The organism is Brotocaccenecus cirricatena, assembly GCF_020687045.1.
Lineage (GTDB): Bacteria > Bacillota > Clostridia > Oscillospirales > Oscillospiraceae > Vescimonas > Vescimonas cirricatena.
In genome coordinates this window covers 1-46,123 of sequence record NZ_JAJEPW010000023.1, presented here as the reverse complement: position 1 = coordinate 46,123, position 46,123 = coordinate 1, and the positions used below count along the sequence as shown (strand labels likewise).

Below are 46,123 nucleotides of genomic sequence, written 5' to 3'. Positions count from 1 at the left end.
CCCCCCCCCCCCCCCCCCCCCCCCCCCCCCCTGCCGGGGGTGTTCCTGTTCTGCGGCACCACGGCCCTGGCGGTGTTCTTCACCGCCGGCAGCTATCCCCGGGTGATGGCCTTTTTCCGGCGGCAGCTGGGGCACCGGCTGGACCGGGCCAGAGGGGTCAAGGCCAACCTGCTGTCCACCCTGGGGAAATGGTGCCGGGCCCAGGCGATTTTGCTGGGGGTCACCTTCTGCGAACTGCTGGCAGGGTTCCTGCTGATGGGCCAGCGGTATGCCCTGCTGCTGGCCGCCGTTACCGCGCTGGTGGACGCCCTGCCGGTGTTCGGCACCGGCACGGTGCTGCTGCCCTGGGCGGCGGTGTGTCTGCTGGCGGGGCAGGCCCCCCGGGCGGTGGCTCTGGCGGCCCTGTACGCGGTGATCTCCGCCGTGCGCAGCCTTCTGGAGCCCAAGGTCATGGCCGCCCAGGCGGGCCTGCCTCCCCTGGCGGCTCTGGCGGCCATGTACGCCGGGTTCCGGGCTTTGGGCGTGGCGGGGATGATCCTGCTGCCTATGGCGCTGCTGTTTGTCAAGCAGCTCCACGACGAGGGGTATGTGGGCCTGTGGAAATAGCCGCAAAAAGCGAAAAAAGCTGTTTTCTTGCCGGATGATCTGTGGTATAATGGGATGTTAGTGAAGATTTTCGGTAGGAGAGAACACAGACATGAACAAGCAACGCCGCGCCGACCTGCTGCTGGTGATGACCACCTTTTTCTGGGGTGCCAGCTATTACCTGACGGATATCTGCCTGGCAGATCTGCCGCCCATGACCCTGAACGCCTTCCGCTTTATTGTGGCGTTTCTGGTGCTGGGGCTGATCTTCTGGAAGCACGTGGTCCACATCAACCGCACCACCCTATGGTACAGCCTCATCGTGGGCCTGGCCCTGGCGGGGACCTATGTGGCCTATAACTACGGCATCACCCGCACCTCCCTGTCAAACGCCGCGTTCATCTGCGCCCTGCAGGTGATCTTCGCCCCGCTGCTGGGCTTTCTGTTCTTCCGGCAGCGGCCCGGCTGGAAGCTGGGGGCGGCGCTGGTGGTGTGCACGGTGGGCATGGCCCTGCTGACCCTGAACGGGGAGCTGCGGCCCGCCTCCGGGGACCTGATCTGCCTCATCACCCCCCTGTGCTACGCCGTGGACCTGCTGATCACGGAGAAGGCCGTCCGGGATCCCCGGGTGGACCCCCTGGGCCTGGGTGTGTGCCAGCTGGCGGTGGTGGGCATCGTGACCTTAGCCCTGGCCCTGGTGCTGGAGGAACCGGTGCATCTGCCCACCTCCGGCAGGACCTGGGCGGCGGCGCTGTTTCTGGGAATTTTCTGCTCCGGCGTTGCCTTTGTCATCCAGTCCGTGCAGCAGCAGTATACCACCGCCAGCCATGTGGGCCTGATCTTTACCCTGGAGCCGGTGTTTGCCTCCATGGTGGCCTTTGTCATGACCGGCGAGGTACTGTCTCTGCGGGGCTATATCGGCGCGGCCCTGATGCTGCTGAGCCTGTTTATTATGGAGGGCGACTGGTCCTTCCTGGGCCGCAAAAAGCGTGTATAAAGGAGAACATACCGTGGATAAACGATTGGAACGCATTCTGCCCCGGGTGCAGAAGCCTGCCCGCTATGTGGGCGGGGAATACAACGCCGTGAAGAAGGACCCGGCCCAGGTGGATACCCGGATTGCCTTCTGCTTCCCGGATACATACGAGATCGGCATGTCCAACCTGGGCATGCGGATTCTCTACGGCGTGATGAACAACATGGAGGGCGTGTGGTGCCAGCGGGTGTTCGCCCCCTGGGGCGACATGGAGGAGGAGATGCGCCGGGCGGGGATGCCCCTGTTCGCCCTGGAATCCGGCCAGCCCATCACGGACTTTGACATTGTGGCCTTTTCCGTGGGCTATGAGATGGCCTTTCCCGCCATCCTGAATATGCTGGACCTGGCGGGAATCCCCATCCACAGCGCCGACCGCACGGCCCTGACCCCCCTGGTCATCGCCGGAGGCACCGCCATGTACAACGCCGAGCCCATCGCCGACTTCATCGACCTGGTGAGCCTGGGCGAGGGGGAGGACATCACCGTGGAGCTGGTGGAGCTGCACCGCCGGGCCCGGCGGGAGGGCTGGACCAAGGAGGCGTTTCTTCGGGCCGCCGCCCAGCTGCCGGGCATCTACGTCCCCAGCCTGTACGACGTGACGTATCACGACGACGGCACCGTGGCCGCCATCACCCCCCGGGACGGGGCCCCGGCGGTGGTGACCAAGCGCATCGTCCGGGATATGGACAAAGCCTTTTTCCCCACCAAAACCATCGTCCCCTCCACGGAGATCGTCCAGGACCGGGTGATGCTGGAGCTGTTCCGGGGCTGCATCCGGGGCTGCCGGTTCTGTCAGGCGGGGTATGTGTACCGGCCCGTCCGCAACCGCAGCCGGGAGCTGTGCGCCCGATACGGCGTGGAGTCCTGCAACGACTCCGGCTATCAGGAGGTGACCCTGTCCAGCCTGTCCACCAGCGACTACCCGCCGCTGACGGAGCTGTGCGACCAGCTGGAGCCCTTCTGCCAGCAGCGGCACGTGAATCTGTCCCTGCCCAGTCTGCGGGCGGACAACTTCTCCATGAGCCTGATGGAGCGGCTGGCCAAGGGCCGCAAAAGCGGCCTGACCTTCGCCCCGGAGGCCGGGACCCAGCGGCTGCGGGACGTCATCAACAAAAACGTCACCCAGGAGGACCTGCTGGCCTCCTGCCGGACGGCCTTCGCCGGGGGCTACAGCGCCGTGAAGCTGTATTTCATGCTGGGCCTGCCCACGGAGACCGACGAGGACGTGCTGGGCATCGCCGATCTGGCGGCCCGGGTCATGCACACCTGGCGGGAAAGCGCCAGCAACAAGAACCGGGGCGTCCGCATCACCGTGTCCACCTCCTGGTTCGTGCCCAAGCCCCACACGGCCTTTCAGTGGGAGCCGCAGATCTCCAAGGAGGAATATGAGCGGCGGGTGACCCTGCTGCGGGAGGCCATCAAGACCAAAACCGTCACCTATAACTGGCACGATTCAGACACCAGCTTCCTGGAGGCCGTTCTGGCCCGGGGGGACCGGCGCATGGGGAAGGTCCTGGAGACCGCCTGGCGCAAGGGGGCCAAGCTGGACGCCTGGGAGGAGTATTTCTCCCTGGACCGCTGGCTGGAGGCCTTTGACCAGTGCGGGCTGGACCCCCATTTTTACGCCAACCGCACCCGGGAAAAGGACGAGCTGATGCCCTGGGCCATGATCTCCAGCGGCGTCACGGAGAGCTATCTCTGGCGGGAGCGGGAGCGGGCCTTTGCCGGGGTCACCACCCCGGACTGCCGCACCCACTGCAACGCCTGCGGCGCCAACCGGCTGGTAGGAGGGAAATGCGATGTCTAAGCTGCGACTGCTGTTTGTGAAGGAGGGCCCGGCGGCCTATATCTCCAATCTGGACCTGCTGCGGACGGTGCAGCGGGCCTTTCCCCGGACGGAGCTGGATATCAAACACTCCCAGGGCTTCCATCCCCACCCCATCATCTCCATCGTGCTGCCTCTGCCGGTGTGCCAGTCCAGCGACTGCGAGCTGCTGGACTTTGAGGTGACCCAGGACACCGACGGGGCGGGCCTGGCCGAAAAGCTCAACGGCGGCCTGCCGGAGGGGCTGCGGATCCTGGACTGCTATCCCGCCCTGCGGCCGGTGCGGGAGCTGGCCTATCTCCGGGCGGAGGTGGAGCTGGACTATGACCGGGGGGTGCCGGAGGGGGCCGTGCAGGCCCTGGAGGAGCTGTTCCACCGGCAGGAGCTGCTGATCGAGAAGCGCACCAAGCGCAAGCAGCTGGCCCAGGTGGACATCGCGCCCATGATCCGGGACATCGCCTTTGCCCAGGAGGAGAACCTGCTGCGTGTCTTTGTCACGGTGCAGGCCCAGAACCCGGGACTGAACCCCCAGCTGCTGGAAAAGGCCATCGCCCGGTATCTGCCGGAGCTGACGCCGGACTTTGTCCGGGTCCGCCGCCGCCAGCTGCTGGACGCCGACGGCCAGGTGTTCCGATAATTCCATCACCCGGAGGGAGGCCCCCTTCGGGTGATTTTCTTGCCCCGGCGGTGAAGGGGCCGGAGGGCGGCGTCCTATGTTTCGTATAAATGACGTTCCCGGTAACGGCGGATTCCTTGACGCTGGGGGCAGTTTGCGGTACAATAGGGCCAGAATGCGGTATTATGCCCCGGGATTTGGGGCGGTTATGATAACATATAGGGAGATCATTCCATGAACGTTTCCGAAAACACAGAGCTTTACCGGACCTATGGCGCGCATCCGGCTGGGGAGGGCTGGTCCTTCCGGGTCTATGCCCCCAGCGCCCGGGAGGCCGCCCTGGCCGGTGACTTCAACCACTGGCAGCCCGTTCCCATGGAGCGGCAGGGCAGCGACTGGGTCCTGACCGTTTCCGACGCCCGGCCCGGCGACTGCTATAAATACGTCATCACCGGGGCCGACGGCCAGGTCCGCTGGAAGGCGGACCCCTACGGCACCTATGCCCAGCTGCGGCCCGACACCGCCAGCCGCCTGTTCGACGTGTCCGGCTTCCACTGGCACGACGACGTGTGGCGGGAACGCCGCCGGGAGACGCCCCTGACCGAGGGGCCCCTGAACATCTATGAGGTCCACTGCGGCTCCTGGCAGCGGGGAGAGGACGGGGCGTTCCTGAACTATCGCCGGCTGGCGGACCGGCTGGCCCCCTATGTCCGCAGCATGGGCTACAACGCCGTGGAGCTGCTGCCGGTGACGGAGTATCCCCTGGACGACTCCTGGGGCTATCAGTGCGTGGGCTATTTCGCCCCCACCAGCCGCTACGGCGACCCCCACGACTTCATGTATCTGGTGGACCGGCTGCACCGGGCGGGGCTGGCGGTGATCCTGGACTGGGTCCCCGCCCACTTCTGCAAGGACGCCCACGGCCTCATCGACTTTGACGGCACCAGCCTGTATGAATACGGCGACCCCCTGAAGCGGGAGCACGAGAGCTGGGGCACCCGGGTCTTTGACTTCGGCAAGGACGACGTGCGGTCCTTCCTGCTGTCCTCCGCCCGGTGGTGGCTGGAGGAATACCACATCGACGGCCTGCGGGTGGACGCCGTGGCGTCCATGCTGTATCTGGACTATGGCCGGACCGAGTGGCGTCCCAACGTCCACGGCGGCCACGAAAATCTGGAGGCCATCTCGTTTTTGCAGGACCTGAACCGCCTGGCGGCGGCCATGGATCCCCCGGCCCTGACGGCGGCGGAGGAATCCACCGCCTGGCCTAAGGTCACCTGGCCCATTGAGGAGGGCGGCCTGGGCTTCGGCCTGAAGTGGAACATGGGATGGATGAACGACGTGTGCCACTATCTGAAGATGGACCCCTGGTTCCGCCAGTTCCACCACAAGGACGTGACCTTCTCCATGATGTACGCCTTCTCCGAGCGCTTCGTGCTGCCCCTGTCCCACGACGAGGTGGTGTATATGAAGGGCTCCCTCCGGGGCAAGATGCCCGGGGACGACTGGCGGCAGCTGGCAGGGGTCCGGGGCTTCACGGCCTATATGCTGGCCCACCCCGGCAAGAAGCTCACCTTTATGGGGGCGGAGCTGGGCCAGTGGCACGAGTGGGACTTCCTGGGCCAGCTGGACTGGTATCTGCTGGACCGGGACGACTGCAGCCGCACCCACGCCTGCATCCAGGCCCTGAACCGGTTTTATAAGAAGTCCCGTCCCCTGTGGGAAAACGACCGGGACTGGAATGGCTTTGAGTGGCTGGTGGCCGACGACAACCACAACAACGTCCTGGCCTTCCTGCGCCGGGACAACAAGGGCCATGAGCTGATCTGCGTGGTGAATTTCTCGCCGGAGGCCCACGAGGGATATCGCTTCGGCGTGCCCGGCAAGCTGTTTTATGAGGAAGTGTTCAACACCGACGACGCCGCCTGGGGCGGCTCCGGTGTGTGCAATACCGGACCCATCCCCGTGGAGGATATCCCGTCCCACGGGCGGGACAAGTCCATTGCCCTGCGGGTGCCGCCCCTGGGCGCGGTGTTTCTGCAGGGCCGGGTCCGGCGCAGAAGCAACAAGGCATAACCGACAGACTGGAGGGAACGAACAGACATGAAAAAAGAATGCGTGGCCATGCTGCTGGCCGGCGGACAGGGCAGCCGCCTGTATGTCCTCACCGGCGACATGGCAAAGCCTGCGGTGCCCTTTGGAGGAAAGTTCCGCATCATTGACTTTCCCCTGTCCAACTGCACCAATTCCGGCATCGACACCGTGGGCGTGCTGACCCAGTACCGCCCCCTGGAGCTCAACAGCTATATCGGCAGCGGCCAGCCCTGGGAGCTGGACCGGCTCAACGGCGGCGTGCATATTCTGCCGCCGTACCAGAGCGCCTCCGGCGCCTCCTGGTACAAGGGCACCGCCAACGCCATCTATCAGAACATCGGCTTTGTGGACCTGTACGACCCGGAGTATGTGGCGGTGCTGTCCGGGGACCACATCTATAAGATGGACTATTCCCGGATGCTCCAGCACCACAAGGACGCCGGGGCTGCCTGCACCATCTCCGTGATGGAGGTCCCCTGGTCTGAGGCCAGCCGCTTCGGCATCATGTCCGTGGACGAAAACGACCGGATCACCGCCTTCGCCGAAAAGCCCAAGGAGCCCCAGAGCAACCTGGCCTCCATGGGAATCTATATCTTCACCTGGCAGAAGCTGCGGGCCTATCTGCTGGCGGACGAGGCCGACCCCACCTCCGACAACGACTTCGGCAAGAACATCATCCCCGCCATGCTGGAGGCCGGAGAGGTCATGTCCGCCTATCGCTTCGAGGGCTACTGGAAGGACGTGGGCACCCTGGACTCCCTGTGGGACGCCAACATGGACATGCTGGCCCCGGGGTCGGGGCTGAACCTGCTGGACAAGAAGTGGCCCATCTATTGCCGGACCCCGTCCTGCCCGCCGGCCTTTCTGGGGCCCCACGCCGACGTGGGCAACAGCGCCGTGGCCAAGGGCTGCGGCATCCTGGGCGAGGTGAAAAACAGCGTGCTGAGCTATAACACCCAGGTGGGCCAGGGGGCCAGCGTGTGCTACTCCGTGGTCATGCCCGGGGCCGTCATTGAGGAGGGCGCGGTGGTGCAGTACGCCATCATCGGCGAGCGCTGCCGGGTGGGCCGGGGGGCCCAGGTGGGCACGCCGCCGGAAACCGCCAAAAATCCCGACGACTGGAGCATCGCCGTCCTGGGGCCGGACACCGTTATCGCCCCCGGCGAGGTGGTGCCTGCCAAGGCCCTGCTGGACCGTCATCACGGGGAGGTGGAAGCATGAACGGAATGCACGGCATCATATTTTCCTATGAAAAGAAAACCGGACTGCGGGAGCTCATCGAGCAGCGCATCCACGGCTCCATCCCCTTCGGCGGCAACTATCGGGTGGTGGACTTTATGCTCTCCAACATGGTCAATGCCGGCGTCCGGGACGTGGGCGTTATCATGCACGGCAAGTGCCAGAGTATGCTGGACCACCTGGGCACCGGCAAAAGCTGGGACCTGAGCCGCAACCACGGCGGCCTGACCCTGCTGCCGGCCTTCGCCTATGCCGAGCGGCGGGGCGACGCGGGCCGGTTCCGGGGCAAGGTGGAGGCCCTGGGCTGCGTCATGGACTATCTCAAGGACATCCGGCAGGACTATGTGGTGCTGACCGACAGCGACCTGGTGGTGAACCTGCCCCTGGACGACGTGCTGCGGGACCACATCGCCTCCGGCGCGGACATGACGGCGGTGTGCACCTCCCTGCCGGGGCCGGAAAGCGACACCTATTTTCAGCTGGATAATTCCGGGCGCATTGTGGACGTGGCCCACGACGTGTTCACCCCTGAGGGCTTCCGCTGCCTGAACATCTTCGTGCTGCGCCGGGACCTGCTGATCCAGCTGGTCACCGACTGCATGGCGCACAACCAGTACAGCTTCCGCCACAATATTCTCCAGGACAGGAAGGATGCCCTTCATTTCCGGGCCTATGTCTGGGACGGCTACGCCGCCCGCATCGACACCATCGAGTCCTACTACCGCCGCAGCATGGAGCTGCTGCGGCCGGAGATCCGCATGGAGCTGTTCGCTCCCCAGCGGCCCATCTTCGCCAAGGAAAACGACTCCCCCTCGTCCTATATGGACGGGTCCTGCGTCAACTCCCTTATCGCCGACGGCTGCGACATCCAGGGCACGGTGAAAAACTGCATCCTGTTCCGGGGCGTCCGCATCGAGCCGGGGGCCGACGTGGAGGGCTGCATCCTCTTTAAGGGCACCGTGGTCCGCCGGGGCGCCGTCCTGCGGGGCGTTATCACCGACAAATACGTCACCGTGCAGGAGGGGCGCACCCTGATGGGCCACGAGAACTATCCCCTGGTGGTGGCCCGGGGCGTCACGATCTGAAATATGACACACGTTCATCCGGAGGTGACCATATGAATATTCTGTATATCACCAGCGAGGCGGCCCCGTTCTGCAAAACCGGGGGCCTTGCGGACGTGCTGGGCAGTCTGCCCCCGGCGGTGGCGGCGGAGGGCGACCATACCGCCGTGCTGCTGCCGCTGTACAGCCAGATCGCCCAGCGCTGGCGGGAGAAGATGAACTTCCGCTGCTATATCTATGTGGACCTGGGCTGGCGGCATGAATACTGCGGCCTGTTCTCCCTGGAATACCGGGGCGTCACCTGGTATTTCGCGGACAACGAGCGGTATTTCCGCCGCCGGGGCCTGTACGGCGATATGGACGACGGGGAGCGCTTCGCCTTCTTCTCCAAGGCGGCGGTGGCCCTGCTGCCCCACCTGGCGGAGTATCCCAACGTGGTCCACTGCAACGACTGGCAGACGGCCCTGGTGCCGGTGTACCTGCGGGACGCCGGAAACGACCTGCCGGTGGTGTTCACCATCCACAACGTGGAGTATCAGGGCAAGTACGGCCCCGAGACCGTGGAGGACCTGTTCGGCCTGAACCGGGGCTGGTACGACGGCGGCATCCTGCGGATGGACGGGTGCGTGAACCTGATGAAGGGGGCTATGCTCACCGCCAACGCCGTTACCACCGTCAGCCCCACCTACGCCGCCCAGCTCCATGACCCGGCCTATGCCTGCGGCCTGGAGCAGGTGGTGCACCTGATCGACTATAAGCTCTCCGGCGTGCTCAACGGTCTGGACATTGAGAGCTATGACCCCGCCCACGACGGCTCCCTGCCCCGGACCTTCGACCCCGACCATATGGAGGGCAAGGCCGTGTGCAAGGCGGAGCTGCAGCGGCAGCTGGGCCTTGCCCAGGAGCCGGACACCCCGCTGATGGCCATCGTCAGCCGCCTGGTGGGCCACAAGGGTATGGACCTGGTGTGCCAGGGTCTGGAGGGCCTTATGGCCGCCGGCTGCCAGCTGGTGGTGCTGGGCCAGGGGGAGTCCCAGTTTGAGGACGCCTTCCGCTGGGCCCAGAACCGGTGGCCCGGCCGGGTATCGGCCCAGATCACCTATTCCGACAATCTGTCCCGCCGGATCTACGGCGCGGCGGACCTGTTCCTGATGCCCTCCCGCAGCGAGCCCTGCGGCCTGAGCCAGCTGATCGCCATGCGCTATGGCGCGGTGCCCATTGTCCGCCAGACCGGCGGCCTCAACGACACCGTCCGCTCCTGCCAGGTGGGCCAGCCCGACGGCAACGGCTATGTGTTCTCCGGCTGCACCGCCCATGACCTGTGCCAGACGGTGGGGCAGGCGGTGGGCCTGTACCGGGGGGACCGGATGGGCTTTGACACCGTCCGCCGCCGGGGCATGACCGAGGACTTCAGCTGGAACCGCAGCGCCGGGGCCTACCGGCGCATTTACCAAGATCTATCACGGAGGAACCACTAAATGACTTATACCAAAGACGCCCTGAAGGAGGCCATCCAGCAGAAGCTGCGCCTGAACTATGGCTGCACGGAAAAGCAGGCCACCGACGGGGAGATCATGAAGGCCTGCGCCCTGGCCCTGCGGGACATTATGGCCGTGCGCAGCGTGGACACCCAGGAGAAAACCCAGGAGCAGCAGGAAAAGCGGGTGCACTATATGTCCCTGGAGTTCCTGATGGGCCGCAGCCTGATGAAAAACGCCTATAACCTGGGGATTCTGCCCCAGCTGACCCAGGCGGTGGAGGAGCTGGGCTTCTCCGCCCCGGATATCTTCGACATGGAGCCGGACGCGGGCCTTGGCAACGGCGGCCTGGGCCGCCTGGCCGCCTGCTATCTGGACAGCATGACCACCCTGGACATTCCCGCCACCGGCTACTCCATCTGCTATGAGCTGGGCATTTTCAAGCAGAAGATCGTGGACGGTCAGCAGGTGGAGCTGCCCGACGACTGGCTGAACCTGGGGGACGCGTGGCTGATGCCCAAGCCCCAGGAGGCCGAGGAAATTCACTTCGGCGGCCGGGTCCGCACCCGGTGGGACAACGGCCACCTGATGGTGGTCCACGAGGACTATACCCGGGTGCTGGCCATCCCCTGCGATATGCTGGTGGCGGGCTACAACACCGACCATGTGAACACCCTGCGCCTGTGGGACGCCAAGAGCCCCAAGCCCATTGATATGCAGTTGTTCAGCCAGGGGCAGTACCTGAAGGCCAACGAGGAGCGGGCCATGGCCGACTCCATCAGCACCATCCTCTATCCCGAGGACAACCACTACGAGGGCAAGTCCCTGCGGCTGAAGCAGCAGTACTTCTTCGTGTCGGCCACCCTGCAGTCCATCACCCGCCAGCACATCCAGACCTACGGCACCCTGAAGAACTTCCACGAGAAGAACGTCATCCAGATCAACGACACCCACCCCGCCCTGGTGATCCCGGAGCTGATGCGCATCCTCATCGACGACGCGGGCCTGAGCTGGGACGAGGCCTGGGACATCACCCGCCACTCCGTGGCCTATACCAACCACACCGTGCTGGCCGAGGCACTGGAGAGCTGGCCCCAGCAGCTGTTTGAGACCCTGCTGCCCCGCATCTGGCAGATCATGCAGGAGATCGCGCGGCGCTGGCAGCAGAAGGTGGACGATTTCTATCACGACCCCAAAAAGACGGAGAAAATGGCGGTCATCTGGGACGGCGTGGTGCACATGGCCAACCTCTGCATCGCCGGGGGCATGGCCGTCAACGGCGTGTCTGCCCTGCACTCCGACATTCTGCGGCGGGACGTGTTCCGGGACGCCTGCGGCATGGAGCCGGACAAGTTCAGAAACGTCACCAACGGCGTGGACCACCGCCGCTGGATCAGCCAGATCAACCCCGGCCTGGACGGCCTGATCCGGGACTGCATCGGCGACGGGTATCTCACCCACGCCGGGTGCCTGTCGGACCTGGACCGCTTCGCCGGTGACGCGGCGGTGCTCTCCCGGCTGGAGCAGATCAAGGGGGACAACAAGCAGGCCTTTGCCCGCTGGGCCAAGCGCCAGCAGGGGGTCACCCTGAACACCGACGCCATCTTCAACGTCCAGGTCAAGCGCCTGCACGAGTATAAGCGGCAGCTGCTGAACGTGCTGCACATCATCAGCCTGTATCAACAGCTCCAGGACGATCCCAACATGGACTTCCGGCCCCAGACCTTCCTGTTCGGGGCCAAGGCCGCCCCGGGCTACGCCGTGGCCAAGCGCATTATCCGCCTTATCAACTCCCTGGCCGACCAGATCAACAGTGACCCCATCTGCCGGGATAAGCTCCAGGTGGTGTTCCTGGAGAATTACCGGGTGTCCATGGCGGAGATGCTGATGCCCGCCAGCGAGGTCAGCCAGCAGATCTCCACCGCCGGCAAGGAGGCCAGCGGCACCGGCAACATGAAGTTCATGATGAACGGCGCCCTGACCCTAGGCACCCTGGACGGCGCCAACGTGGAGATGCACCAGGTGCTGGGCGACGAGAATATGTTCCTCTTTGGCCTCACCGCCGACGAGGCCGCCCGCCTGCGCCAGAGCTATGACCCCTATCTGCTGTATACCCGGGATCCGGTGCTGCACCGGGTGCTGGACCAGCTGAAAACCGGCTTCCGGGACGGCGTCAGCTATGAGGACCTGTATCAGCGTCTGCTGTACGGCGCGGACTGCCCGGCGGACCAGTATCTGCTGCTGGCGGACTTTGCGTCCTACTGCGCCGCCTCTCACCGGGTGGTGGATACCTATGCCGACCGGGAGAAGTGGAACCGCATGAGCCTGCACAATATTGCCCGCAGCGGCATTTTCTCCGCCGATCGCTCCATCGCCGACTATGCCGACACCATCTGGCACGTCCCCTATAAAAAGTAACCCCCGCCCTCCCCTGCCCGGGTCCTGCGCCCGGGCGGGGGAGGCATTTTTGCCAAAAGGGGTTGACAGACGGAAGAATTTGTTTTACTCTATATTTGAATAAAATATGCTCCGGTAGGTAAGGCTACCGCGAGGGATACGGACTGCTGCCGCAGAGTGGTGGAGACACCATGAGAGGGTTTGAACAGGCGATATCGAAGCCAAGGTATCATCTAACGCAGTTTCACCGCCCCGCGATGCTAAAGCTTGTTACGGTGGCCAGGTCACGCATCCCGCGCGGCCCCTCTGCGCATCCACAATGGGCTTTCTGCCGTTGTGGATTTTTTGCTATGTATATACAGGAAAGGAGGAACCGGTCATGTTCGATCACCAGGAAGAATTGGACCAATATCTGAAAAATATTGAGGCGCTTATCAAAAATAAGCAGTACGCCCGATTGCGGGACCTGTTCCTGCCTATGGAGCCTGCGGATATCGCCCTGCTGCTGGAGGAGGCCGGCGAGGAGGAGATGCCTCTGCTGTACCGGCTGCTGCCCAAGGAGCTGGCGGCGGAGGTGTTCGTGGAGCTGGAATCCGACAGCCAGGAGATGCTCATCAACGGTTTTTCCAACACCGAGCTGAAGGAGGTGCTGGACGAGCTGTATCTGGACGATGCCGTGGACATCGTGGAGGAAATGCCCGCCAGCGTGGTGATCCGCATTCTGGACAAGGCCACACCGGAGATGCGCAAGTCCATCAACGAAATTCTCCAGTACCCCGAGGACTCCGCCGGGTCCATTATGAACATGGAGTTCCTGTCCCTGAAAAAGGACATGACGGTGGAGGACGCCTTCAAGCGCATCCGCCGTATCGGCGGCGAGCTGGAGACCATCAACATCCTGTATGTCACCGACCCCACCCGTCATCTGCTGGGGGTGCTGTCCGTCCGGGATCTGCTGCTGGCGGAGGAGGACGACCTGATCCAGGACATCATGGACCCCAACGTGGTGTCCGTGAACACCATGGACGACAAGGAGGACGCGGCCCAGGCCCTGAGCAAATACGACTTCCTGGCCATGCCCGTGGTGGACAAGGAGCAGCGCCTGGTGGGCATCGTCACCGTGGACGACGCCATGGACGTTATCGAGGAGGAGACCACGGAGGACTTCGAGAAGATGGCCGCCATGCTGCCGTCGGACAAGCCCTATCTGAAGTCCGGCATTTTCGCCACCTGGCGGGCCCGCCTGCCCTGGCTGATGGTGCTGATGCTGTCAGCCACCTTCACGGGGATGATCCTGAACCACTATGAAAGCGCCCTGGCCGCGTGCCTGGTGCTCAACTCGTATATCCCCATGCTCTCCGGCACCGGCGGCAACTCCGGCACCCAGGCCTCCGTGGCGGTGATTCGCGCTCTGAGTCTGGACGAGGTGGACTTTTCCGACATTTTCCAGGTGCTGTGGAAGGAGCTGCGGGTGTCGCTGCTGTGCGGCGTGTGCCTGGCCGGGGCCAACTTCGTGAAAATGCAGCTGGTGGACCGGCTGCTGCTGGGCAACGCCGCCGTGACGCCCACGGTGTGCCTGGTGGTATGCCTGACCATCCTGTTTGTGGTGGTGTTTGCCAAGTGCGTGGGCTGCTCCCTGCCCATCCTGGCCGAGAAGATCGGCCTGGACCCGGCGGTGATGGCCAGCCCCTTCATCTCCACCATCGTGGACGCCACCAGCCTGCTGATCTATTTCCGCTTCGCCTCCTGGTTCCTGCTGTAGCTGCATATAGAAAAAGACGCCGGAGTCCGGCGTCTTTTTATTTACAGCTCTCCGGCCTTATACAGCTGGGATTCGCGGCGGTAACCGGCGGCGGCTGCGGCGTTGGATGCGACCTCCTCCGGCGTCAGGGGGCGGCGGACCTTGCCGGGAGCGCCCATGACCATGGAACCATCGGGGATCACAGCCCCCTGGGTCACCAAGGCCCCGGCAGCGATGATGCAGTCCCGGCCCACCACGGCTCCGTTGAGGACGATGGCCCCCATGCCCACCAGGGTGTTGTCCCCGATGGTGCAGCCATGGAGAATGGCGGCGTGGCCCACGGTGCAGTCCCGGCCCACGGAGGTAGGAAAGCCGGGGTCCGCGTGGAGGACGCAGTTGTCCTGGATATTGCTGCCGGGGCCCACAGTGATGGGGTCCGTCTCCGCCCGGAGCACCGCTCCGAAGTAGATCCCAGCCCCCTCCCCGATGGTGACATTGCCCCGGACGGTGGCGTTGTCCGCCACAAAGGCGGTTTCATGAATCACAGGCTTCATGGGTTTTCTCTCCTTAATGGAACAGCCAGCGGGCCACAAGAATCACAACGCAGGCCCCGCCCACGCCGATGAGGATGGCTCCCACAGAGCCGGTGGCGGCGATGCCGATGGTGCCCGCCAGCCAATTGCCCACGGCGGAGCCCACCACGCCCAGGATCAGGTTGCGCAGCAGGCCGCCGCGGCTGCCCATGAGCTTGGAGGCGATCCAGCCGATGAGAGCGCCTAAAATCAGGGAATAGATCATTGCTTTGTCTCTCTTTCTACCCGCAGGGGGTCCACAATATGCACGTTCAGGTGGTTATAGGGCATCTCCACGGACTTTTCGTCAAAGGCCGCCTTGATGTTCTCCAGCAGGGCGTAATAGGCCGTCCAGTAGTCGGCGGTCTTGGCCCAGCTGCGGACGATGTACTCGATGCCGCTTTCGCCGTAGGCATTGACGTATACCTCCGGGCCGGGGCTCTCCAGCAGGCCCGGGGTCCGGGCCACGGCGTCCAGCAGGGCCTGGCGCACGGTCTGCACCGGCGCGTCATAGGACGCGCTGACGCTGTGCTGGATGCGGCGGGTGCCCAGGGTGGTGTAGTTGGTGATCTTTCCGGCGGAAAGGCTGCTGTTGGGGGCGGCGATCCGCAGGCCGTCCGGCGTGTCCAGATAGGTATAGGTCAGGGTCAGCTCCTTGACGGTGCCTGCGCCGCAGGGGGTGTCCACATAGTCGCCTACGGCGAAGGGCTTGGTCACCAGCAGCACCAGACCTCCGGCCACATTGGCCAGGACGTTCTGCACCGCCAGGGATACCGCCAGGGACAGCACCGACAATAGCGCCACCAGGGACGTGACGGGAATGCCCAGCTGGTCGGCGGTAATGAGCACCGTTACCACCCACAGCACCAGCTGCACGGTCCGCACCAGGTATTTCTGCACCCGGGCGTCCATATGGGTCTGGGCCAGCACCCGGCGCAGCAAAGCGGTGAGCAGCCGCACCGCCACCAGGCAGATCACCAGCGTCAGCAGTGCCCCCAGCAGCGTCCCCAGGGAGATATTCCCCAGGTGCAGGGCCGACAGGTCCAACTTCTGATCCAATGGGTTTTCCACAGGCGGCACCTCCTTTTCGTGGCACCTATTATACTCCCGGGCGGCGGATTTTGTCAATTCGTCAAAAAAAGACTTACCCTTTTGGAGAAAAAGTGGTATAATATGGTAAAGAACGAAAGAGAGGATGAACGGCATGTTTGCAGCGGGCGAAATGGTGGTCTATGGCGGCGAGGGCGTCTGCCGGGTGGAGGGCGTTGGGACGCCGTCTTTGCCGGGAATGGACAAGACCCGGCTGTACTATACCCTTGCGCCGCTGTACCGATCCGGCCAGGTGATGACCCCGGTGGACACCCGGGTGCTGATGCGCCCCCTGCTGACGGGGCAGGAGGTGCAGGAGCTCATCGCGCAGCTGGACCAGCTGCCGGAGGAGCAGGCCGAAAGCCACAACACCCGGGCCATCAAGGACCTGTATCACCAGGTGGTGGCCTCCTATGACTGCAAACGGCTGGCGGGCCTCATCAAGGGGGTGTGCCGCCGGCGCAGCTGGGCCATTCACCACGGGCGGAAGGTCAGCCAGATGGACGAGCGCTATCTCAGGCGGGCGGAGGACGCCCTGTACGGCGAGCTGGGGGCGGTGCTGGGCCTTCCCCGGGAGGACGTCCCGGCCTATATCCGCCAGACCTGGCCCAAGTGGCCGCTGTTTTGAATTATCCCAAAAGGGCTTCGTCCCTTTTGGGATAAAAGGCTTGCAGACTGAGAAGATTTTTCGCCCAGGCACACGCCCCGGGCGAAAATGGATTGCATTTGATTTGCCGCCTGCGGGCGGCAAATTCTGCGAGACTATTCGTCGATAAAAACCATAAGGCGGAGAACCGGAAGCCGGTTCTCCGCCTGAATGGCAGGAAGATTGATGAAAAAAGCTTTTTGTCTCTTGCAAGTATAGGATACCCAAGGGATGTTACAAAAGTTCATGCATAAATATTAAAAAAGTATTAAACATTTTTTCATGCAAAAAAAGCCCGGCAGAGCGATGCTCTGCCGGGCTTTATCAGCTATGCGCCGATGGGGACGTCAATCAGTCGTTGTTGATGGCGATGACGACGCCGGAACCCACGGTACGGCCACCCTCACGGATAGCGAAACGCAGACCGTTCTCGATGGCGATGGGGGTGATCAGCTCCACGTTCATGTCGACGTTATCGCCGGGCATGCACATCTCGGTGCCCTCGGGCAGGGTGATGATGCCGGTAACGTCGGTGGTACGGAAGTAGAACTGGGGACGATAGTTGTTGAAGAAGGGGGTGTGACGGCCGCCCTCGTCCTTGGTCAGAACGTACACCTGGCCAACGAACTTGGTGTGGGGGTGAATGGAACCGGGCTTGGACAGAACCTGGCCGCGCTCGATCTCGGTCTTGGCAACGCCGCGCAGCAGGGCGCCGATGTTGTCGCCGGCCTCAGCGTAGTCCAGCAGCTTGTGGAACATTTCGATACCGGTGACGACGGTCTCGCGCTTCTCGTCGGACAGACCAACGATCTCAACCTTCTCGTTGAGCTTCAGCTGACCACGCTCCACACGGCCGGTAGCAACGGTACCACGGCCGGAGATGGTGAACACGTCCTCGACGGGCATCAGGAAGGGCATATCCTCCTTGCGGTCGGGGGTGGGGATCCACTCGTCAACGGCGTCCATCAGCTCCTTGATGCAGGCATACTCGGGAGCGTTGGGATCGGTGGACTCGGAAACCAGGGCGTTCAGGGCGGAACCGCGGATGATGGGGGTGTCGTCGCCAGGGAAGCCATAGAAGTCCAGCAGCTCGCGGACTTCCATCTCCACCAGCTCCAGCAGCTCCTCGTCGTCCACCTGGTCGCACTTGTTCAGGAACACCAGCACGGAGGGCACGTTCACCTGACGGGCCAGCAGCAGGTGCTCGCGGGTCTGGGCCATGGGGCCGTCGGAGGCGGCGATGACCAGGATAGCGCCGTCCATCTGGGCAGCACCGGTGATCATGTTCTTGATATAGTCGGCGTGGCCCGGGCAGTCCACGTGAGCATAGTGACGCTTGGCGGTCTCATACTCAACGTGAGCGGTGTTGATGGTGATACCACGCTCGCGCTCCTCGGGAGCCTTGTCGATGGAAGAGTAGTCGGTGTACTCAGCGCCGCCCTGCATCGCCAGGTACTTGGTGATGGCAGCGGTCAGAGTGGTCTTACCATGGTCGATGTGACCGATGGTGCCGATGTTAACATGGGGCTTCGTTCTCTCAAATTTCTGCTTAGCCATTTGAAAAAATCCTCCTTAACAAATTTGCATCATGGTTTTCTTGCAATGTCTTGTACTAACACTGCTATTTTACAGTATTCGATAGGGAAAAGCAATCGTTTTTTGACGATTTAGAAATTTTCCCGTCCGGTACGCTTGTTGATGAGCTTCTCCTGCAGGCCCTTGGGCAGCTCGATATAGTGGCTGGGCTCCATGGTGTACTGACCACGGCCCTGGGTGCGGGAGCGCAGATCGGTGGCGTAGCCGAACATTTCCGCCAGAGGAACAAAGGCGTCGATCTGCTGGGCGCCGGCGCGCATCTCGTAGCCCTGGATCTGGCCGCGGCGGGCGCTGATATCGCCGATGACGTCGCCCATATATTCCTCGGGGACGATGACGGAGACCTTCATGATGGGCTCCAGCAGCGTGGGATCGGCCTTGCGCATGGCCTCCTTGAAGGCCATGGAGCCGGCGATCTTGAACGCCATCTCGGAGGAGTCCACCTCGTGATAGGAGCCGTCGTACAGGGTGACCTTCACGTCCACCACGGGGTAACCGGCCACGGTGCCGGAGAGCATTGCGCCCTGGATACCGGCGTCGATGGCGGGGATATACTCCTTGGGGACAGCGCCGCCCACCACTTTGTTGATGAACTCGTAGCCCTTGCCGGACTCGTTGGGCTCCACATGGATCTTCACGTGACCATACTGGCCCTTACCGCCGGACTGGCGGGCATACTTGGTATCCTGGTCCACTGCCTTGCGGATGGTCTCCTTGTAGGCCACCTGGGGCGCGCCCACGTTGGCCTCCACCTTGAACTCCCGCAGCAGGCGGTCCACGATGATCTCCAGATGCAGCTCGCCCATACCGGCGATGATGGTCTGACCCGTCTCCTCGTCGGTGTAGGTGCGGAAGGTGGGGTCCTCCTCGGCAAGCTTCGCCAGGGCGATGGCCATCTTCTCCTGGCCGGCCTTGGTCTTGGGCTCGATGGCCACGCGGATCACGGGCTCGGGGAACTCCATGGACTCCAGCACAATGGGGTGCTTCTCATCACAGAGGGTGTCGCCGGTGGTGGTGTTCTTCAGGCCCACCACGGCGGCGATATCGCCGGAATAGACCGTTTCCAGGTCCTCCCGGTGGTTGGCGTGCATCTGCAGCAGACGGCCCACGCGCTCGCGCTTGCCCTTGGTGGCATTGAGCACGGCGGAGCCGGTGTTCAGCGTGCCGGAATACACGCGGAAGAAGCTCAGACGGCCCACATAGGGGTCGGTCATGATCTTGAAGGCCAGAGCGGAGAACGGCTCGTCATCGGAAGCGTGACGGTCCTCCTCCTCATCAGTCTTGGGGTTGGTGCCAACGATGGCGGGAATATCGGTGGGGGCGGGCATATAGTCCACAATGGCGTCCAGCAGCTTCTGAACACCCTTGTTCCGGTAGGAGGAGCCGCAGGTGACCGGCACCATCTCCACGGCCACGGTGGCCTTGCGGATGGCGGCGCGGATCTTGTCGGTGGGGATCTCCTGACCCTCCAGATACATCTCCATGATCTCGTCGTCGAACATGGAAACGGCATCCAGCAGCTTTTCCCGGTACTCGTTGGCCAGGTCCATCATATCGGCGGGGATGGGCTCCACGCGCATATCCTTGCCCAGCTGATCGTAATAGATATCAGCGTCCATCTCCACCAGGTCGATGATGCCCTTGAAGGACTCCTCTTTCCCGATGGGAAGCTGGATGGGCACGGCGTTGCACTTGAGGCGGTCGTGGATCATGTCCAGCACGTGATAGAAATCCGCGCCCAGCATGTCCATTTTGTTGACATACACCATCCGGGGCACATGATAGTGGTCGGCCTGACGCCACACGGTTTCGGACTGGGGCTCAACGCCGCCCTTGGCGCACATCACGGTGACAGAGCCGTCCAGCACACGCAGAGAACGCTCCACCTCCACAGTGAAGTCCACGTGACCCGGGGTGTCGATGATGTTGATACGCGTCTGGGGGAACTGGTCCTTGGAGCCCTTCCAGTAACAGGTGGTAGCGGCGGAGGTGATGGTGATGCCACGCTCCTGCTCCTGTTCCATCCAGTCCATGGTAGCGGTTCCCTCGTGCGTCTCGCCGATCTTGTAGTTGACGCCCGTGTAGTACAGAATACGCTCGGTCGTGGTGGTCTTGCCTGCATCAATGTGGGCCATGATGCCGATATTTCTCGTATTTTCCAGTGTAACCTTTCTCGGCATAACGTTCTCCTTTTAATCAGTTTGCGGGGATTACCAGCGGAAGTGGGCGAAGGCCTTGTTGGATTCGGCCATCTTGTGGGTATCCTCGCGCTTCTTCACGGCGCTGCCGGTGTTGTTGGCGGCGTCCATGATCTCGCCTGCCAGGCGCTCGGCCATGGTGCGCTCACTGCGGGCGCGGGAATAGTTGGTCAGCCAGCGCAGACCCAGGGTCTGACGGCGGGCAGGACGAACCTCCATGGGGACCTGATAGGTGGCGCCGCCGACACGGCGGGCCTTGACTTCCAGGCTGGGCATGATGTTTTCCATGGCCTGGGTGAACACTTCCAGAGGCTCCTTCTCGGTCTTTTCCTTGATCAGATCAAAGGCGCCGTAGACAACCTTCTGGGCAACGCCCTTCTTACCGTCCAACATGATGCTGTTGACGAGCTTCGTCACCAGCACGGAGTTGTACATAGGATCGGGCAAAATTTCTCTCTTGGGAACATTACCTCTTCTGGGCACTATGCTTCCCTCCTTCATAAAAATATGATTTCATAGGTACTCAACAGCCGGAGAGGCTGTTGTACGGCCTGCCAAAGAGGTACATACGATATATATAAACCTTTTCGGCAAAGCTCATTTCATGCGGGGATTACTTGCTCTTGGGACGCTTGGCGCCGTACTTGGAGCGCGCCTGCATACGGCCCTGAACGCCCTGGGTATCCAGAGTGCCGCGGATGATGTGGTAACGAACACCGGGCAGATCCTTGACACGGCCGCCGCGGATCATGACCACAGAGTGCTCCTGCAGAGAATGACCGACACCGGGGATGTAGGCGGTGACCTCGTAGCCGTTGGTCAGGCGGACACGGGCGATCTTACGCAGAGCGGAGTTAGGCTTCTTGGGGGTGGCAGTTCTCACTGCGGTGCAGACGCCGCGCTTCTGAGGGGAGGACAGATCGGTCTCCTTGTTCTTCAGCGTATTCAGGCCCTTCTGCATAGCGGGGGAATTGGACTTGTAGGTAGCCTGTTTCCGGCCCTGCTTGACCAGCTGATTGAAAGTAGGCATGCAATGAACTCCTTTCTAAAGATTTGTGGGATGACTCCCTATATTTTCCACGGAACAAAGAATTTTATTCCGTTGGAAGCGGTTTTTCCTTTGCCAGCAGCGCCGCGGCGGCGGTGCCCACGTCGATGCCGCAGGCCCGGCCCAGCTGGGCCATGGTGTGCGCCCCGGACACGGGAACGCCCCGTTCCCGGCAGCGGCCCTCCAGCGGCCGGATCAGCCGGGGATCGGCGTCGCAGGCCAGAAACACCCAGCCTGCCCGGCCGGCGCTTACTGCCCGCTGCACCTGTTTCAGGCCCACCACCTTGTCTTTGGATGACAGCTCTTCCAGCACGTGGGAACCTCCTCGGCACAGTGTGTCTGCCGCATGGCAAAATTCGCGGAATCCATATCCGCGCAGTTTGAAATTATAGCACAGTCCCCCGGGATACGTCAAGAGGAATCCGGGTAAAACTTTTCATTTTCCTTTGTGCATTCGTCCATACTTTGTGCACATATCAGCAAAATTTGTGTCAAATCTGTAAATAAAGCTGGAAACCGGTACGGGGGTATGATAGAATAGAAGCACCTGTGGGGCGGAAGCTCCGGGAGAAATTAAAGGAGGTAATAGCTTGATGAAAACACCTGTTCGCACCAGACTTCTGTCTGCGCTGCTGTCACTGGTCATGCTGGTTTCCCTGCTGCCGGTGTCGGTATTCGCGGCAGAGCCTGCGTCCGGGACCTGGGAAAAGGTCACCGAGGCACAGGAGGACTGGTCCGGTCAATACCTGATCGTCTATGAAAAGGGCAGCCTGATCATGGACGGCTCCCTGTCCGCCCTGGACAAGGAGGGCAACAAGGTGGACGTGACCATCACCGACGGCAAGATCGTTGGTGATTACGCCAAGTACGCGTTCACCATCGCGCCCATGACCGGCGGCTGGTCCATTCAGTCCGCCAGCGGAAAGTACATTTCCGGCAAGTCCGGCAGCAACAAGATCATCACCGGCTCCACTCCGGAGCTGAATACCATCACCTTCGCTGATGGCAATGTGAAGATCGCCAGCAACAACACCACGCTGCAGTATAACGCAGCCGCCACCAACGGCACCCGGTTCCGCTATTATAAGAGCGAGAATCAGCAGCCCGTGGCCCTGTATAAGCTCAGCACCGCCCCCGCCCGCCAGAGCGGCATCGTCACCGATCTGACCACCCTGCAGAACGGCGACAAGGTGGTGGTGTTCAACCCCGCCAACAAGAAGGCTCTGTCCTCCGTGTACAACGGCTTCTATAACACGGGCGTGGATGTGGAGCTGACCGGGGGCAAGCTCACCGGCTACACGGATGCAGAGCTGTGGACCGTGAACCGCACCGAGAGCGGCGCCTATACCTTCTCCACCGCCGAGGGCAAGAAGCTGTCCATGGACACCAGCTACAGCAGCACTCCCCTGGACAAGGCCAATGTGGATTGGGAGCTCAGCGCTGCCGCCACGGCGGACTGCTTCTACATCAAGAACGTGGGCCGCAGCAGCTATCTGGAGTGGTATGCCGAAAAGAACAACTGGAGTGCCTTCGGCACCATCGGCAGCAACGAGGCTCTGTTTGCCCAGCAGCTCTATCTGGTAGGCGACGAGATGGACCAGCCCGCCGGCAGCCTGCCCCAGGAGGGTGCGCAGGTGGTGCTGTTCAACCAGAATGCCCAGGGCGTCCTGGCCCAGCAGAATGACAACACCGACAGCCCCGCCATCAATAGTGTCTCCGCCCAGATCACGGACGGCAAGGCCATCCCCGAAAACGGCGGCGTGGTGTTCACCGTGGAGCGCAGCGGCGAGTATTACCGCTTCCGCAACGAAACCTACGGCTATCTGTGCTCCAACGGCACCGGCAACAACGCCTTCTATTCCCAGACCGCCAGCGACGACGCCGACTGGACCGTGGAGCCCTGCAGCGGCGGCGTGGGCGGCTATCAGCTGGAAAGCCGCACCGCCAAGTTCAACGGCCGGTACAGCCAGTATCTGGAGTATTACAGCGACAGCTATAAGACCTACAGCATGTACAACGTCACCGACTACACCATCTACTCCTTCTTCTTCTATGGTGTGGCCGACAGCGTGAAGCTGGACGGCGGCGTGGTCAACGATCCCGCCGTGGTGTTCACCTCCGCCGACACCGTGAAGGCCGGTCAGGACTATACCCTGACCTTCACCGTCAATGATGTCAAGGCCGTTTCCAAGCTGGAGATCCTGGTGGACGGCAAGGCCGCCGGTGTCATCACCGACTACACCGCCGACGGCAAGAACTACACCGCCAACGTCTCCGCCGCCATGCTGGCCGGTGCCGACAAGGTGACCCTCACCGTCCGCGTCACCAACGCCTCCGGCGCGTCCTATTCCGGCAGCCTGGTGCTCACCGTGGTGGACGAGCCCTCCATCGGGGCTGTGACCCCCCTGAAGGGCAGCCAGACCGGCAGCGACAAGCGGCCCGTGATCTCCGCCGAGATCATCAACGCCGGTGAGAATCCCACCCTGGAGATGACCGTCAACGGCCAGAAGGTCAACGCCGTGTACGCCGGCGGCAGGCTCACCTATACCCCCGCCGCCGACATGACCGACGGCCGCACCAATGTGTCCGTCACCGTTACCCGCGCCGACGGCAAGACCGCCTCCTTCAACTGGTTCTTCACCGTGGGCCAGGCCCAGTATCAGCTGTACTTCGGCCAGCTCCACAGCCACACCCAGTATTCCGACGGCGCAGGCTCCCTGGATGCCGCCCTGGACTATGTGAAGAACCTGCCCGAAAGCGCCAATGTCCAGTTCGTGGCCTTCACCGACCACTCCAACTACTTTGACACCACCGGCGCCGCCAACCCCGAGGGCGCCCTGTACGACATGAGCCTGGCCAGCGCCTCCAGCCAGGAGACCTGGAACAGCTACCGTTCCTCCGTGGCCGCCTTCAACGAGGCCAACGCCGGTTCCCTGGTGGCTCTGGCGGGCTTCGAGATGACCTGGTCCGGCGGCCCCGGCCACATCAACACCTTCAACACCCCCGGTATCGTCTCCCGCAACAACTCCACCCTGAACAACAAGACCGACTATGCCGGTATGCGCGCCTACTATGCCCTGCTGAGCCAGCAGGAGGGCGCAGACAGCCTCAGCCAGTTCAACCACCCCGGCAACACCTTCGGCACCTTCGGTGACTTCGCCTTCTGGGATCCCGTCATCGACAGCCGCATGTACATGGTGGAGGCCGGCAACGGCGAGGGCCAGATCGGCGCCGGCGGCTATTATCCCAGCTATGAGTACTACACCATGGCGCTGGATAAGGGCTGGCACCTGGCCCCCACCAACAACCAGGATAACCACAAGGGCCGCTGGGGCAACGCCAACGACGCCCGCGACGTGATCCTCACCGACGACTTCAGCGAGCAGGGCATCTATGACGCGCTGCGGGCCATGCGTATGTACGCCACTGAGGACAAGAACCTGGAGATCGGCTACACCGTCAACGGCATGCTCCTGGGCAGCAGCCTCACCGAGGTCCCCGAGAAGCTGAACATCCACGTTACCGTCAACGACCCCGACGCCAGTGATTCCATCTCCAAGGTGGAGGTCATTGTCAACTCCGGCAAGACCGCCTATACCTGGGACGATCCCGCTGTCCTGGCCACCGGCGACCTGTCCGTGACCCTGGACCCCGACTACAGCTACTACTACATCCGCGTCACCCAGGGTGACGGCGACCTGGCGGTCACCGCCCCCGTGTGGGTGGGCGAGACCCTGAAGCTGGGCATCTCCGATGTGACCTGCGGCACCTCCACTCCCGTCACCGGCGAGGCCATGACCGTCACCACCACCCTGTTCAACAGCGAGAGCACCGACGCCAATATCAAGTCCATCACCTACGCCGTGGGCAGTCAGGTCCTGGCCTCCGCCACCGATGTGGGCACCGTTCCCGCCAGCGGCACCCTGGCCCTGAGCTATGACGTCTCCTTCGACACCGCCCGTGTCTACAAGGTCACCGCCACCGTGGTGCTGGAGCAGGACGGCAAGGAGTATGTGTTCACCAAGGACATTACCCTGGACGTGCTGAACGCCGACGACCTGGTGTATATCGGCATCGACGCCTCCCACTACAACGAGTATGTGGCCGGTAACTACAAGGATTCCATGGGCAACTTCGGCAACCTGGCGGGCAAGTACAACGTCCGCACCGTGGAGCTGAAGACCAGCGACGAGCTCATCGCCGCCTGCTCCAATCCCAAGTTCAAGGCCTTGATCCTCACCGCCCCCTCCCGCCGCCTGGCGGACGCCCAGACCGATCCCCGGACCTACAGCGCCGCGGAGCTGGCGGCCATTACCGCCTTCAACGCCGGCGGCGGCACCGTGATCCTGGCCGGCTGGAGCGACAACTACGAAAACTATGACGTGATCCAGAACAACCCCGCCATCAAGCACATGGCCGCCACCCAGAACGAGGTGCTCCAGGCCCTGGGCTCCAGCCTGCGCATCAGCGACGACGCCACCTATGACGATGTCCGCAGCGCGGCCGACGGCGTGGACAAGTGGCGTCTGTACTTCAACACCTATGGCCAGAGCTTCCTGACCGACGGTGTCATCGTGGACGCCGAGCACCCCTATGACCGGCTGTATACCGAGGTATTCAGCCACTATGGCGGCGCCTCCGTGTATGCCGTGGACGCCGATGGCAAGCCCACCTCCACCCTGCCCGCCACCGTTTCCCCGGTGGTATACGCCCACAGCACCACCTATTCCGTGGACGTGGATAAGGACGGCCTGGGCGGTGCCAACGTGCCCAAGTACGCCTATGCCGAAAACGACAGCCGCCTGCTGGCCATGGCCAGCGAGCAGCTGGAGGGCAAGGGTCTGATCATCGTGTCCGGCGCGGCCTTCATGTCCAACTTCGAGGTCCAGGCCACCATCAGCGACAACGGCTCCGAGAAGAACTACTCCAACTATAAGATCTGCGAGAACCTGCTGCGGGCCATCAACCCCGTGAAGGTCACCGACATCGCCACCGTCCAGGCCCAGACCGAGGCCGGTCACAAGTACACCATCGAGGGTGTCGTGACCTCCAACGCCTCCGGCTATGACAAGGCCACCGCCTTCTTCGACTGCATCTATGTCCAGGATGAGACCGGCGGCATCAACTGCTTCCCCGTGGCCGGCGAGTTCAAGATCGGCGACGTGGTCCGGGTCACCGGCGTGACGGAGACCTATCAGGGCGAGAACGAGCTGCAGGTTTCCTCCATCGAGAAGATCGGCGAGACCACTCCCGTCACCCCCAAGACCGTCACCTCCACCCAGATCAACGACGGCTCCGTCCTGGGCCAGCTGGTGACCCTGAAGGGCTTCGTGGTGGGCTATGAGATGGCTGACGGCCTGGTGCAGACCATCCTGGTCCGCGACAGCGAGGGTAAGATCGCTCGGGTGTTCATCGACGGCTATATCACCACCTCCTATGACGTGAAGAACCTGTCCATCGGCTGCGAGATCTCCGCCACCGGCCTGGCCTCCTACGACAACACCTTCGTCCTGGCCGACGGCACCGAGATGGCCCCCCGTATCCGCATCCGCGACCGCAACGACGTGGTCTGCACCGCCCATGAGCACACCTTCGGCGAATGGGTGGTCACCACCGCCCCCACCTGCACCCAGGACGGCCTGGAGACCCGCACCTGCTCCGCCTGCGGCGAAGTGGAGACCCGGGTCATCCCCGCTGCCGGTCACGACTATAAGGACGGCAAGTGCACCGTCTGCGGCGAGACCGATCCCAACTACAAGCCCGATCAGCCCACCCAGCCCGGCGTCAAGACCGGCGACGAGAGCAACACCACCATGTGGATCATCGTCCTGGTGTGCGCTGCCGCTCTGGCTGTGGTGCTGGTCATCGTGTCCCGCAAAAAGCGCAACAGCTAAGCGGACCACCCCATAGCAAGCCATAGCACAACAGCAAAGGCCCCCGCCGGATGGCGGGGGCCTTTGAGCTTGTCAAAAAAGGGCAAGGCCCTTTTTTGACAAAAGGCTTGCAGTCTGCCGCGCGCATAATTTGTTCGCCGAAAGCGAACAAATTCCACACTTGCAGACTGAGAAGTATTTTCGCCCAGGTACACGCCCCGGGCGAAAATGGATTGCATTTGCTTTGCCGCCTGCGGGCGGCAAACTCTGTGAGACTTTTTAAGCAGTTTTAGAATACGCTCAGGTCCAGCCGGGCGGACAGCAGCTCCAGCGCCCGGATACCGGCCAGGCTGTTGCCCTTTTCGTCCAGGGCCGGGCCGAACAGGCCCACCCCCATGCGGCCGGGGACCACAGCCATAATGCCGCCGCCTACGCCGCTTTTGGCCGGAACCCCCACCCGGATGGCGAAGTCTCCGGACCCGTCGTACATGCCGCAGGTCATCAGGTTGGCGTTGACGAACCGGCCATAGGCCGCCGGGAACAGCCGCTGGCCGTCCGGCAGCTGGCCGTGGCAGGCCAGCACGCAGCCGATGCGGGCCAGGTCCGCCGCACTGACCCGGATGGAGCAGGCCCGGAAATAGCAGTCCAGCAGCTCCTCCACGTCCCCGCGGATCAGGCCGTGGGCCTTCAGCAGATAGGCCAGGGCCCGGTTTTTGGAGCCGGTGGCCTTTTCGGAGTGGTAGACCTCCTCGTCCAGGTCGATCTTCTCGTTGGCGGCCAGGCGGCGGATAAAGCCCAGCAGCCGGGCAAACCGCTGGTCATAGGTCTCGCCCCCCACCAGCTGGCACATGAGGATGGCCCCGGCGTTGACCATGGGGTTCAGGTGCTTGGCCAGCAGGGCGTTGTCCGCCACGTTGATGGCGTCAAAGGGCTTGCCGGTGGCCTCCACCCCCACATGGGCCCGGACGGTCTCCCGGCCGTTGTCCTGCAGGGCCAGCAGAAGCAAAAGGGGCTTCATCACGCTCTGGATGGTGAAGCAGCGGCGGCTGTCGCCGGCCTCCACCATGTTGCCGTCCTTGTGGAACATGGCAATGCCCAGGCGGTCCGGGTCCTGCCGGGCCAGCTCCGGGATATAGGAGGCCAGGGCCCCCTGCCCGGTGTACGGGCGGCACTCCTGCAGGATCTGCTGCAGCAATTCTTCCATATCGGCTCCTTCACCCGCGCGAAGGCGGGATTTTTTGATACAACAAGTAATTTTTCTGTCGGATATTACGATCAGTAGTCGACTTTCATCAGGCACAGGCCCTCCGGCGGGGCGGTGGGCCCTGCCAGGCGGCGGTCCCGGGCCTCCAGCAGGGCGGGCATATCCTCCGGCTGCCGGGTCCCCCGGCCCACCTCCAGCAGCGTGCCCACCAGGATGCGGACCATGTTCTGCAAAAAGCCGGTGCCGTGGAAGGTGAACACGATGCGGTCCCGCTGGCGCACCACGGTGATGCTGTCCACCAGCCGGACGGTGGATTTTTTCATCCGGGGGTTGCCGCAGAAGCTGGCGAAGTCGTGCTCCCCCTGCAAATATGCCGCCGCCTGCTGCATCCGCTCCACGTCCGGGCGATAGTCCAGCAGGGTGACGTATTTCCGGTCGAACACCGGCTTCACCGGTCCGTCGAAGCACACATAGCGATAGGTTTTGCCCAGGGCCTTATACCGGGCGTGGAACCGGGGGGCGGCCTCCTTCACCTCCCGGACGGCGATGGCATCGGGGAGATAGCGGTTCATATAGTCCCGGATCTCCTCCGGGGACAGGTCCACGTCCAGCTGGGCGTTGGCCGCCATGGCCCGGGCATGGACCCCGGCGTCGGTGCGTCCGGCGCCGATGATCTCCACGGGACTGCCCTGGAGCCGGGTCAGCACGCTCTCCAGCTTCCCCTGGATGGTGTCCCGCCCCGGCTGGCGCTCCCAGCCGAAAAAGCGGGTGCCGTCATAGGCGATGATGAATTTATAGTTGCGCAGCATATGGAATCACTCCGTCATGATCTTCAGAATCACCCGGTCCGTCTCCTTCATGCCCTGAGAGGCCAGGATGCCCACGTTGCGGATGGTCTCCTCCACGTCCCGGCCCACGATGCCGTCGCCAGGCCGGAAGCTGTTGCCCCGCAGGTACATGTTATAGCCCAGAATGCCGGTTTCCACACCCATAGCGATCTTGCTGGCGCAGCTGGCCTTGGCCCCGTCGCAGATGCAGCCGGAGATCATGGCCGCGGCGTTGGTGATGGTGTGGCAGATGCCCTCATAGTCCGCGCCCCGAAGCCATGCAATGCCGCAGCCTGCCCCCACCCCGGCGGACACCGCCCCGCAGTAGGCGGACAGGCGGCCGATGCCGGTTTTCTGGTGGATGGTGATCAGGTCCGACAGGCACACCGCCCGCAGGATGGTCTCCCGGTCCCGGCCCGTCTGCACGCCGTAGCGCCACACGGGGACGGAGGCGGTGATGCCCTGGTTGCCGGAGCCGGAGCAGATCACCACCGGCATCTCGCAGCCGTTCATCCGGGCGTCGGACCCGGCGGCGGCCCAGGCCCGGGCCTCCGTCTCCACGTCGCCGCCGGAGAGCAGCAGGGTGGAGCCGATGTTGGCCCCCCAGTCCCCCCGCAGGCCCTCCCGGGCGATGGCGGTGTTGCATTCGAGCTGCCGGCCCACGGAATCCTCAATGCGGGACACGTCCACCGTCTCGGCAAAGGTCAGGATATCCCGGACGTTCAGCACACTCTTGTCCTGCAAATTGTCCTCGGCGGAGTCGGAGTGGGGCTTTTCCAGCAGGACCTCCCCGTCCCGCTCCACATAGATGATATTGGTGTGGTTGTTGGCCACATGGACCACGGCCTTGTGGTCCCCCGCCCAGCCTGTCAGCCGGATGTCCAGCATCCGGGGGGTGGGCGGGCAGTCGATGCGGATGTCCGTGCTGTCCAGGTAGTCCCCGATGGCGGGGGCGTCTGCCTCCGTCACATGGGCGATGACCTGGAGCCGGGCCTCCGGATCCCCGGCCACCATGCCCACGGCGATGGCCGCCGGAAGGCCCCGGCGGCCCCCGGTGTTGGGCACCACCACGGATTTGACATTTTTCAGGATGTTGCCGCTGACCTCCGCCAGAATGCGGCAGGGCCTCTGCCCCAGCACCTGGCGCAGACGGGCCGCGCAATAGGCCACGGCGATGGGCTCCGTGCAGCCGGTGGCCAGCTGAAGCTCCTCACGCAGGATGGTACAGAATGCCTCCTCTTTTCTCTCGTCCAACATGATCGCAATTCCCTTTCGTCCCATATATTTTCCCGGCACACGCCGGTGAATTCCCGTTTTGTCTCACGCCTGGGGCGCGTCGTCCTCGCTGTCGATCCAGTCCTGCACGTCCACCACCTGAAACTCCGTGGGAGTGCGGCGGATCACCACCCGCTCCAGGCCCGCGTTGATGATGTGGCGGCGGCACATGGGGCAGGAGGTGGCGTCCGGCAGAAGCTCCCCGGTCTGGGCGTTGCGGCCCACCAGGTACAGGGTGCCGCCCACCATGTCCCGGCGGCTGGCGGAGATGATGGCGTTGGCCTCGGCGTGGACGCTGCGGCACAGCTCGTACCGCTCCCCCCGGGGAACCTGCAGCCGCTCCCGGGTGCAGTAGCCCATGTCCACGCAGTTGCGCCGCCCCCGGGGCGCGCCGTTGTAGCCGGTGGAGATGATCTCGTCGTTTTTCACGATGATGGCCCCGTACACCCGGCGCAGACAGGTGGCCCGTTCCAGCACCGTCTGGGCGATGTTCAGATAATAGTTTTCCTTGCTGATGCGCTGCATGATGCTTCCTCCCGGTGGTTTTTCCTGTATTGTCCCCCATTATATACGATTTTGTCCGCCGGGGCAACAGAATCTTCCGAAAAAAACGTTGACGGAGGGGGCGGGCTGTGGTATCATGAACAAACTGAAAACTCTGTGAGGGAGTAGCAAGCGGATCCTTTGTCCACAGCACGTCAACATACTGGCCGCCTGGCGGCCTGGCTTGCTTTAATTTGCGAGACTCATGTATCACTGCCGCGGGATGCATGGGACTCGTCTGTCTGTTCGCCTTCGAGCCCAGACATGGCCCCCGGCCATGTCCGGGTTTTTTCATGGAATTTTCACGAAAAAAGGAGAAACGAACATGCAGTGGAATATCCTGTTCTTTTTCAACAGCGTGCTGCTGGGGGTGGGGCTGGCTATGGACGCGTTTTCCGTGTCCCTGGCCAACGGCCTCAACGAGCCCCACATGTCCCGGCGGCGGATGCTGGGCATTGCCGGGGTGTTTGCCGCCTTCCAGGCCCTAATGCCCATGACGGGGTGGGTCTGCGTCCACACCATCGTGCAGTATTTCCGGGCCTTTGAAAAGCTGATCCCCTGGATCGCCCTGGCCCTGCTGGGCTTCATCGGCGGGAAAATGCTCATCGAGGGCATCCGTGGCGGCGGAGACGATGACGCCGCCCCCGGACTGGGCCTGGGCGCCCTGCTGGTGCAGGGGGTGGCCACGTCCATCGACGCCCTGTCCGTGGGCTTCACCATTGCCGAGTATGACCGGCTCATGGCCCTGGTCTGTTCCCTGATCATTGCGGCGGTGACGCTGTGCATCTGTCTGGGGGGCCTGGTGCTGGGGCGGAAATTCGGCATGCGCCTTGCCGGCCGGGCCCAGATCCTGGGCGGGGCCATCCTGATCTTCATCGGACTGGAAATCTTTATCAGCAGTATGCTGTAAAAACTAAGGAGGAACAACACAATGCTCGTACCCATTCTTCTGTTCATCGTGGGTCTGGTGCTGCTGATCAAGGGCGGCGACTGGTTCGTGGACGGGGCCACGGGGCTGGCCCACCGGTTCCATGTGCCGGAAATTCTCATCGGCGCCACGGTGGTCTCCATCGGCACCACCCTGCCGGAGGTGATGGTGTCCGCCACCTCCGCCGTCAGCGGCCACGGCGAGATCGCCTATGGCAACGCCATCGGCTCGGTGATCTGCAACACCGCCCTGATCGCGGCCCTGACCATCGCCATCCGCCCCTCGGAGGCGGACCGCAGGAGCCTGCGGACCCCGGTGATCTTCTTCTTCATCGCCGCCGTGTTCTATGCCGCCATTGCCTATACCAACGGGGCCTTCACCCGGCTGGCGGGCATCGTGCTGCTGGTGATGTTCGTGGTGTACATGGTCCTCACCGTGCGCCAGAGCTTCCGGGACACCGTGCAGGCCGGCGGCGCGGACGAGGCCATTGACGGCACCCCCTCCATGGGCAAGGACATCCTGCTGCTGGTCATCGGCGCGGCCTTCATCGCCGTGGGCGCCAACCTGCTGGTGAACAACGGCACCCTCATCGCCCAGGGACTGGGCGTGCCGGAGTCCGTCATCGCCCTGACCTTCGTGGCCCTGGGGACGTCCCTGCCGGAGCTGGTCACCGCCATCACCTCCCTGGTAAAGGGCCACAGCGCCCTGTCCCTGGGCAACATCGTGGGGGCGAACCTGTTTAACCTGGTGCTGGTCAGCGGCCTGTCCACCACCCTGTCCCCCTTCCAGGTGCCCCAGGAAAAGACCATCGCCGGGTACAACGCCTCCCTGGTGGTGGATATCCCCCTGATGATGCTGGTAATGCTGCTGCTGACGGTGCCCGCCCTGGCCAGGGGCAGGCTGTCCCGCTGGCAGGGCATCGTGCTGCTGGTGCTGTACGCCGGCTTCTGCGCCTTCCAGTTCTGTTTCTGAGTTCTGAATAAGCAAGCGCACCCCCGGCGGGATTCCGCCGGGGGTGCGTCAGTGTATCAAAATGCCTCGCAGCGTTTGCCGCCCGCAGGCGGCAAATGACTTGCAAGCCTTTTATCCCAAAAGGGCTTCGCCCTTTTGGGATGTTGTTTAGCCCCACAAAGCGGACAGCATGGGAATGACCTGCTTTTTCCGGCTCATGACCCCGGGCAGGAACAGGGCGTTGTCCTTGGGCTCGGCGGAGAAGGCGTTGCGGATGGCCTCGTCGCTGCCCACATACAGCAGCTGCGTGCCCTCCAGCAGCACGTCGGTGAGCATTAGGATCACCATATTGTAGTGGTGCTCCTCCTGGAGGCGGCGCATCACATCCAGGAACTCGTCCTTGCGCTCCAGCATCTCCATGGAGTCCAGGCAGGTGACCTGGCCCACGCCCAGGTTCTGCTCGCCGATGTGGAACTCCTTGAAGTCGCTGCTCACCAGCTCCTCCACGGATTTGCCTCCGGCGGTGGAGAACAGCTGGCGGCCCAGCTCCTTTATGTTGACGCCGCCGATGCGGGCCATGCGCTCGGCCATGGCGATATCCCGCTTGGTGCAGGTGGGGGACTTGAACATAACGGTGTCGGCCAGGATGGCCGCCGCCAGCAGCCCCGCCATATTGGCCGAGGGCATGACGCCGTGTTCCTGATACATACCGGCGATGATGGTGGCGGTGCTGCCCACGGGCTCGTTGCGCACCCGGATGGGCTGGCTGGTCTGGATATCCGCCAGGCGGTGGTGGTCGATGATCTCCAGAATCTCCGCCTGATCCAGGCCCGGAACGGCCTGGGCCCGCTCGTTGTGGTCCACCAGCACCACGCGCTTGCGCCGGGGGCGCAGCAGGTGATACCGGGACAGGGTGCCCACGACTTTTTCGTTCTCGTCCAGCACCGGGTAGCAGCGGTAGCGGCTTTTCAGCACCACCTCGCGGACGTCGTCGATATAGTCCGACAGGTGGAAGCACACGATCTTTTCATTGTGGCAGGGCCGGGAGATGGGGCTGGCCTGATAGATCAGCCGGGCCACCCGGCTGGCCTCATAGGGGGTGGTGATGATGCAGGTGCGCCCGGCGTTTTCCAGCAGGTCCGGGTCCACCTCCGTCTGGCACAGGATCAGGCAGCTGACGCCGATGTCCAGGGCCCGGCGGATCATGTCCGGCTGGTCGCCGCAGATGACGATGTTGTCCGGGTCGCCGAACAGCAGGTTCTCGCAGCTCTGGGGCAGGGCGATGACCACGTTGCCGGACACGGTGTCGATCAGGTCGCCGCTGTCGTTGAGCAGGCGGCCCTCGATGACGCTGAGCAGGTTGAACAGGGGCACCGCCTCCACCCGGGGGTTGGCGATGGTGGTCATGCTGTAGGTGGCGATGTCGCCGGCGGACAGAGTGCCGTACAGGGTGCCGTCCTCGTTGATGACGGGGATGGCGGAGATCTTCTGTTCCCGCATGATGTGCCAGGCCCGGTCCATGGTGACCGTGGCGTTCAGGGCCGGGGGCGTATCATAGTCCAGGTCCTCCACCTGGGTGCGGACGTTCTGCACCGTCCGGGGCGGCTGGAAGCCGAAGCGGTCCAGCATCCGCTGGGTCTGGTCGCTGATGTGGTCCATATGGGCGGCCACATAGTTCCGGTCGCCCAGGGCGTTGCGCAGGGCCGCGTAGGCCATGGCGGACACGATGGAATCGGTATCGGGGTTGTGGTGGCCGATGACGTAGATCTCGTTCATAGGATTCAACTCCTTTCGGATGATTCCATTATAAAACGGCCCCAATTTGTTTGTCAATGCGGTGTTGTGCCTAAATTTGCCGAAAATAGAGCACCCTAACTGTTTATTTATCCGTGGAACAGCATTTTCCCCGGCGGAGTCTCATGTTTCACTGGGGGAAACCGGTTATCCTTTACAGCAGGCCGAAACCGCCGCCTCCAGGGCCGTCACCAGCTGCGCCAGGGGCAGGGACGGCCGGTCCGTCCCCTCCGTCTGCTCCGGAATGCAGGGAACGTGGACGAACCCCGCCCGGACTCCCGGACCTGCATGGTGCAGTACGCAGTACAGCAGGTGGTTGCACACATATGTCCCCGCGCTGTTGGACAGCTCCGACGGCACCCCGGCCTCCCGGATGGCCCGGACCATGTCCTTCACCGGCACCGTGGCGAAATATGCTGCCGGTCCGCCGGGGACGATGGGTGCATCTACCGGCTGCTGTCCGGCGTTGTCCGGGATCCGGGCGTCGTCCACATTGATGGCCACCCGCTCCGGCGTCACGGCGCTGCGGCCCGCCGCCTGGCCCACGCACAGCACCACGTCCGGCCGGAACGCATCCATTTCCGCCGTCACCAGCCGGGCGGAATCGCCGAACACCGTGGGCACCTCCAGAATGCGCAGCTCCGCCTCCGGGCATCGCACCCGCTTCACTGCCTCCAGGGCCGGATTCACGGTTTCCCCGCCGAAGGGGGTAAAGCCCGTCAAAAGTACCCGGGGTTTCCGAATTTTCTCCATGAAATCACTCCAAACTGTAATTTATCGACATTATTATACAATATGTATTTGCATTTGGCAAGAAAAACCGGCCTTGACAACCGACGGCGGCCATCATAAAATAGAGGTGAGTTCCTGACGTCAAAATTGCGATTGCGACGGAAGCTACGCCACAGATGACACCGCCCGGGGGGGAACGCTTCCCGGGTGCTGGGGCCGTGCCGCAGGGCGCGGCTCTTTTTGTTTCGGAGGAGGTGACGGCATATGGAAACAAGAGTGGCATTGATCGGCATCATCGTGGAGCAGGAATCTTCGGCGGCGGCGCTGAACGCGCTGCTGCACGAATACGGCGGCTATATCATCGGGCGCATGGGCCTGCCGTACCGGGAACGGGGCGTGAACATCATCTCGGTGGTGCTGGACGCGCCCCAGGACAAGATCGCCGCGCTGTCCGGCAAAATCGGGCGGCTGCCCGGCGTCAGCGCCAAAACACAGTATTCCAACGTCATTTCACGGGAAGGAGAAAACCAATGAAAAGATTTGTATCCCTGCTGCTGGCGGTGCTGATGGCCGCTGCGGTGCTGTCCGGCTGCGCCAAGCAGCCCCAGACCCCCGAGACCCCCCAGGAGGAGGCCGTCACCATCCGGGTGGGCGGCCTGAAGGGCCCCACGTCCATGGGCCTGGTGAAGCTGCTGGACGATGCCGAAAACCAGAAAACCGCCAACGCCATCGACTTTCAGATGGCTGCCAGCGCCAACGAGCTGAATCCCCTGTTCCTGAAGGGGGAGCTGGACATTCTGGCGGTGCCCGCCAACCTGGGCTCCGTGCTGTATAACAAGACCCAGGGCGGCGTGAAGATGCTGGCCGTCAGCACCCTGGGCGTGCTGTATATGGTGGAAAAGGGCGGCGAGACCGTCACCGATATCAAGAGCCTGGCCGGAAAGACCATCTACGCCACCGGCAAGGGCGCCACCCCCGAGTATGCCCTGACCTATCTGCTGGCCCGGAACGGCCTGGAGCTGGGCAAGGACGTGAACGTGGAGTGGAAAAGCGAGCCCACGGAGATCGTGGCCCAGATGGCGGCCCAGGACAGCGCCGTGGCCATGCTGCCCCAGCCCTTTGTGGTGGTGGCCATGGGCCAGGTGGAGGGCCTGCGGGTGGCCCTGGACCTGACGGAGCAGTGGAACGCCCTGGGCGGCGACAGCCAGCTGATTACCGCCGTGCTGCTGGTGCGCAGCGAGTTTCTGGACCAGCACCCCCAGGCGGTGGCCCGGTTCATGGAGGAGTACGCCGCCTCCGCCGCCTTTGTCAATGACCAGCCCGCCGAGGCCGCCGTGCTGGTGGAAAAATACGGCATCGTCAAGGCCGCCGTGGCCGAAAAGGCCATCCCCGCCTGCAACATCGTCTGCCTCACCGGGGGCGACATGAAAACCGCCGCCTCCGGCTATCTGCAGGTGCTGTTTGACCAGAATCCCGAGTCCGTGGGCGGCAAGCTCCCCGGGGACGACTTCTACTGGATGGGGAACTAAGCCCGCCTTAAAGCTATCATCGCCCGCCGGTCCGCAGATTGGCGCGGCCATTCTTCGACACCCACCCTGTAGGGCGGGGCCCATGTGCCCCGCCGCAGGGAAACGAACAAACCCAATGGGAGGACGCCATGCAGAGACCGGCCCTTCAAAAGTGCATAGCGGTGGCCCTGGCGCTGCTGGTGTGGCAGGGGGCGGCCATGGCGGTGGGACTGGACCTGCTGCTGCCGTCGCCGTGGCAGGTGGCCTGCCGCCTGTGGTCGGTATGGCGGGAGCCGGGCTTCTTCGCCACCGTGGCCTTCAGCCTGCTGCGCATCAGCGGGGGCTTTGCCCTAGGCCTGGTGCTGGGGGTGCTGCTGGCGGTGGCGGCGGGGCGGCTGCGGGTGCTGGAGCTTTTGCTGTGGCCCTATGTCACGGCCATCAAGTCCGTGCCGGTGGCGTCGTTCATCATCATCTGCCTGATCTGGATGAGCACCCGGCAGCTGGCGGTGTTCATCTCGTTTCTCATGGTGTTCCCGGTGATCTATTCCAACACCCTCCAGGGCATCAAAAGCGCCGACGGAGCCCTGCTGGAGATGGCCCGGGTCTATCGGGTGCCCTTCTCCCGGCGGCTGGGGTATATCTACGCGCCCCAGGTGAAGCCCTTCCTGCTGTCCGGGTGCAGCGTGGCATTGGGTATGTCGTGGAAGTCCGGCGTGGCCGCCGAGGTCATCGGCGTGGTGGGCGGCTCCATCGGCGAGCGGCTGTACGAGGCCAAGGTGTATTTCCAGATGACGGACCTGCTGGCCTGGACGGTGGTGATCGTGGTGTGCAGCGTGGGCTTTGAGAAGCTGGTGCTGTGGCTGCTGCGGCGGGGCTTCGCCGCGTGGGAGGGACGGTAAAAATGGACCTGGTGATTTCCCATGTTTACAAGGACTTCGGCCGCGGCCCGGTGCTGCGGGACGTGAGCCTGACGGTGCGGCAAGGGGAGACGGTGTGCCTGATGGGCCCCTCGGGCCTGGGCAAAACCACCCTGCTGCGGTGCGTGGCCGGGCTGGAGCGGCCGGAAAGCGGCTCCGTCACCGGTGTTCCGGAGAGGCTTGGCTATGTGTTCCAGGAGGACCGGCTGTGCGGCGCTTTTTCCGCCGTGGCCAACGTCCGCCTGGCAACAGGCCGGACCCTGCCGGAGCCGGAGATCCTCCGGCATCTGGAGGAGCTGGGCCTGGCCGGCAGCGCCCGGCGGCCGGTGTCACAGCTGTCCGGCGGCATGCGCCGCCGGGTGGCCATCGCCCGGGCCGTGTGCGCCGGGCCGCAGCTTCTGCTGCTGGACGAGGCCTTCAAGGGCCTGGACGATCAGTGCCGCCGGGACACCGTGGCCTATATCCGCCGCCATACGCCAGGGGCGTCCCTGCTGTGCGTCACCCACGACCCGGAGGAGGCCGCCCTGCTGGGGGGCCGCTGTCTGGACCTGTCCACCCTATGATTGCGATATGGAACCGAAAAAATGTTTCTCATTCAGAAACTTTTCGTTGACTTCCTACCAAATGTTTGGTACAATTCAGGCAGAAACGCAAGGAGGTGGACGGCATGGGCTCCTTTTCCTACCATGTTGGTCAGCGAATCAAAAAATACCGCAAAAGCCGGGGCTATACCATCGAGCAGTTTTCGGCCATGATCAACAAAAGCAAGGCCACGGTGTCCAAGTATGAAAACGGCACCATCACCATCGACGTGGAGACTCTGTACGATGTGGCCCGGGCCCTGGACATCGACCTGAAATGCTTTATCGACTATCAGCCCCCGGTGTTCCATGCCCAGTCCGTTCTGCCCAAGAACTTCTATTTCAACCAGCCCCGGGCGTATATGTACTATTACGACGGCCGGGTGCGGCAGCTGGTGCGGTCGCTGCTGTGCTTCTCCCCCTCCGCCTCCGGCGAGGGCATCGACGTGATGATGTATGTGGGGGTGGACAATTTCCGGGAGCCGGACCGCTGCCAGCACCTGTTCACCGGCGAGATGAAGCCCTATGACACCATCACCCACATGGTGCTCACCAACCAGATCAACGAGGCGGAGAAGATGTATATCTGCATGCTCAACCCCATGCACAACCGCACCCCCGCCGTGGGCCTGCTGTCCGGCATCGGCAGCACGCCGTTCTTCGCCCCCATCGCCCTGAAGACCCTGATCTCCAAGGAGCCGCTGGAGGAAAACGACCGCCTGCTCACCAGCATCAAGCTGGACAAGGACGACTATCACCTGCTGCGGTATTACAACATGCTGGTGGTGAATCGCCCGGCCTCCCTGTTTTTGCAGTAATATAGTAAGCAAAAAGGACGGACCCCGGGGCCCGTCCTTTTTGCGCCGCTTGTCCCGGCTTGTCCCGGGCCTGTCCCGGGTTTGTTCACATGTTTTTCATTTGCATAGCCGGGACGGGTGTGGTATACTATATAGGTATTTGTATATTCTGGTGCTCTGCACCCTCGTATAGCAGAAAGGAATCAAAAACTATGGGACTGATCCAGAAAATCTTCGGCACCTACAGCCAGCGGGAGCTGAAATCCATCTACCCCATCGCCGACAAGATCGAGGCTCTGGAGGAGGAATACCGCGCCCTCACCGACGAACAGCTTCAGGCCAAGACTCCGGAGTTCAAGCAGCGCCTGCAGCAGGGCGAGACCCTGGACGACATCCTGCCGGAGGCCTTTGCCGCCGTCCGGGAGGCGGCGGACCGGGTGCTGGGCCTGCGCCCCTATCGGGTGCAGCTCATCGGCGGCATTGTCCTGCATCAGGGACGCATCGCCGAGATGAAAACCGGTGAAGGCAAGACCCTGGTGGCCACCCTGCCGGCCTATCTCAACGCCCTGACCGGAAACGGCGTCCATATCGTCACCGTCAACGACTATCTGGCCAAGCGCGACAGCGAGTGGATGGGCAAGGTCCACCGCTTCATGGGCCTGACCGTGGGCCTGATCGTCCACGACCTGACCAAGGAGCAGCGCCAGGCCGCCTATGCCGCCGACATTACCTACGGCACCAACAATGAGATGGGCTTTGATTACCTGCGGGACAACATGGCCATCTATAAGGATGAGCAGGTCCAGCGGGGCCACAGCTTCGCCATCGTGGACGAGGTGGACTCCATCCTGATCGATGAGGCCCGGACCCCCCTGATCATCTCCGGCATGGGGGAGAAATCCACCCAGCTGTATGACATGGCCGAGTCCTTCGCCTGCCGCCTGAAAAAGTATGTGGTGACGGAGACCGACGACAAGGAGGCCGAGGACGAGACCCTGGACGCCGACTACATCGTGGACGAAAAGGCCCGCACCGCCACCCTGACGGCCCGGGGCATCGCCAAGGCCGAGGAGTTCTTCCACCTGGATAACCTCTCCGACCCGGAGAACAGCACCATCGCCCACCACATCAACCAGGCCATCAAGGCTCACGGCACCATGAAGCGGGACGTGGACTATGTGGTCAAGGACGGCGAGATCATCATCGTGGACGAGTTCACCGGCCGCCTGATGTTCGGCCGCCGGTATTCCGAGGGCCTGCACCAGGCCATCGAGGCCAAGGAGCACGTCTCCGTCCAGCGGGAGAGCAAGACCCTGGCCACCATCACCTTCCAGAATTACTTCCGCCTGTACAGCAAGCTCTCCGGCATGACCGGTACGGCCATGACCGAGGAGGAGGAGTTTGCCACCATCTATAAGCTGGACATTGTGGAGATCCCCACCAACCGCCCGGTGGTCCGTATTGACAATGAGGACGCCGTGTACAAAACCGAGCAGGGGAAGTACCGGGCGGTGATCCGCCAGGTGAAGGAGTGCCACGAAAAGGGCCAGCCGGTGCTGGTGGGCACCGTGTCCATCGAGAAGAACGAGCTTCTCAGCCGGATGCTCACCAAGGAGGGCATCCGCCACAACCTCCTCAACGCCAAGAACCACGAGAAGGAGGCCGAGATCGTGGCCCAGGCGGGCCAGTTCGGGGCCGTCACCGTGGCCACCAACATGGCAGGCCGCGGTACCGATATCATGCTGGGCGGCAACGCCGAGTATATGGCCACCAACGACCTGCGCAAGGCCGGTTACACCGACGAGGTCATCGCCGACGCCACCGGCTATGCCGAGACCGACAACCCCGAGATTCTGGAGGCCCGCCAGCTGTTTGCCGACAAACTGCGCCAGCATAAGGCGGAAATTTCCGGCGAGGCGGACCGGGTGCGCCAGGCCGGCGGCCTGTTCATCATCGGCACCGAGCGCCACGACTCCCGCCGGATCGACAATCAGCTCCGCGGCCGCGCCGGCCGCCAGGGCGACCCCGGCGAGACCCGGTTCTACATCTCCCTGGAGGATGACCTGATGCGCCTGTTCGGCGGCGAACGGGTCCAGGCCGCTATGGAGCGCATGAACATCGACGAGGATATGCCCATCGAGAGCAAGATGCTCACCCGCTCCATCCAGCAGGCCCAGACCACCGTGGAGTCCCGGAACTTCCAGGCCCGAAAGTCCGTGCTGGAATACGACGACGTGATGAACAAGCAGCGGGAGATCATCTATGGCCAGCGCCGCCAGGTGCTGGAGGGCATGGACGTGAAGGACGTCATCATGAACATGATGAACACCTCCATCACCCACCTGGTGCAGAATGCCTTCAGCGGCGTCCAGCATCTGGACATGACCTCCTGCCAGGAGCTTCTGCGGCAGGTGGAGGGCCTGTACTTCCCCAAGTACGCCGTGCGCTTCTCCCAGGAGCAGCTGGACGCCATGGACGCCCAGGCCGTTACCGACGCCTTCACCCAGGCCGCCGCCGGCTACTATCAGCAGAAGGAGGACGAGTTCACCGCCCCGGTGATGCGGGAGGTGGAGCGCGTGGTCCTGCTTCGCGTGGTGGATGAATACTGGATGGAGCACATCGACGCCATGAGCGACCTGCGCCAGGGCATCCGCCTGCGGGCCTATGCCCAGACCGACCCCATCATCGCCTATAAGAAGGAATCCCTGGAGATGTTCGAGGAGATGATCGCCGCCATCCAGGACGAGACGGTCCGGCGGCTGTATTCCGTGCGGCTGAAGAAGAACGAGGAGGTCAAGCGGGAGCGGGTGGCCAACGCCACCTCCGAAAGCGTGGGCGGCGACGGCACCGTGAAAAAACAGCCCCGGAAGGTCAAGAAGATCGGCCGCAACGAGCCCTGCCCCTGCGGCTCCGGCAAGAAGTATAAGAACTGCTGCGGCAGGAACGCGTAACGGAGGGTTTGCCCATGTCCTTTCTGGCCCATGAGGAAAACGGCCTGTTTATCAAGACCAGCACCGTCCTGTCCGGCGTGCGCCACGGGTTCTCCACCCGCATCGGCGGCGTCAGCCCCGCCCCCTGGGACTCCCTGAACCTGGGCGTGGGCCGGGGGGACGACATGGACCGGGTCCGGGAGAATTACCGCCGGTTCTGCGCCGCCCTGGGGGTGGATGAGCACTGGGCGGTGCTGAGCAAGCAGGTCCACGAGGACAACATCCGCCATGTGACGGCGGACGACTGCGGCAAGGGCCTGTTCCGGGACCGGGACTATACCAGCGTGGACGCCATGGTCACGGACACCCCGGGGATCCCCCTGGTGGTGTTCTCCGCCGACTGCGGCATCATCCTGCTACACGACCCGGTGCACGGGGCCGTGGGCGCGGCCCATGCCGGCTGGCGGGGCGCCGCCGGCGGCATCGTATACAAAACCGTCCGCCGGATGCAGGAGCTGTTCGGCACGGACCCAGGGGACCTGCGGGCCGCCATTGGGGCGGCCATCGGCCCCTGCTGTTTTGAAACGGACGCGGACGTGCCCCAGGCCCTGGAGGCCGCCCTGGGGGCGGAGGCGGGGCCGTATATCACCCGCCGGGGGCCCAAGTGGCACGTGGACCTGAAGGGCGTCAACGCCCGGTGGCTGGAAAAGGCAGGGGTGCGGCAAATCGACGTGTCCCCGGACTGCACCGCCTGCCATCCGGAGCTGTACTGGTCCCACCGGCGGATGGGCCAGGCCCGGGGCGCTCAGATCGCCATGATCTGCCTGTGAAATCGAGGTATCCCATGAAAAAGCGCATATTCGCGGCGCTTCTGGCCCTGTGCCTGACGGCGCTGACCGGGTGCGACTGGTCGACGGCTGACCCGGAAGACATTTTCGGCACCCTGACGGACTATTACAACGTGGAGCAGAAGAAGCAGGACGTGAAGCTCACCTCCTTCGCCCTGCCCTATCTCAAGGGGGAGACGGCGGACCCCATCACCTGCCCCGACGGGGCCATGCAGACCCTGGGGGCCCTGGTGTATGAGGGGCTGTTCGCCCTGGACGGGCAATTTGAGGCCCAGCCCGCCCTGGCGGAGTCCTATACCTATGACGCCGCCCGGTATACCTACACCATCACCCTGCGCAGCGGCGTCACCTTCAGCGACGGCAGCGCCGTCACCGCCCAGGACGTGGCGAACAGTCTGCGCCGGGCCCAGTCCTCCGCCCGCTACAGCGGGCGGCTGGCGGAGGTGTCGGACATCCGGGCCAGCGGCGGGGCGGTGCGCATCACCCTCACCGGCGACAACCGGAGCTTCGTCTCCCGGCTGGACATCCCCATTGTGAAGTCCGGCACCGAGAGCAGTACCTTCCCCACCGGCACCGGGCCCTACGCCTACAGCGGCGAGGGCGGCGCCCACCTGGCCAAAAACGCCTCCTGGTGGCAGGGGAAGTCCCTGCCCCTGGAGCGCATCGAGCTGACCGCCTGCAAGGATACGGACTCCGTGTCCTACGCCTTCTATGCCCGGGAAGTCCAGCTTCTGTTCTGCGACCTGACCGGGGCGGACGACTCCAGCGTATACGGAAGCGGCGACTATACCGACGCCGCCACCACCATTATGCAGTATCTGTGCCTGAACACCCGCCGGGCCCCCTTTGACGACCCCGCCGTCCGCCGGGCCGTGACCCTGGGCGTGGACCGGGCCAGCTGTGTCAGTGCCTATCTGCTGGGCCACGGTCTGGCGGCCCAGTTCCCGGTGTCCCCGGCCAGCGGCCTGTATCCCAAGGATCTGGAGACCGCCTATTCCCAGGATGGCTATGCCTCCGCCCTGGAGGCGGCGGGGCTGAACACCGGCAAGACCCGGAGCCTGACCCTGCTGGTGAACCAGGAGAGCAGCTTCCGGGTGTCCACTGCCCAGACCATCGCGGCGGGGCTGTCCCGGTACGATCTGCAGGTCACCGTGCGCTCACTGCCCTATGATGAGTATGTCCAGGCCCTGGAGCAGGGGGACTTCGACCTGTGCCTGTGCCAGGTGAAGCTCACCGCCGACTGGGATCTGCGTCCCCTGCTGCAAAGCTATGCCGCCATGAACTACGGCGGCTTTGCCGACCCCGAGACGGACGCCCTGCTGGCGGCCCTGTGCGCCACCGAGGCCGGGGAGCGGTCCGCCGCCATGACGGCCCTGTGCGAAAAGCTCCTGGACCAGGCCCCCATGGTGCCGGTGTGCTTCAAGAGCTATTCCGTGCTCCTGCCCGCCGGTGCGGCGTCCTCCCCCATCACCCCCACCGCCTCCAACCCGTTTTACGGCATTTCCGATTGGAAGCTCAATATGAAATAAGCCCCCGAAAGAAGGAACACCTATGAAACAAACCCGCAATCTGGAGGACCTGCTCCGGCAGTACGATCTGCTGGCGGCCCCGGCGGCCCGGGACGCGGCCGTCACCGGTATCTGCAACGATTCCCGTCAGGCCCGGGACGGCGACCTCTTTATCTGCAAGGGCTACGGCTTCAAGCCGGAGTATCTGGCCATGGCCCGGCGGCAGGGAGCCGTCTGCGCCCTGGCGGAGACGGACTTTCCCGGGGTGGACATCCCCTGCATCCGGGTCACCGACGTCCGCAAGGCCCAGAGCCTGGCGGCCCGGTGGTTTTACGACAATCCCTCCGACGGCCTGACCCTTATCGGCGTCACCGGCACCAAGGGGAAAACCACCACCTCCTATATGATCCAGGCCGTCACCAACGCCCTGGCGGGCCGGACCATGGGCCTCAGCTCCTCCGCCGGACGCTACTGCGGCGGCCCGGACGTGGACACCCATCTGACCACGCCGGAGTCCCTGGACCTGCAGTGGCTGTTTGCCCAGGCCCGGGATCACGGCCTGCCGTATATGACCGCCGAGGTGTCCAGCCAGGCGTATCAGGTGGAGCGGGTCTATGGCGAGCACTTCGACATCGGCGTGTTCCTGAATTTCAGCGAGGACCACATCTCCCCCAAGGAGCACGCCTCCATGGAGGAGTATCTGCAATGCAAGCTCCAACTGCTGGAAAACAGCGGCCGGGCCGTGATCTGCCGGGAGACGGCCCAGTTTGACCGGGTATATGACACCGCCCGGCGGTGCTGTCGGGCGGTCATGCTGGTGGGCATGGACCGGGACGACTGCGATCTGACCGTCCGGCAGGTGGAGAAGCTGACCCACGGCTTCCGCTTTTTCGTCCAGGAGCGGGGCAGTGAGGCCCTGCACCCCTATCACCTGGCCATGGACGGGGATTTCAACATCGAAAACGCCCTGGCCGCCATCGGCGTGGGGCGTATGCTGGGGGCGGAACATGAGCAGATGGCCGCGGCCCTGGACGCTCTGGAGGTCCCCGGCCGCATGAACCGGTACGAGGGCGGCGGCGTCCACGTGCTGGTGGACTGCATGCACAACCGGGCCAGCTCCCAGGCCCTGCTGACGGACCTGAAGCGGGACTATCCCGGCGCGCCCATCACCGTGGTCACCGGCATCGCCGGAGGCCGCTCCCCCCAGCGGATCCAGGGCATGGGCGAGATGTGCGGCAAATACGCCGACCGGATCTTCTTCACCACCGACAACCCGGATTTCGACGATCCCGCCGACATCGCGGGCCGTCTGGCCCACGCCGCCGCCCAGAGCGGCCCCGCCCGGGTCACCATCCAGTTAGACCGCACCCGGGCGGTGGAGCAGGCCATTCTGGAGGCCCCGGAGGGGGCGGTGATCGTCCTGGCCGGAAAGGGCAACGACGCCATCCAGCGGGTCCGGGGCGGATACGTCCACTATGACTCCGACCCGGTGGTGGCCCAACGCGCCCTGGCCCTGCGGGAAAAGCAGCGGACATGAACCAGTATTATAAAAATGCGCCCCACGGGGGCGCATTTTTTTGTGGGCGGGGCAGAGCCCACGCCCCTACGGTGGTGTATCGGGAGGTGCCGGTTATCGCGGCGGGGCACATGGGCCCCGCCCTACGGAACGTTTATTGAAAGAAC

At 63.5% G+C, this 46,123-nt stretch carries 37 protein-coding genes and 1 riboswitch; of the genes, 23 read left to right on the top strand and 14 right to left on the bottom strand.

What is annotated here, in order from left to right:
- From LKD37_RS09050 to mgtE, 10 genes are all read left to right on the top strand, one after another.
- The coding region (locus LKD37_RS09050; protein ID WP_302928935.1) for an AI-2E family transporter at positions 1 to 606 on the top strand (606 nt) is incomplete at its 5' end.
- A gap of 91 nt (positions 607 to 697) precedes the next feature.
- On the top strand, positions 698 to 1,582 hold the full coding sequence (locus tag LKD37_RS09045) for a DMT family transporter (protein ID WP_302928934.1): 885 nt from the start codon (positions 698 to 700) through the stop codon (positions 1,580 to 1,582).
- Between the two features lie 13 nt (positions 1,583 to 1,595).
- Positions 1,596 to 3,428, top strand: a complete 1,833-nt coding sequence (locus LKD37_RS09040; RefSeq protein ID WP_302928933.1) for a TIGR03960 family B12-binding radical SAM protein — start codon at positions 1,596 to 1,598, stop codon at positions 3,426 to 3,428.
- Positions 3,421 to 4,083: a TIGR03936 family radical SAM-associated protein gene (locus LKD37_RS09035; RefSeq protein WP_302928931.1), complete on the top strand. Its 663-nt coding sequence runs from the start codon at positions 3,421 to 3,423 to the stop codon at positions 4,081 to 4,083. The genes LKD37_RS09040 and LKD37_RS09035 overlap by 8 nt, the downstream gene beginning before the upstream one ends.
- A gap of 213 nt (positions 4,084 to 4,296) precedes the next feature.
- Positions 4,297 to 6,138 (top strand): 1,4-alpha-glucan branching protein GlgB, encoded by a 1,842-nt coding sequence (gene glgB / locus LKD37_RS09030; RefSeq protein ID WP_302928930.1) that lies wholly within the window; start codon positions 4,297 to 4,299, stop codon positions 6,136 to 6,138.
- A 27-nt stretch (positions 6,139 to 6,165) separates the two neighbouring features.
- Positions 6,166 to 7,377: a glucose-1-phosphate adenylyltransferase gene (locus LKD37_RS09025; protein WP_302928929.1), complete on the top strand. Its 1,212-nt coding sequence runs from the start codon at positions 6,166 to 6,168 to the stop codon at positions 7,375 to 7,377.
- Positions 7,374 to 8,480, top strand: coding sequence for a glucose-1-phosphate adenylyltransferase subunit GlgD (glgD, locus tag LKD37_RS09020; RefSeq protein WP_302928928.1), 1,107 nt, complete (start codon positions 7,374 to 7,376; stop codon positions 8,478 to 8,480). The genes LKD37_RS09025 and glgD overlap by 4 nt, the downstream gene beginning before the upstream one ends.
- Before the next feature lie 32 nt (positions 8,481 to 8,512).
- The gene (locus tag LKD37_RS09015; RefSeq protein WP_302928927.1) at positions 8,513 to 9,937 is read left to right on the top strand and encodes a glycogen synthase; all 1,425 of its coding nucleotides are present in this window, start codon (positions 8,513 to 8,515) and stop codon (positions 9,935 to 9,937) included.
- Positions 9,938 to 12,355, top strand: a complete 2,418-nt coding sequence (locus LKD37_RS09010) for a glycogen/starch/alpha-glucan phosphorylase (protein ID WP_302928926.1) — start codon at positions 9,938 to 9,940, stop codon at positions 12,353 to 12,355.
- A gap of 103 nt (positions 12,356 to 12,458) precedes the next feature.
- A riboswitch (M-box (ykoK) riboswitch) is annotated at positions 12,459 to 12,619 on the top strand.
- Positions 12,620 to 12,713: 94 nt separating this feature from the next.
- Complete coding sequence (gene mgtE / locus LKD37_RS09005; protein ID WP_302928925.1) at positions 12,714 to 14,096, top strand: magnesium transporter; 1,383 nt, start codon at positions 12,714 to 12,716, stop codon at positions 14,094 to 14,096.
- A gap of 41 nt (positions 14,097 to 14,137) precedes the next feature.
- Here mgtE and LKD37_RS09000 read toward each other — a convergent pair whose 3' ends face one another.
- From LKD37_RS09000 to LKD37_RS08990, 3 genes are read right to left on the bottom strand one after another with little or no spacing between them, the layout of a single operon-like run.
- Complete coding sequence (locus LKD37_RS09000) at positions 14,138 to 14,629, bottom strand: gamma carbonic anhydrase family protein (protein ID WP_302928924.1); 492 nt, start codon at positions 14,627 to 14,629, stop codon at positions 14,138 to 14,140.
- Between the two features lie 13 nt (positions 14,630 to 14,642).
- A complete protein-coding gene (locus tag LKD37_RS08995) occupies positions 14,643 to 14,873 on the bottom strand; it encodes a GlsB/YeaQ/YmgE family stress response membrane protein (RefSeq protein ID WP_302928923.1) in 231 nt (76 codons plus the stop codon).
- Positions 14,870 to 15,718, bottom strand: coding sequence for a mechanosensitive ion channel family protein (locus LKD37_RS08990; RefSeq protein WP_302928922.1), 849 nt, complete (start codon positions 15,716 to 15,718; stop codon positions 14,870 to 14,872). The genes LKD37_RS08995 and LKD37_RS08990 overlap by 4 nt, the downstream gene beginning before the upstream one ends.
- A 124-nt stretch (positions 15,719 to 15,842) precedes the next feature.
- Here LKD37_RS08990 and LKD37_RS08985 point away from each other — a divergent pair, with 124 nt between their 5' ends.
- Positions 15,843 to 16,364, top strand: a complete 522-nt coding sequence (locus LKD37_RS08985) for a CarD family transcriptional regulator (protein ID WP_302928921.1) — start codon at positions 15,843 to 15,845, stop codon at positions 16,362 to 16,364.
- Between the two features lie 369 nt (positions 16,365 to 16,733).
- Here the strand turns inward: LKD37_RS08985 and tuf are convergent, their stop codons facing one another.
- The 5 genes from tuf to LKD37_RS08960 form a co-directional block, all read right to left on the bottom strand.
- The gene (gene tuf / locus LKD37_RS08980) at positions 16,734 to 17,939 is read right to left on the bottom strand and encodes an elongation factor Tu (protein ID WP_302928920.1); all 1,206 of its coding nucleotides are present in this window, start codon (positions 17,937 to 17,939) and stop codon (positions 16,734 to 16,736) included.
- Positions 17,940 to 18,049: 110 nt separating this feature from the next.
- Entirely contained in the window at positions 18,050 to 20,158 is a 2,109-nt protein-coding gene (gene fusA / locus LKD37_RS08975; RefSeq protein WP_302928919.1) for an elongation factor G, read from the bottom strand.
- A gap of 30 nt (positions 20,159 to 20,188) precedes the next feature.
- Positions 20,189 to 20,659, bottom strand: coding sequence for a 30S ribosomal protein S7 (gene rpsG / locus LKD37_RS08970; RefSeq protein WP_302928918.1), 471 nt, complete (start codon positions 20,657 to 20,659; stop codon positions 20,189 to 20,191).
- Positions 20,660 to 20,789: 130 nt separating this feature from the next.
- Positions 20,790 to 21,206, bottom strand: a complete 417-nt coding sequence (gene rpsL / locus LKD37_RS08965) for a 30S ribosomal protein S12 (RefSeq protein WP_022177723.1) — start codon at positions 21,204 to 21,206, stop codon at positions 20,790 to 20,792.
- A gap of 64 nt (positions 21,207 to 21,270) precedes the next feature.
- On the bottom strand, positions 21,271 to 21,537 hold the full coding sequence (locus LKD37_RS08960) for a ribosomal L7Ae/L30e/S12e/Gadd45 family protein (RefSeq protein ID WP_302928917.1): 267 nt from the start codon (positions 21,535 to 21,537) through the stop codon (positions 21,271 to 21,273).
- 280 nt (positions 21,538 to 21,817) lie between these two features.
- Here LKD37_RS08960 and LKD37_RS08955 point away from each other — a divergent pair, with 280 nt between their 5' ends.
- On the top strand, positions 21,818 to 27,118 hold the full coding sequence (locus LKD37_RS08955) for a hypothetical protein (protein WP_302928916.1): 5,301 nt from the start codon (positions 21,818 to 21,820) through the stop codon (positions 27,116 to 27,118).
- A 268-nt stretch (positions 27,119 to 27,386) separates the two neighbouring features.
- On the opposite strand, the gene glsA is transcribed toward LKD37_RS08955, so the two are convergent.
- The 4 genes from glsA to LKD37_RS08935 form a co-directional block, all read right to left on the bottom strand.
- A complete protein-coding gene (glsA, locus tag LKD37_RS08950; RefSeq protein WP_302928915.1) occupies positions 27,387 to 28,301 on the bottom strand; it encodes a glutaminase A in 915 nt (304 codons plus the stop codon).
- Between the two features lie 71 nt (positions 28,302 to 28,372).
- Complete coding sequence (truA, locus tag LKD37_RS08945; protein WP_302928914.1) at positions 28,373 to 29,110, bottom strand: tRNA pseudouridine(38-40) synthase TruA; 738 nt, start codon at positions 29,108 to 29,110, stop codon at positions 28,373 to 28,375.
- Positions 29,111 to 29,116: 6 nt separating this feature from the next.
- Positions 29,117 to 30,409 (bottom strand): L-cysteine desulfidase family protein, encoded by a 1,293-nt coding sequence (locus LKD37_RS08940; RefSeq protein ID WP_302928913.1) that lies wholly within the window; start codon positions 30,407 to 30,409, stop codon positions 29,117 to 29,119.
- Between the two features lie 39 nt (positions 30,410 to 30,448).
- Complete coding sequence (locus tag LKD37_RS08935) at positions 30,449 to 30,928, bottom strand: deoxycytidylate deaminase (RefSeq protein ID WP_302928912.1); 480 nt, start codon at positions 30,926 to 30,928, stop codon at positions 30,449 to 30,451.
- A 343-nt stretch (positions 30,929 to 31,271) separates the two neighbouring features.
- Between LKD37_RS08935 and LKD37_RS08930 the strand changes: the two genes are divergently transcribed.
- Together LKD37_RS08930 and LKD37_RS08925 are read left to right on the top strand one after the other, a co-directional pair.
- Positions 31,272 to 31,856 (top strand): manganese efflux pump MntP, encoded by a 585-nt coding sequence (locus LKD37_RS08930; RefSeq protein ID WP_302928911.1) that lies wholly within the window; start codon positions 31,272 to 31,274, stop codon positions 31,854 to 31,856.
- A gap of 21 nt (positions 31,857 to 31,877) precedes the next feature.
- Complete coding sequence (locus LKD37_RS08925; RefSeq protein WP_302928910.1) at positions 31,878 to 32,846, top strand: calcium/sodium antiporter; 969 nt, start codon at positions 31,878 to 31,880, stop codon at positions 32,844 to 32,846.
- A 147-nt stretch (positions 32,847 to 32,993) separates the two neighbouring features.
- On the opposite strand, the gene LKD37_RS08920 is transcribed toward LKD37_RS08925, so the two are convergent.
- Positions 32,994 to 34,601, bottom strand: coding sequence for a putative manganese-dependent inorganic diphosphatase (locus LKD37_RS08920; RefSeq protein WP_302928909.1), 1,608 nt, complete (start codon positions 34,599 to 34,601; stop codon positions 32,994 to 32,996).
- 165 nt (positions 34,602 to 34,766) lie between these two features.
- Positions 34,767 to 35,372: a pyroglutamyl-peptidase I gene (gene pcp, locus LKD37_RS08915; protein ID WP_302928908.1), complete on the bottom strand. Its 606-nt coding sequence runs from the start codon at positions 35,370 to 35,372 to the stop codon at positions 34,767 to 34,769.
- 243 nt (positions 35,373 to 35,615) lie between these two features.
- Between pcp and LKD37_RS08910 the strand changes: the two genes are divergently transcribed.
- The 9 genes from LKD37_RS08910 to LKD37_RS08870 all read left to right on the top strand — a co-directional run bounded on the left by LKD37_RS08910 (position 35,616) and on the right by LKD37_RS08870 (position 45,977).
- Positions 35,616 to 35,885: a TM1266 family iron-only hydrogenase system putative regulator gene (locus LKD37_RS08910; RefSeq protein ID WP_302928907.1), complete on the top strand. Its 270-nt coding sequence runs from the start codon at positions 35,616 to 35,618 to the stop codon at positions 35,883 to 35,885.
- A complete protein-coding gene (locus LKD37_RS08905) occupies positions 35,882 to 36,880 on the top strand; it encodes an ABC transporter substrate-binding protein (RefSeq protein WP_302928906.1) in 999 nt (332 codons plus the stop codon). Before LKD37_RS08910 ends, LKD37_RS08905 begins: the two co-directional genes overlap by 4 nt.
- A 128-nt stretch (positions 36,881 to 37,008) precedes the next feature.
- On the top strand, positions 37,009 to 37,758 hold the full coding sequence (locus LKD37_RS08900) for an ABC transporter permease (RefSeq protein WP_302928905.1): 750 nt from the start codon (positions 37,009 to 37,011) through the stop codon (positions 37,756 to 37,758).
- Positions 37,759 to 37,760: 2 nt separating this feature from the next.
- Positions 37,761 to 38,339 (top strand): ATP-binding cassette domain-containing protein, encoded by a 579-nt coding sequence (locus LKD37_RS08895; protein WP_302928904.1) that lies wholly within the window; start codon positions 37,761 to 37,763, stop codon positions 38,337 to 38,339.
- Positions 38,340 to 38,443: 104 nt separating this feature from the next.
- On the top strand, positions 38,444 to 39,175 hold the full coding sequence (locus LKD37_RS08890) for a helix-turn-helix domain-containing protein (RefSeq protein WP_302928903.1): 732 nt from the start codon (positions 38,444 to 38,446) through the stop codon (positions 39,173 to 39,175).
- 191 nt (positions 39,176 to 39,366) lie between these two features.
- A complete protein-coding gene (gene secA / locus LKD37_RS08885; protein WP_302928902.1) occupies positions 39,367 to 42,105 on the top strand; it encodes a preprotein translocase subunit SecA in 2,739 nt (912 codons plus the stop codon).
- Between the two features lie 14 nt (positions 42,106 to 42,119).
- Positions 42,120 to 42,914 (top strand): peptidoglycan editing factor PgeF, encoded by a 795-nt coding sequence (gene pgeF, locus LKD37_RS08880; RefSeq protein ID WP_302928901.1) that lies wholly within the window; start codon positions 42,120 to 42,122, stop codon positions 42,912 to 42,914.
- Between the two features lie 14 nt (positions 42,915 to 42,928).
- Positions 42,929 to 44,461, top strand: a complete 1,533-nt coding sequence (locus LKD37_RS08875; RefSeq protein ID WP_302928900.1) for an ABC transporter substrate-binding protein — start codon at positions 42,929 to 42,931, stop codon at positions 44,459 to 44,461.
- Positions 44,462 to 44,483: 22 nt separating this feature from the next.
- On the top strand, positions 44,484 to 45,977 hold the full coding sequence (locus LKD37_RS08870) for a Mur ligase family protein (RefSeq protein ID WP_302928899.1): 1,494 nt from the start codon (positions 44,484 to 44,486) through the stop codon (positions 45,975 to 45,977).
- Positions 45,978 to 46,123 lie beyond the last annotated feature (146 nt).

Bases quoted from the DNA above. Each gene is read 5' to 3' on its own strand.
- LKD37_RS09045 (WP_302928934.1), top strand. From the start codon at position 698: ATGAACAAGCAACGCCGCGCCGACCTGCTGCTGGTGATGACCACCTTT.
- LKD37_RS09035 (WP_302928931.1), top strand. From the start codon at position 3,421: ATGTCTAAGCTGCGACTGCTGTTTGTGAAGGAGGGCCCGGCGGCCTAT.
- glgB (WP_302928930.1), top strand. From the start codon at position 4,297: ATGAACGTTTCCGAAAACACAGAGCTTTACCGGACCTATGGCGCGCAT.
- LKD37_RS09025 (WP_302928929.1), top strand. From the start codon at position 6,166: ATGAAAAAAGAATGCGTGGCCATGCTGCTGGCCGGCGGACAGGGCAGC.
- glgD (WP_302928928.1), top strand. From the start codon at position 7,374: ATGAACGGAATGCACGGCATCATATTTTCCTATGAAAAGAAAACCGGA.
- LKD37_RS09015 (WP_302928927.1), top strand. From the start codon at position 8,513: ATGAATATTCTGTATATCACCAGCGAGGCGGCCCCGTTCTGCAAAACC.
- LKD37_RS09010 (WP_302928926.1), top strand. From the start codon at position 9,938: ATGACTTATACCAAAGACGCCCTGAAGGAGGCCATCCAGCAGAAGCTG.
- mgtE (WP_302928925.1), top strand. From the start codon at position 12,714: ATGTTCGATCACCAGGAAGAATTGGACCAATATCTGAAAAATATTGAG.
- LKD37_RS09000 (WP_302928924.1), bottom strand. From the start codon at position 14,629: ATGAAGCCTGTGATTCATGAAACCGCCTTTGTGGCGGACAACGCCACC.
- LKD37_RS08995 (WP_302928923.1), bottom strand. From the start codon at position 14,873: ATGATCTATTCCCTGATTTTAGGCGCTCTCATCGGCTGGATCGCCTCC.
- LKD37_RS08985 (WP_302928921.1), top strand. From the start codon at position 15,843: ATGAACGGCATGTTTGCAGCGGGCGAAATGGTGGTCTATGGCGGCGAG.
- tuf (WP_302928920.1), bottom strand. From the start codon at position 17,939: ATGGCTAAGCAGAAATTTGAGAGAACGAAGCCCCATGTTAACATCGGC.
- fusA (WP_302928919.1), bottom strand. From the start codon at position 20,158: ATGCCGAGAAAGGTTACACTGGAAAATACGAGAAATATCGGCATCATG.
- rpsL (WP_022177723.1), bottom strand. From the start codon at position 21,206: ATGCCTACTTTCAATCAGCTGGTCAAGCAGGGCCGGAAACAGGCTACC.
- LKD37_RS08955 (WP_302928916.1), top strand. From the start codon at position 21,818: ATGAAAACACCTGTTCGCACCAGACTTCTGTCTGCGCTGCTGTCACTG.
- glsA (WP_302928915.1), bottom strand. From the start codon at position 28,301: ATGGAAGAATTGCTGCAGCAGATCCTGCAGGAGTGCCGCCCGTACACC.
- truA (WP_302928914.1), bottom strand. From the start codon at position 29,110: ATGCTGCGCAACTATAAATTCATCATCGCCTATGACGGCACCCGCTTT.
- LKD37_RS08940 (WP_302928913.1), bottom strand. From the start codon at position 30,409: ATGGGACGAAAGGGAATTGCGATCATGTTGGACGAGAGAAAAGAGGAG.
- LKD37_RS08935 (WP_302928912.1), bottom strand. From the start codon at position 30,928: ATGCAGCGCATCAGCAAGGAAAACTATTATCTGAACATCGCCCAGACG.
- LKD37_RS08930 (WP_302928911.1), top strand. From the start codon at position 31,272: ATGCAGTGGAATATCCTGTTCTTTTTCAACAGCGTGCTGCTGGGGGTG.
- LKD37_RS08925 (WP_302928910.1), top strand. From the start codon at position 31,878: ATGCTCGTACCCATTCTTCTGTTCATCGTGGGTCTGGTGCTGCTGATC.
- LKD37_RS08920 (WP_302928909.1), bottom strand. From the start codon at position 34,601: ATGAACGAGATCTACGTCATCGGCCACCACAACCCCGATACCGATTCC.
- pcp (WP_302928908.1), bottom strand. From the start codon at position 35,372: ATGGAGAAAATTCGGAAACCCCGGGTACTTTTGACGGGCTTTACCCCC.
- LKD37_RS08910 (WP_302928907.1), top strand. From the start codon at position 35,616: ATGGAAACAAGAGTGGCATTGATCGGCATCATCGTGGAGCAGGAATCT.
- LKD37_RS08905 (WP_302928906.1), top strand. From the start codon at position 35,882: ATGAAAAGATTTGTATCCCTGCTGCTGGCGGTGCTGATGGCCGCTGCG.
- LKD37_RS08900 (WP_302928905.1), top strand. From the start codon at position 37,009: ATGCAGAGACCGGCCCTTCAAAAGTGCATAGCGGTGGCCCTGGCGCTG.
- LKD37_RS08895 (WP_302928904.1), top strand. From the start codon at position 37,761: ATGGACCTGGTGATTTCCCATGTTTACAAGGACTTCGGCCGCGGCCCG.
- LKD37_RS08890 (WP_302928903.1), top strand. From the start codon at position 38,444: ATGGGCTCCTTTTCCTACCATGTTGGTCAGCGAATCAAAAAATACCGC.
- secA (WP_302928902.1), top strand. From the start codon at position 39,367: ATGGGACTGATCCAGAAAATCTTCGGCACCTACAGCCAGCGGGAGCTG.
- pgeF (WP_302928901.1), top strand. From the start codon at position 42,120: ATGTCCTTTCTGGCCCATGAGGAAAACGGCCTGTTTATCAAGACCAGC.
- LKD37_RS08875 (WP_302928900.1), top strand. From the start codon at position 42,929: ATGAAAAAGCGCATATTCGCGGCGCTTCTGGCCCTGTGCCTGACGGCG.
- LKD37_RS08870 (WP_302928899.1), top strand. From the start codon at position 44,484: ATGAAACAAACCCGCAATCTGGAGGACCTGCTCCGGCAGTACGATCTG.